The sequence below is a fragment of the Paracidovorax wautersii genome (assembly GCF_031453675.1).
Lineage (GTDB): Bacteria > Pseudomonadota > Gammaproteobacteria > Burkholderiales > Burkholderiaceae_C > Paracidovorax.
On the sequence record NZ_JAVIZX010000001.1, the window covers coordinates 114,305 to 169,585 of the forward strand.

General features: G+C 68.3%; 54 protein-coding genes and 1 tRNA gene (2 of these 55 only partly in view). 31 read left to right on the plus strand and 24 right to left on the minus strand.

Annotated elements, in window-relative coordinates; translation table 11 throughout:
- The 3 genes from paoC to QE399_RS00525 all read left to right on the plus strand — a co-directional run.
- A protein-coding gene (paoC, locus tag QE399_RS00515; protein WP_309825339.1) for an aldehyde oxidoreductase molybdenum-binding subunit PaoC crosses the window boundary here: on the plus strand, window positions 1–1,302 show its 3' portion. The gene continues 957 nt to the left of window position 1, outside the view; the window shows 1,302 of its 2,259 coding nt (coding positions 958–2,259); its start codon lies off the left edge, out of view; it ends in the stop codon at window positions 1,300–1,302.
- 51 nt (window positions 1,303–1,353) lie between these two features.
- Window positions 1,354–2,454, plus strand: coding sequence for an XdhC family protein (locus QE399_RS00520; protein WP_309825340.1), 1,101 nt, complete (start codon window positions 1,354–1,356; stop codon window positions 2,452–2,454).
- A gap of 410 nt (window positions 2,455–2,864) precedes the next feature.
- Window positions 2,865–3,263, plus strand: a complete 399-nt coding sequence (locus tag QE399_RS00525; RefSeq protein ID WP_309825341.1) for a hypothetical protein — start codon at window positions 2,865–2,867, stop codon at window positions 3,261–3,263.
- Window positions 3,264–3,462: 199 nt separating this feature from the next.
- On the opposite strand, the gene QE399_RS00530 is transcribed toward QE399_RS00525, so the two are convergent.
- Window positions 3,463–4,698 (minus strand): PQQ-dependent sugar dehydrogenase, encoded by a 1,236-nt coding sequence (locus QE399_RS00530; RefSeq protein ID WP_309825342.1) that lies wholly within the window; start codon window positions 4,696–4,698, stop codon window positions 3,463–3,465.
- A 157-nt stretch (window positions 4,699–4,855) separates the two neighbouring features.
- On the opposite strand from QE399_RS00530, the gene QE399_RS00535 reads away from it, so the two are divergent.
- Both QE399_RS00535 and QE399_RS00540 read left to right on the plus strand, forming a co-directional pair.
- Window positions 4,856–5,278: a DUF1810 domain-containing protein gene (locus QE399_RS00535; RefSeq protein ID WP_309825343.1), complete on the plus strand. Its 423-nt coding sequence runs from the start codon at window positions 4,856–4,858 to the stop codon at window positions 5,276–5,278.
- Between the two features lie 453 nt (window positions 5,279–5,731).
- The gene (locus QE399_RS00540; RefSeq protein WP_309825344.1) at window positions 5,732–6,187 is read left to right on the plus strand and encodes a DUF4174 domain-containing protein; all 456 of its coding nucleotides are present in this window, start codon (window positions 5,732–5,734) and stop codon (window positions 6,185–6,187) included.
- Between the two features lie 65 nt (window positions 6,188–6,252).
- Here QE399_RS00540 and QE399_RS00545 read toward each other — a convergent pair whose 3' ends face one another.
- From QE399_RS00545 to nosZ, 11 genes are all read right to left on the minus strand, one after another.
- Window positions 6,253–8,004 carry a RecQ family ATP-dependent DNA helicase gene (locus QE399_RS00545; protein ID WP_309825345.1) on the minus strand — a complete coding sequence of 584 codons (1,752 nt, stop codon included), beginning with the start codon at window positions 8,002–8,004 and terminating at the stop codon, window positions 6,253–6,255.
- A gap of 148 nt (window positions 8,005–8,152) precedes the next feature.
- The gene (locus QE399_RS00550) at window positions 8,153–9,034 is read right to left on the minus strand and encodes a UDP-2,3-diacylglucosamine diphosphatase (RefSeq protein WP_309825347.1); all 882 of its coding nucleotides are present in this window, start codon (window positions 9,032–9,034) and stop codon (window positions 8,153–8,155) included.
- An 81-nt stretch (window positions 9,035–9,115) separates the two neighbouring features.
- Window positions 9,116–9,880, minus strand: a complete 765-nt coding sequence (locus QE399_RS00555) for an alpha/beta fold hydrolase (protein ID WP_309825349.1) — start codon at window positions 9,878–9,880, stop codon at window positions 9,116–9,118.
- Between the two features lie 28 nt (window positions 9,881–9,908).
- On the minus strand, window positions 9,909–10,922 hold the full coding sequence (locus QE399_RS00560) for a M14 family zinc carboxypeptidase (protein WP_309825351.1): 1,014 nt from the start codon (window positions 10,920–10,922) through the stop codon (window positions 9,909–9,911).
- 347 nt (window positions 10,923–11,269) lie between these two features.
- Window positions 11,270–11,932: a nitrous oxide reductase accessory protein NosL gene (locus tag QE399_RS00565; protein ID WP_309825353.1), complete on the minus strand. Its 663-nt coding sequence runs from the start codon at window positions 11,930–11,932 to the stop codon at window positions 11,270–11,272.
- Complete coding sequence (locus QE399_RS00570; RefSeq protein ID WP_309825355.1) at window positions 11,916–12,503, minus strand: nitrous oxide reductase accessory protein NosL; 588 nt, start codon at window positions 12,501–12,503, stop codon at window positions 11,916–11,918. The genes QE399_RS00565 and QE399_RS00570 overlap by 17 nt, the downstream gene beginning before the upstream one ends.
- Window positions 12,500–13,315 carry an ABC transporter permease gene (locus QE399_RS00575; RefSeq protein WP_309825357.1) on the minus strand — a complete coding sequence of 272 codons (816 nt, stop codon included), beginning with the start codon at window positions 13,313–13,315 and terminating at the stop codon, window positions 12,500–12,502. The genes QE399_RS00570 and QE399_RS00575 overlap by 4 nt, the downstream gene beginning before the upstream one ends.
- A complete protein-coding gene (locus QE399_RS00580; RefSeq protein ID WP_309831871.1) occupies window positions 13,306–14,238 on the minus strand; it encodes an ABC transporter ATP-binding protein in 933 nt (310 codons plus the stop codon). The genes QE399_RS00575 and QE399_RS00580 overlap by 10 nt, the downstream gene beginning before the upstream one ends.
- Before the next feature lie 40 nt (window positions 14,239–14,278).
- Complete coding sequence (locus QE399_RS00585; protein ID WP_309825360.1) at window positions 14,279–15,574, minus strand: nitrous oxide reductase family maturation protein NosD; 1,296 nt, start codon at window positions 15,572–15,574, stop codon at window positions 14,279–14,281.
- Window positions 15,571–18,177 (minus strand): 4Fe-4S binding protein, encoded by a 2,607-nt coding sequence (locus QE399_RS00590; protein WP_309825362.1) that lies wholly within the window; start codon window positions 18,175–18,177, stop codon window positions 15,571–15,573. Before QE399_RS00590 ends, QE399_RS00585 begins: the two co-directional genes overlap by 4 nt.
- A 234-nt stretch (window positions 18,178–18,411) precedes the next feature.
- Complete coding sequence (nosZ, locus tag QE399_RS00595) at window positions 18,412–20,328, minus strand: TAT-dependent nitrous-oxide reductase (protein ID WP_309825364.1); 1,917 nt, start codon at window positions 20,326–20,328, stop codon at window positions 18,412–18,414.
- A 225-nt stretch (window positions 20,329–20,553) separates the two neighbouring features.
- On the opposite strand from nosZ, the gene QE399_RS00600 reads away from it, so the two are divergent.
- Window positions 20,554–20,949 (plus strand): c-type cytochrome, encoded by a 396-nt coding sequence (locus QE399_RS00600; RefSeq protein WP_309825366.1) that lies wholly within the window; start codon window positions 20,554–20,556, stop codon window positions 20,947–20,949.
- A gap of 9 nt (window positions 20,950–20,958) precedes the next feature.
- Window positions 20,959–22,062, plus strand: a complete 1,104-nt coding sequence (locus QE399_RS00605) for an FAD:protein FMN transferase (RefSeq protein WP_309825368.1) — start codon at window positions 20,959–20,961, stop codon at window positions 22,060–22,062.
- A gap of 122 nt (window positions 22,063–22,184) precedes the next feature.
- Here QE399_RS00605 and cobA read toward each other — a convergent pair whose 3' ends face one another.
- On the minus strand, window positions 22,185–23,051 hold the full coding sequence (gene cobA, locus QE399_RS00610) for a uroporphyrinogen-III C-methyltransferase (protein WP_309825369.1): 867 nt from the start codon (window positions 23,049–23,051) through the stop codon (window positions 22,185–22,187).
- Window positions 23,052–23,264: 213 nt separating this feature from the next.
- Between cobA and QE399_RS00615 the strand changes: the two genes are divergently transcribed.
- The 16 genes from QE399_RS00615 to QE399_RS00690 all read left to right on the plus strand — a co-directional run bounded on the left by QE399_RS00615 (window position 23,265) and on the right by QE399_RS00690 (window position 38,543).
- Window positions 23,265–24,986: a cytochrome D1 domain-containing protein gene (locus QE399_RS00615; RefSeq protein WP_309831872.1), complete on the plus strand. Its 1,722-nt coding sequence runs from the start codon at window positions 23,265–23,267 to the stop codon at window positions 24,984–24,986.
- A gap of 74 nt (window positions 24,987–25,060) precedes the next feature.
- Window positions 25,061–25,375: a c-type cytochrome gene (locus tag QE399_RS00620; RefSeq protein ID WP_309825371.1), complete on the plus strand. Its 315-nt coding sequence runs from the start codon at window positions 25,061–25,063 to the stop codon at window positions 25,373–25,375.
- A gap of 22 nt (window positions 25,376–25,397) precedes the next feature.
- Entirely contained in the window at window positions 25,398–25,772 is a 375-nt protein-coding gene (locus QE399_RS00625) for a c-type cytochrome (protein WP_309825373.1), read from the plus strand.
- Window positions 25,769–26,989 carry a cytochrome D1 domain-containing protein gene (locus tag QE399_RS00630; RefSeq protein WP_309825374.1) on the plus strand — a complete coding sequence of 407 codons (1,221 nt, stop codon included), beginning with the start codon at window positions 25,769–25,771 and terminating at the stop codon, window positions 26,987–26,989. The genes QE399_RS00625 and QE399_RS00630 overlap by 4 nt, the downstream gene beginning before the upstream one ends.
- Window positions 26,990–26,991: 2 nt before the next feature.
- Window positions 26,992–28,008 (plus strand): siroheme decarboxylase subunit beta, encoded by a 1,017-nt coding sequence (gene ahbB, locus QE399_RS00635; RefSeq protein WP_309825377.1) that lies wholly within the window; start codon window positions 26,992–26,994, stop codon window positions 28,006–28,008.
- Entirely contained in the window at window positions 27,995–28,483 is a 489-nt protein-coding gene (locus QE399_RS00640; RefSeq protein WP_309825378.1) for an Lrp/AsnC family transcriptional regulator, read from the plus strand. The genes ahbB (QE399_RS00635) and QE399_RS00640 overlap by 14 nt, the downstream gene beginning before the upstream one ends.
- Entirely contained in the window at window positions 28,464–28,946 is a 483-nt protein-coding gene (ahbB, locus tag QE399_RS00645) for a siroheme decarboxylase subunit beta (protein ID WP_309825379.1), read from the plus strand. The genes QE399_RS00640 and ahbB (QE399_RS00645) overlap by 20 nt, the downstream gene beginning before the upstream one ends.
- A 2-nt stretch (window positions 28,947–28,948) precedes the next feature.
- Window positions 28,949–30,157 carry a heme d1 biosynthesis radical SAM protein NirJ gene (gene nirJ / locus QE399_RS00650; protein WP_309825380.1) on the plus strand — a complete coding sequence of 403 codons (1,209 nt, stop codon included), beginning with the start codon at window positions 28,949–28,951 and terminating at the stop codon, window positions 30,155–30,157.
- Window positions 30,158–30,182: 25 nt separating this feature from the next.
- On the plus strand, window positions 30,183–31,823 hold the full coding sequence (locus tag QE399_RS00655) for a cytochrome D1 domain-containing protein (RefSeq protein ID WP_309825382.1): 1,641 nt from the start codon (window positions 30,183–30,185) through the stop codon (window positions 31,821–31,823).
- Window positions 31,820–32,422: a cytochrome c oxidase subunit 3 family protein gene (locus tag QE399_RS00660; RefSeq protein ID WP_309825383.1), complete on the plus strand. Its 603-nt coding sequence runs from the start codon at window positions 31,820–31,822 to the stop codon at window positions 32,420–32,422. Before QE399_RS00655 ends, QE399_RS00660 begins: the two co-directional genes overlap by 4 nt.
- Before the next feature lie 113 nt (window positions 32,423–32,535).
- On the plus strand, window positions 32,536–32,859 hold the full coding sequence (locus QE399_RS00665) for a cytochrome C oxidase subunit IV family protein (protein ID WP_309825384.1): 324 nt from the start codon (window positions 32,536–32,538) through the stop codon (window positions 32,857–32,859).
- 123 nt (window positions 32,860–32,982) lie between these two features.
- Window positions 32,983–33,417: a c-type cytochrome gene (locus QE399_RS00670; RefSeq protein ID WP_309825385.1), complete on the plus strand. Its 435-nt coding sequence runs from the start codon at window positions 32,983–32,985 to the stop codon at window positions 33,415–33,417.
- A gap of 16 nt (window positions 33,418–33,433) precedes the next feature.
- Window positions 33,434–34,864, plus strand: coding sequence for a cbb3-type cytochrome c oxidase subunit I (locus QE399_RS00675; RefSeq protein ID WP_309825387.1), 1,431 nt, complete (start codon window positions 33,434–33,436; stop codon window positions 34,862–34,864).
- Between the two features lie 24 nt (window positions 34,865–34,888).
- Window positions 34,889–35,722: a CbbQ/NirQ/NorQ/GpvN family protein gene (locus QE399_RS00680; protein ID WP_309825388.1), complete on the plus strand. Its 834-nt coding sequence runs from the start codon at window positions 34,889–34,891 to the stop codon at window positions 35,720–35,722.
- Between the two features lie 40 nt (window positions 35,723–35,762).
- Window positions 35,763–37,595 (plus strand): nitric oxide reductase activation protein NorD, encoded by a 1,833-nt coding sequence (locus QE399_RS00685; RefSeq protein ID WP_309825390.1) that lies wholly within the window; start codon window positions 35,763–35,765, stop codon window positions 37,593–37,595.
- 189 nt (window positions 37,596–37,784) lie between these two features.
- Window positions 37,785–38,543 (plus strand): Crp/Fnr family transcriptional regulator, encoded by a 759-nt coding sequence (locus tag QE399_RS00690; RefSeq protein WP_309831874.1) that lies wholly within the window; start codon window positions 37,785–37,787, stop codon window positions 38,541–38,543.
- A 57-nt stretch (window positions 38,544–38,600) separates the two neighbouring features.
- On the opposite strand, the gene QE399_RS00695 is transcribed toward QE399_RS00690, so the two are convergent.
- Entirely contained in the window at window positions 38,601–38,825 is a 225-nt protein-coding gene (locus QE399_RS00695; RefSeq protein ID WP_309825391.1) for a hypothetical protein, read from the minus strand.
- A gap of 129 nt (window positions 38,826–38,954) precedes the next feature.
- On the opposite strand from QE399_RS00695, the gene QE399_RS00700 reads away from it, so the two are divergent.
- Window positions 38,955–40,463 (plus strand): SPOR domain-containing protein, encoded by a 1,509-nt coding sequence (locus QE399_RS00700; RefSeq protein ID WP_309825393.1) that lies wholly within the window; start codon window positions 38,955–38,957, stop codon window positions 40,461–40,463.
- Between the two features lie 181 nt (window positions 40,464–40,644).
- Complete coding sequence (locus QE399_RS00705; protein WP_309825395.1) at window positions 40,645–40,968, plus strand: I78 family peptidase inhibitor; 324 nt, start codon at window positions 40,645–40,647, stop codon at window positions 40,966–40,968.
- A gap of 492 nt (window positions 40,969–41,460) precedes the next feature.
- On the opposite strand, the gene hemW is transcribed toward QE399_RS00705, so the two are convergent.
- The 5 genes from hemW to QE399_RS00730 form a co-directional block, all read right to left on the minus strand.
- Complete coding sequence (gene hemW / locus QE399_RS00710; protein ID WP_309825396.1) at window positions 41,461–42,696, minus strand: radical SAM family heme chaperone HemW; 1,236 nt, start codon at window positions 42,694–42,696, stop codon at window positions 41,461–41,463.
- Window positions 42,697–42,788: 92 nt separating this feature from the next.
- Entirely contained in the window at window positions 42,789–43,406 is a 618-nt protein-coding gene (gene rdgB, locus QE399_RS00715; RefSeq protein ID WP_309825398.1) for an RdgB/HAM1 family non-canonical purine NTP pyrophosphatase, read from the minus strand.
- Window positions 43,407–43,451: 45 nt separating this feature from the next.
- A complete protein-coding gene (gene rph, locus QE399_RS00720; RefSeq protein WP_309825400.1) occupies window positions 43,452–44,180 on the minus strand; it encodes a ribonuclease PH in 729 nt (242 codons plus the stop codon).
- A gap of 250 nt (window positions 44,181–44,430) precedes the next feature.
- Window positions 44,431–45,333, minus strand: a complete 903-nt coding sequence (locus QE399_RS00725) for a PP2C family protein-serine/threonine phosphatase (RefSeq protein ID WP_309825402.1) — start codon at window positions 45,331–45,333, stop codon at window positions 44,431–44,433.
- Window positions 45,330–46,346: a serine/threonine protein kinase gene (locus QE399_RS00730; protein WP_309825403.1), complete on the minus strand. Its 1,017-nt coding sequence runs from the start codon at window positions 46,344–46,346 to the stop codon at window positions 45,330–45,332. The genes QE399_RS00725 and QE399_RS00730 overlap by 4 nt, the downstream gene beginning before the upstream one ends.
- An 88-nt stretch (window positions 46,347–46,434) precedes the next feature.
- On the opposite strand from QE399_RS00730, the gene QE399_RS00735 reads away from it, so the two are divergent.
- The 5 genes from QE399_RS00735 to QE399_RS00755 all read left to right on the plus strand — a co-directional run bounded on the left by QE399_RS00735 (window position 46,435) and on the right by QE399_RS00755 (window position 52,027).
- Window positions 46,435–47,334, plus strand: a complete 900-nt coding sequence (locus QE399_RS00735) for a YicC/YloC family endoribonuclease (protein WP_309831876.1) — start codon at window positions 46,435–46,437, stop codon at window positions 47,332–47,334.
- A 441-nt stretch (window positions 47,335–47,775) separates the two neighbouring features.
- Entirely contained in the window at window positions 47,776–48,678 is a 903-nt protein-coding gene (locus tag QE399_RS00740) for an alpha/beta hydrolase (RefSeq protein WP_309825404.1), read from the plus strand.
- 135 nt (window positions 48,679–48,813) lie between these two features.
- Window positions 48,814–49,434 carry a guanylate kinase gene (gene gmk, locus QE399_RS00745; RefSeq protein WP_309825405.1) on the plus strand — a complete coding sequence of 207 codons (621 nt, stop codon included), beginning with the start codon at window positions 48,814–48,816 and terminating at the stop codon, window positions 49,432–49,434.
- A 20-nt stretch (window positions 49,435–49,454) separates the two neighbouring features.
- Window positions 49,455–49,658, plus strand: a complete 204-nt coding sequence (rpoZ, locus tag QE399_RS00750) for a DNA-directed RNA polymerase subunit omega (protein ID WP_187736160.1) — start codon at window positions 49,455–49,457, stop codon at window positions 49,656–49,658.
- Between the two features lie 98 nt (window positions 49,659–49,756).
- Window positions 49,757–52,027 (plus strand): RelA/SpoT family protein, encoded by a 2,271-nt coding sequence (locus tag QE399_RS00755; protein ID WP_309825408.1) that lies wholly within the window; start codon window positions 49,757–49,759, stop codon window positions 52,025–52,027.
- Window positions 52,028–52,091: 64 nt separating this feature from the next.
- On the opposite strand, the gene greB is transcribed toward QE399_RS00755, so the two are convergent.
- The 3 genes from greB to QE399_RS00770 all read right to left on the minus strand — a co-directional run bounded on the left by greB (window position 52,092) and on the right by QE399_RS00770 (window position 53,837).
- On the minus strand, window positions 52,092–52,661 hold the full coding sequence (gene greB / locus QE399_RS00760; protein ID WP_309825409.1) for a transcription elongation factor GreB: 570 nt from the start codon (window positions 52,659–52,661) through the stop codon (window positions 52,092–52,094).
- Window positions 52,662–53,231: 570 nt separating this feature from the next.
- Window positions 53,232–53,308, minus strand: a tRNA-Arg gene (locus QE399_RS00765).
- Window positions 53,309–53,654: 346 nt separating this feature from the next.
- Window positions 53,655–53,837 carry a CsbD family protein gene (locus QE399_RS00770; RefSeq protein WP_309825411.1) on the minus strand — a complete coding sequence of 61 codons (183 nt, stop codon included), beginning with the start codon at window positions 53,835–53,837 and terminating at the stop codon, window positions 53,655–53,657.
- Window positions 53,838–54,082: 245 nt separating this feature from the next.
- Between QE399_RS00770 and QE399_RS00775 the strand changes: the two genes are divergently transcribed.
- Window positions 54,083–54,244, plus strand: coding sequence for a hypothetical protein (locus QE399_RS00775; RefSeq protein WP_309825413.1), 162 nt, complete (start codon window positions 54,083–54,085; stop codon window positions 54,242–54,244).
- A 157-nt stretch (window positions 54,245–54,401) separates the two neighbouring features.
- Here QE399_RS00775 and QE399_RS00780 read toward each other — a convergent pair whose 3' ends face one another.
- Window positions 54,402–54,680 (minus strand): hypothetical protein, encoded by a 279-nt coding sequence (locus QE399_RS00780; protein ID WP_309825415.1) that lies wholly within the window; start codon window positions 54,678–54,680, stop codon window positions 54,402–54,404.
- A 450-nt stretch (window positions 54,681–55,130) separates the two neighbouring features.
- Window positions 55,131–55,281 carry the 3' portion of a DUF1428 domain-containing protein gene (locus QE399_RS00785; protein WP_309825417.1) on the minus strand. Its footprint extends 218 nt past the window's final position, so 151 of the gene's 369 nt are visible here — the last part of the coding sequence; the start codon falls outside the window, past its right edge; it ends in the stop codon at window positions 55,131–55,133.

Sequence of the window (55,281 nt, forward strand, 5' to 3'; positions counted from 1 at the left end):
GACGGTGCGGTGGACCAGACCCGGCGCCTGTATGCAGGAGCCCACCGCATGACCCGCACGCGGCTCGCCGTGCTGGACCTGCCCGAGGCCAACGCCATGCGGGCGCCAGGCGAGGCGACCGGCCACATGGCGCTGGAGGTGGCCATGGACGAACTGGCCGAGCGGCTACAGATGGACCCCGTGGAACTGCGCATCCGCAATGACACCCAGGTGGTGCCCGACAACGGCAAGAAGGACCAGAGCAGGAACGGGCCCCAGCCTGAGCGGCCGTATTCGCGCCGCGAACTGGTGCAATGCCTTCGCACGGGGGCCGAGCGTTTCGGCTGGAACCAACGCGACGCACGACCGGGCCAGCGCCGCGAGGGCCGCTGGCTGTTGGGCCTAGGTGTGGCGGCGGCCTACCGCGGCGCGCCGGTGACCAAGTCCGCCGCCCGCGTGCGACTGGACGCCCAGGGCCTGTTGACGGTGGAGACGGACATGACGGACATCGGCACCGGCAGCTACACCATCATCGCCCAGACCGCAGCCGAGATGATGGGCGTTCCTTTGAACCAAGTGCGCGTGCGTTTGGGAGATTCGGACTTTCCCGTGTCCGCCGGCTCGGGCGGGCAGTGGGGAGCGGCCAGCTCTACCGCGGGCGTGTATGCCGCCTGTGTGAAGCTGCGCGAGGCGGTGGCCCGCCAGCTGGAGATGGATCCGGCGGTGGCGCAGTTCGCCGACGGGCACGTGCAAGCAGGCGAGCGCCGCGTCCCCTTGGCACAAGCGGCCGGAGCGGCGGGCCTGACGGGCGAGGACACGATCGAGTTCGGCGTGCTGGACAAGAAGACGCAGCAATCCACTTTCGGCGCGCACTTCGTCGAAGTGGCGGTGGATGCATACACCGCCGAGATCCGCGTGCGCCGCATGCTGGCGGTGTGTGCGGCCGGCCGCATTCTCAACCCGAAGTCGGCACGCAGCCAGGTGATCGGGGCCATGACCATGGGCGTGGGCGGCGCGCTGATGGAGGAGCTGGCCGTGGACACGCGCCTCGGCTTCTTCGTGAACCACGATTTGGCGGGCTACGAGGTACCGGTGCACGCCGACATTCCCCATCAGGAGGTGGTCTTCCTCGATGAGGTGGATCCCCTCGCCTCGCCGCTGAAAGCCAAGGGTGTAGGAGAGCTGGGCATCTGCGGGGTGAGTGCGGCCATCGCCAATGCCATCCACAACGCCACCGGTGTGCGCGTGCGCGATTACCCCATCACCCTGGACAAGCTGTTGGCAGAAATGGCGCTGGGCACCACAGCACGCTCCGCAGCCTGAGCGCCTCGATGCCCGCGTTACCGGAATCTGCCGCAGGCAAGGAGATGCGCCATGGATGACCTCGACAGCCGCGTGCTGCGCATCGCCACCGGCTGGGTCGCCGCTGGTGAACCCGCGCTGCTGCTCACCGTGGTCCGCACCTGGGGTTCGGCGCCCCGGCCACCGGGCTCGCTGATGGCCATCAACATCCGGGGGGAAACGGTGGGGTCGGTCTCGGGCGGCTGCATCGAGGACGAGCTGATCGCGCAGATCCGTTCGGGCGGCCTCGTTGCCGTGTGTGCCGACGGACTGCCCACGGTGCTGCGCTACGGCATCTCGGCCGATCGGGCCCACCGACTGGGCCTGCCCTGCGGCGGCACCATGGAGCTGGCGGCGGAGCCGCTGTCGGCCCGTAGCCGGGTCGCCGAGCTGCTGTCAGCCTACCAGCGCCGCGTCCCGACCGAGCGGTCTCTGGATCTGCGCACGGGCGGCGTCACGCTCAGGCCCGCACCGTGCGAATCCGCGCCGTTGCTGGACAACCAGGTACTGCGCACCTGCCACGGGCCACATGCCCGCATCATCGTGATCGGCGCGGGCGACCTGTCGGCCTTCCTGTGCCAGATCGCGCTGGGCCTGGGATTCGAGGTCATCGTGTGCGACCCGCGCGCCGAGCACCGCGCGACCTGGAGCGTCCCCGGGGTCGCCTTGAGCCACGAGATGCCCGACGACCTGATCCTGCGCCTGCAGCCCGATGCGCGCACCGCCGTGGTCGCCCTCACACACGACCCTAAGCTCGATGACCTGGCCCTCATCGACGCCCTGCAATCCCAGGCCTTCTACGTCGGGGCCATCGGATCCCGCCGCAACGCGGCATTGCGCGCCGAGCGGCTGCAGGCGCACTTCGGCCTGACAGCCTCTGATCTGCATGCGCTGCATTGCCCTGCCGGCCTGTACATCGGCAGCAAGGCACCCGCCGAGATCGCGCTGTCCATCATGGCCGAGGTCGTGGCGGCGAAGAACGGCGTGCCGTTGTCTTCGGACGCTCAGGTGGGCCCCGCCAAGCAGCGGCGAGATCGCGGAGATGTGCCGGCGGGGGAAAAAGCACCCGACGACGCTGCGTCAGCGCCCGTGGGCACCACACCGCGGTTGGAACCACGGCCCATCGCGCACTGAAGCCCCCGCCACTCCACCCATACGGCGGCCCGCCACCGCCCCTGCGTAGCCATCCTGGCCACTGGTTTCGGGCGCCGCTTCGGCGGGCTCGCCAAACCTGCAGACTCCCCTTCTGCACGTTCCGGTGCGGGCTGTCGCGGAGCAGGCGCCTGCCGACGGTACCGGGCCTGCCCTTGCTGCGCACCGCGCACATTCCAACCTCTACAGCCCAGAACATCTGGCGGACTTGGGGGGATCTAGATGCTGTGAAACGGCGTACCCAAACAGGCCGCCAATGGCTTGCCCCGCTGGAGACGCGAGAGCCTCCCGCATCAGTTCGGAAAAACCGAACAGTGGCTCCGGCCCCGGTTGATTTTTCCTTCAGCGGGCCTCCACCACACTGGGCGCATTCTTATGGAATGGGCCTTTTTATGCTGTACGTCCTCACCTGGAGTTTCACCTTCATCCTGCTGGCTCTCTGGTCCCTGATCTGCTGGGGCACTTACGGGGTGGCTGCATGGCTCATCGCCAACGCCGGGAATTGGGCTGGCGGGTCGGCCGTGAGAGAGGCCGTGCTGCTGCCCGCATGGCTGGAGCCCTGGGTACCCGTGGAACTGCAAGGGCTGATCCAGGCCATCCTCACATCCGCCGTTCCAATGGTTCAAGCCATGCTGGAAACCGTGCCCGCCCTGGCGGGAGCCGCCGCAGTGCTGGCTTGGGGCGTCTGGGGCCTCGGTGCGGTGACCCTGGTGGGCCTGGCCATCGGCGTCCACGTACTCATCGCCGTATTCAAGCGCAAGCGCGCCCACCCAGCAGTGTCTCGTGGCTGACTTCAGCGCCTCCGGCCCCGCACGCAGAGGATGCCGTGCGGTGCTTCGGGACCCGGACCGACCGCAGGTGCTGCGTCAGTACCATGGGACCTCCCGTGGATGCCGCAGCAGGGGCGCGGCGCGTTGACCGCCCCCCGGTCGACCCCTGCTTGCCAGCAGGTGCCTTTCACAGCGTGCCGGCCATGGGACACTGCCCGGATCAGCGCACGCCCGTGGCCGGCGTGACCTTCCAAAGTTCGCCCCGTTCCTCGTCCGTCACGATGTAGAGCGCACCGTCCGGCCCTTGGCGCACGTCGCGGATACGCTTGCCGCGGTCGGCCAGAAGCCACTCTTCGCCTACTACGCGCTGGTTCTCGATCACCAGGCGGACCAGAGCGGTCTTCCTCATCCCGCCCACGAAGAGATTGCCCTTCCATGCCGGAAAGGCACTGCCCGTGTACCACTGGGCGCCGGAAGGAGCGATCACGGGGTCCCAGTAGTAGACGGGCTGAGTGAGCCCCTCGCGCGCCGTGGCGCCCTCGCCGATGGGCTGGCCGGAGTACTCCTCTCCATAGGCAACGAGAGGCCAGCCGTAGTTCTTGCCCTTCTCGATGAAGTTCAGTTCATCGCCACCCTGGGTGCCCATCTCGACGACCCAGAGTCCGCCCTTCGGGTCGAAGGCGGCGGCCTGGATGTTGCGTTGGCCGATGGACCAGATCTCGGGAAGCGCACCCGCGCGGCCCACAAAGGGGTTGTCGTCCGGGGCCTTGCCATCCGGGCGGATGCGCAGCACCTTGCCAAGATGGCTGTCGAGTTGCTGCGCCTGGGGCCGGGTGGCCCGGTCCGAGCGCTCCCCGGTGGTCACATACAGCATGCCGTCGGGACCAAAGGCCAGGCGAGAGCCATAGTGCTTGTCGCCATCGTAGGTGGGCATGGTGCGCAGGATCACCTGGACCTGCTCCACGCGGCTGCGGTCCTGCGATAGCACACCCTTGGCCACGCTGGTTCCATTGCCGCCCTGGCGCGGCTCGGAAAAGCTCCAGTAGATCGTGCGGTCGGAAGCGAAGCCGGGGCTCAGCTCCACATCCAGCAAGCCGCCCTGCCCGCGCGCATCGACCGGCGGCAGGCCGGCAATGGGCGCGCTCAGCTTTCCGTCGCTGGATACCAGGCGCAGACGCCCTGGCTTTTCGGTGACCAGAAGCGCCCCATCGGGCAAGGGTTCCACGGACCAGGGTTTGACCAGCCCGGTCGCCAGCACCGCCACGTTGACTGCCGCACTCTTGGGTGCGGCGCAGGCACGCGTCTGCCCCGCGAACGCGGGCTTCTGCGATGAGGCGTTGGCAGGCTGAGTCTCCAGCGGAGCGCAGTGGGAAGACGCCGCTGTCTGTGCGCTGGCAGAGGCACAGGCCAAGGCGAACACGGAGGCGACGAGAGAGGCAACGGGGCGAAGTGTCATGGCGGTGCTTTCAGCCGGGGTTGAGCAGCGGGCATCGTAGATAGGCAGCGTGCTGCCTGTCTGTAATCCAATGGCGGTTTCGTCGCCGTGGGGCCTGGGCTGGTCCGGCGCTCCGCCAGGCCTTGCCATCTGCGAGCACGGCCCCTACGATGAACCCATGCCGCTATCACCCGGCCTCGACCACTTCGTTCAAGCCCAGGCACCTGTGTGGGGTCGCGTGTGTTCGGAACTGGAAGCAGGCCGCAAGCAATCGCACTGGATGTGGTTTGTCTTTCCGCAGATCCAGGGCCTGGGGCACAGCGCGATGGCGCAGCGCTACGCCCTGCCCCACCTCGCCGGGGCGCAGTCGTATCTCCGCCACCCGGTGCTGGGCCGCCGTATCCACACGGCGTGCGAACTGCTTCTGGCTTTGCAAGGCGTCTCTGCGCACGACATCCTGGGCTCGCCGGATGATCTCAAGCTCCGCTCCAGCATGACCCTGTTTGCCGCAGCCTCGGAGCCGCCCAGCATTTTCGATGCGGTGCTTGAGAAGTACTTTGACGGCGACAGGGACCCTCTCACGCTGGAGCGGGTGAGCTGATCCGCGGTCCGCTCCTTGGCAGCGCCCGAGCGACGGCCCACGGCGGGAACCACCCTGTTAGCCGCCGAGGCATTTGTCATCCAAGGCGAAGCCGGTGCCCAGCAGAGCCCTCCGGCCACCGACATGCTGCGCCCCATCGCTCCTACAGGCCACTGCACGCGCTGCAGCGATGCTAGGCATCCCAAACCTTGGAGAAGTGAACCATGCGCAAGATGATTCTGATGGCCATTGCCGGCTACCTGTGGAAGAAATACCAAGCCCAAAAGACCTCGGGCGCACGTGCCGCGGCAGTGCCATCGACACCGCCCGCCCAGCCCTGAAGATCCCCACAAAGGGCCGCCTTGATGGGGCCCATTTGCGTCCGAGCCATGCATGCGGAAGGCCTGTTCCATCGCAGCGGGTGGGCACGGTCACCGTGTGCTCCCTGTGACCTCGCCAAAAGGACACCTTCCCATGAAACTCCTGCACCGCGTTCCCGCCTTGGGTCGGGCTATGGCAGCGGCACTCGCTGTGGCATTACCCGCTGCAGGCGCCCACGGTGCCGACAACCCGCTGGACGCCGAACGGTGGAAAACACGGCCCGTCGTTGTCGTTGTGCCCCAGGAAGCGGATCCCCTGTTGGAGAACGTCCGATCGACCCTGCGCCAAACGGCGGCCCGCGAGGCCTTCCGCGAGCGGGAAATGGTGCTCTACACCGTGGTGCGAGGTCGGGGCGAGCGCAATGACAAGCCCCTGGACACCGCCGAGACAGCCGCCTTGCTGGGAGCGCTGAAGCTCGACCCCCAAGGACCCGCCGCATTCGTGCTGGTCGGCAAGGACGGCGGGGTCAAGATGCGGCAGGATGCTTCCGTCGACCTGCAGGCGGTCTTCGACGAAATCGACCGCATGCCCATGCGGCAGACCCGCTGACGCCGCCTGCCCTTCTCCCCCATTGACGGCTCCCAATTGCCAGGGCGTCGTGGCGGCGGGACCAGCTAGTTCGCCGCCAATGCGGCGGGTACCTTGCGGGCGGCACGTACGAAGTCCGGCAGAAACGTCCGCCGGGTTCCGTCCGCAAATTCCACCGTGACCGAGTTGGCGCACGCCTCCACCACCCGTCCAGCACCATAGCGGCGCGCCCGCACCGCATCTCCGCCCGCAAATTGCGGCGGAGCCTTGGACGGTGCAGCCGCCGATAACACCTCGATCGGCTGACTCGAGGAGGATGGTTGGGGCAAGGGCGACATCAGCGAAGCGATGCGCCGGCAGTTGTCGCAGCTGCCGCAGGCATCGAAGGCGGGCGTCTCCCCCAGCCCACCCAGCACCGCCTGCCAGCGGCAACCGCCGCCCTGTGCATAGGCGACCATGGCTTCCAGCGTGTCGCCGTCCTGCTCCCTTCGGGCCCGGTAGGCCGCCAGCATGGCCAGGACGGATGCGTCTTCCGGCACGGCCAGCAGCTTGCAACGGCCCGCACGGTCGCGCCGCACCTGCCGATGGCTTCGCAGCACGCTCAGAGCCACCAGCACCTTGGCCCGGGGCCGCTCCACCACCTCGGCAACGGCGTCGGCCGTCCATCCGCCTTCCGGTGCCGGCCGCTGCAGCACGCCCACCACGGCACCCACATCCTCCGGCGATGGGTAGCGGCCGGAGAGGAAGAATTTTTGCAGGGCCCGGTCCTGCCGCACATACAGCAGCAGGCACTGCGACGCCTGACCATCGCGCCCCGCCCGGCCGGCCTCCTGGTAGTACGCATCCACGCTGGCCGGCATCTGGTAGTGCAGCACGAAGCGGATGTCCGCTTTGTCGATGCCGAGTCCGAAGGCGTTGGTGGCCACCATCACGCGCACGCGGCCGTCCATGAAGTCATCCTGGGCCTGCGCACGCTGGGCAGCGGGCAGGCGGCCGTGGTACAGGCCCACGCGCTCGCCGTCCGCGGCCAGCTTGGCGTACACCTCTTCCGCGGACTTCACCGTGGAGGTATAGACGATGCCCGCACCCTCGCGCCCGGCAACCCACGCCAGAGCGCGCGGCAGGCGGTCGGCAGCACGGCCCAGTACTTCGACATTCAACTCCAGATTGGGACGGTACGCACCGGATTGCACCACCCCATCCCGCCGAATGCCCAGTAACGACGTGATCTCCTGCATCACCGATGGCTTGGCGGTCGCCGTCAGCGCCAGCACCACCGGTTGTCCCAGCGCCTTTACGGCCGGCGGAATCTCCAGGAACGCCGGACGGAAGTCGTGCCCCCACTCCGAGATGCAATGCGCCTCGTCCACCACCAGCAGGCTGACCGAGTGGCGCGACAGCGCAGCCACCAGCTGCGGGTCTGCGATCTGCTCGGGGGTGGTGAGCACGATGCGCGCGGTGCCCTCCTCGATGGCCTCCCGCGCCGCAGCGAGCTCTTCGCTCCCGATGGCGCTGTTGACCTGCACGGCTGCGATGCCCAGTTCACGCAAGGCGTCGCACTGGTCCTTCATCAGGGCGACCAAGGGAGAGACCACCACCGTCGTGCCCGGCAGCAACAGGGCCGGCAACTGGTAGCACAGCGACTTGCCCGCCCCCGTGGGCATGACGGCCAGGGTGCTGCTGCCCAGCAGCACGCGCTGGATCACGTCCAGCTGACCCGGACGCAGCTGCTTGAGGCGGAACACCTTGCGCAGGGTTTTCCGAATGGTGTCGATGTCGGCCACCACAGGGGGGGGCGTGTCCTGGCTGCGGGAAGGGGAGCGAGAAGTCGAAGGCATGGGATGGCATATCCGCTCCGCACACGGGCAGAGCCTGGCTGCATGATCCCTGCCACCAACCCAGGTGCCGCGCCGGACAGGCCTGACAGGCTCTGTCAGACACGGCATGTCGGAGCGGGACCGACCGGGGGCGTCATCCCGACTGGGATCAGGCCACCGTGGCGCCTGCCCGCTTGCGCTCGACAGTGGCCGCGGTACGCCGCGCCGGCAGCTGCTCCGCCCAGCGGACGATTTCCAGCGTGCCGTCCGCGCGTTCGGCCAGAGCGGTGAGGCTCTCCACCCAATCGCCATCGTTGGCGTACAGCACGCCGTCGATCTGGCGCAGCTCCGCATGGTGGATATGGCCGCAGACAACGCCCTGCGCGCCCCGCCGCTGGGCCTCGCGTGCCACGGCACGCTCGAAGTCGCCCACATAGTTGACCGCACGCTTCACCTTGAGCTTGAGGTACTGCGAGAGCGACCAGTACGGCAGACCCAGCCGCGCGCGCAAACGGTTGAGGTACCGGTTGAGCTTCAGCGTGAACTCGTACAGAGAGTCCCCCACATACGCCAGCCACTTGGCGCACTGGATCACGCCGTCGAACAGGTCGCCATGGGTGATCCAGAGCTTGCGGCCATCCGCCGTGGCATGCATCCAGTCCTCTGCCACCGTGATGCCGCCGAAGTTGAGCGAGAGGTATTTGCGCGCGAACTCGTCATGGTTGCCCGGGATGAAGATCACGCGCGTGCCCTTGCGGGCCTTGCGCAGCAGCTTCTGCACCACGTCGTTGTGCGCCTGGGGCCAGTACCACCGGCGGCGCAGCTGCCAGCCATCGATGATGTCGCCCACCAAGAAGAGCGTGTCGCATTCGGTGTGCTTGAGGAAGTCGAGCAGTGCCTCGGCCTGGCAGCCGGGCGTGCCCAGGTGCAGGTCCGAGATCCACAGCGTTCGCCAGCGCTGCGTGCCCCGAGCGGGCGGATCGTCCGCGAGCAGGGATTCCGGCCCCCCGGCGTCACGCCAGGCACGAAGTAGAGCGTCGTCTCTTTGCATGGTTGTCCATGCTGCAGTGCGCACATCTCCGATCCGTGACGGTTCTGCGGCAGTCCGGTGACAACGTCGGCAGGGCGTGGCTCACGAGCCGCCGATGTGGCGCCTACACCACTGCGCCGCCTGGTCGGCGACCCACTGCGGCGCGTCCAACGGCAGGTCATGCCCCGCAGAGGGATGTTGTTCATGGGCGCAATCCCATGCGCGGGCGATCGCCTGTGAACAGCGTGCGTCCACCAGCCGGTCCTGCACGCTGCTGAGCAAGAGCACGGGAACCTCGGGCGCAGCCCATGCGGCGCGGAAGCGGGCGGCGGCCCACAGCTGCCGCACCGCATTGGCCGCGGACACCGTGCATTCGTGTCGCAGCGCCGCCCACGCAGGCACCACGCCATGCGTCAGCGTCCTGTGGTTGCTGGTCATCGCCCAGATGCGCTGCTCGATGTCCGCATCCGTCTGCCCCGGCAGCAGGCTGCGCAGCAGGGCTGGATAGTTGCGGGGCCGCAGGCGCTGCCAGAACGGGCTGAAGGGCCGCAGGCTGGTATTGATCAGCACGCATCCGGCCAACTCATGGGGCGCCTGCTGCGCCCAGCGCACCGCCACCATCGCGCCCAGCGACATCGCCAGCAGGTGGACGGGGCCGGACACACCCTGCCGGCGCAATTGCGCCCGGCACGCCGCCACCATGCCCGGCACCGTGGCCGGGCTTTGCAGGCCATGCAGGCGGCCGTTGCCCGGCAGATCGAGCAGGATCACGCGTTGCGCCTGCACTGCGGCCTGCAGCAAGCCGGGGAATGGCCCCCAGTGGCGGCTCTCGCGCGCCAGCCCGCGCAGCAGCACCCAGGTCGTCATGTGCAGATACCCTCGACCATACGGCGCATCAATACCAAGCCGCCACGGCCGCGTGGCGCCGCTGCTCCTGCAGGTGCGCGGGCGGTATCCAGTCGCGGTAGCTGCTGGCAGCGCGGGAGAGAAAGTCCAGCAGCGCCAGATGCTGGCGCAACACGCGCTGCTGGCGGTGGTCGATCAGCGGGTTGAAGATGCCCGAACGGGAGAACAGCTGCCGCGGGTTCTTCTTGATCCACAACCACGATCCCATCTCGAGCGTGAGCGGCAGAAAGATGCGGCCCGGCTCCTCGCAGGCGCGGATGTACAGGTGGTCCCACAGATCGCCATGGGCCAGGTAGTGCAGGCTCTGCGGCTCCATCACGTAACGGTGGTTGCTGTACGCCTGCACGAAGATTTCCTGCAGCGCATGCAGTTCGCCCAGGTGCTTGATCGGCCGCCGCGTGTGGGCGAAGGGAAACCACAGCCGGTCGCTGAGCCCGAAGCCGGAATGGCAGTCCAGTGCGATGCTGAACTGCCGAGACAGCAGTTCGCTCTCGACCAGCTCGCACAGCGCGGCGCTCTCCTCCTGCATGGGCGCGTGCTCCAGGCCACGGAACCACGGCAGCCGGTCGCTGTAGCGCTGGCCGCCAATCAAGAAGGGCACCTTGTCATCGGCGTCGATGGGCGCGTTGCGCATCAGGTCCACGCCTTGCGGATTGGCGCGTGTGGACAGCTGCATGCCCCCCGGATTGATGAGCGGCATGAAGACCAGCCGCACCTGCTCGAGCTGCTGGTGCAGCAGACGGTCCCAGCGCAGGCGGTTGACCACGTTCTGCAGGTAGGCGATCACCACCTGCGCGCCGATGCGCTCGAGCCCGTGGACGCCGCCAAAGAAGCCGACGGCAGGCACGTCGGGCTGCGCACTGCCCAGGCTGATCGCATACACCGGCAGATCCGGCCCCGTGGGCAGGGTGATACGCCGCAGTACACGCACCTGCAGATGCGGTGCACCCTGCTCAAGGATGCGTTCGAGCGCCAGCAGCTCGGGCAGGACGGAGGTGGTCACGACGGGTGGAAGGAAGAAGACAAAGCGACTGTGAAATCGCCGTATGCACCGGCGCAGGATAGCGGCGAGTCTGTGCGTGCGCACCTGTGCCGGCAAAGCCCCGCCCTTTCGCCGCACAAGACACACCACTGACACATGCCGCGTCTAGGCTGGCAGCCCGGCATCCCACTTCATCCCGCAGCATGTTGCACCTTCCGCTTCAACGCCGCAGATCCGGCCTGCTTCGCAAGATGTTCACCGCGACCGCCGTGCTCTGCGGCCTCGTCATCGGCTTGGTGGAACTTGCGGCCCTTCAGCGCTCGCGCCTGCAGCAACAACTGCGGCGGCTCTGACCGGCGCGTTCCGGGTCAGGCGGCGTGCCGATGGCCCGCGGCGGGCACCGTGGCGCGCACGTGGTCTGCCAGCAACGACGCCGCCATGGCCTCACCGCCGCGTTGGCGTGCGAAGCTGCGGGCCGCCTCGGGGCTGGCGAAGGAAGGATAGCTGCCATTGCGCATCGGCCCGAGCAGGGAGGAGCCTGCCACGTAGGTGGCCTGCGCCGCGGCAACCCACCCGCTTCCGCCCATGTCGCGCACATAAGCGGCACACACCCGCTGCGACCAACGCCCGTCTTGGTAGAGCGACTGGGCCGCCAGAAACTGGAACAGGCTGAGCGGAGAGTCGAAGAAGTGGGCAGCGCCATCGGCATAGATCAGCTGGGCAGCCCACTGGGGTGAGCGCGCCGGGAACATGCCGCACACGGGGCAGCGCGCATCCGCAGGCACCGCACGCGGCGCCTCCAGTGGCAACCCGGTGGCCGGTTCATACGGCGTGGGCGGCGCCACGATGCATACCTCGACCGCCGCCGCGGCCAGCGCAGCGTCGGCGTCGCGGCTGCCGCGGCCCTGGCGCCATGGCCGCTGCACGGCGGCGGCCCCGGCAGCCGCAGCCAGCGCCAGGCCAGCGGCCATGCACAGCAAGCGCCGTCGGCCCCAGCCGCCGCTGGCCGCTGGATCACATGCGCGTGTCATGCTGTGCACCGCCGCTCAGATCGGCCATGGCCGGCGTGACCTCGGCAAACCGCAGCACCTGCCCGCCGTGTGCCTGCGCAAACTGCCGCGCATCGCCTTCCTGCGCAAAGCTGGCAATCGTCGGGCCCATCGAGCCGTGCCGGCGCGAGCCCTGCACATAGAAGGCGGTCCTGGCATCGATCCAGTGGCCCCGCGGCTGCTCCCAGTCGGCCCGGCCCATGTCCTGCACGTACACCGCCTGCACGGCGCGCACCTGCTCGCCCGCCAGCAAGGTGCTGAACAGCTCCACGGTGTCGCAGAAGAAGTCCGGCGCGGCCTGGCCGGCATGGTGCACCTGGGCTTTCGGCCCGGGGTAGTCGGCCAGCAGCATGCCGTCCAGCGAGCAGCTGGTACCCGCCTCGATCTCGCGCGGCCCACTGCCGACCGCGGGCCCGGCCGCATCGGAGCAGCCGGCCAGCCAGCCAGGTCCGGCCACCGCAACGGCCAGCACCCCCGCCGCCGTCCCGAGGAAGCGGCGCCGGCCGTGGCAGGCGCAACGCAGGGAAGGTGGAGAGGACTTCGTCGATGTCATGGCTTGAACCTCCAGCCCGCCAGACCCAGCGGCACGACGATCCAGCCCCCCATCACCGCGCCCATCAGCCAGGGCTTGGCCATGGCGGGGGGAACGACGCTGGAAAGCCCGTACATCGTGCGCACGTCTTCGAGCGAAAACACGTTGAGGATGCGGAACACGTCCGCGGGATTGAGCAGCAGCAGATAGGCGACGGCATCGCCGCCGTAGCGCCCACCGGTGGACACGAGCAGGCCCAGCAGCAGCAGGTCGAACACGAGCACGAAGAAGAACCAGGTGGCGATCGCCAGGCCCGAGGCGCGCGTGCGCTCGCTGGCCAGCACGGACAGCAGCACCGCCAGGCTCAGGAAGGCCAGTCCCAGCAGCACCGAGCTCAGCATGAAACCGATGTAGTGGAAGAGCCCTGCCCCACCGGACTGCGGCCACAGCAGCAGGGCCACGACGCCGAAGCCCCCCAGCGTGGACGCCGTGAGCGCGCCCGCCAGCCCGAGGTACTTGCCCAGCAGCAGCTCCACCCGCGTGAGCGGCAGCGACAGCAGCAGGTCCAGCGACCCACGCTCCCGCTCGCCGACGATGGCGTCAAAGCCCAGCAGCAGCGCGATCAGCGGAATCAGGTAGATCACCAGGCTGACCAGGCTGGCGATGGTGAACTCGATGGACCGCACGCCCACCGCGCCCTGCTGCGCGCCGCCGAAGTAGGTGATGGCCAGCGAGAACGCCATGAACACCAGCGCCACCGCCAGCACCCAGCGGTTGCGCAGCCGGTCGCGGAATTCCTTGGCCGCGATGGCGAGGATCGGGCTCAGCTGCATGCCATGTCTCCCGTCGGTGCCGTGCGCCCTGGCAGGCCGAAGAACACGTCCTCCAGCGAGGGCTCGTGGATGTCGATGTCGGTGATCTGCGGCCCCAGGCGGGCCAGCAGGCCCAGGACTGCCATCTTGTCCTCGCGGGGACAGGTCAGGCGCAAGCCCGGCGGTTCGTGGACCACGGCGACGGAAGGCAACTGCTGCAAAGCCTGCTGGAGCGAGGCGCTGTCCTCCGCGCCACGCGCCGACAGCGCCACGGCGATGCGCAGCGGCATCTTCGCCTGCTCCCGGAGCATGGCGACGCTGCCCAGGGCCTGCAGGCGCCCCTCGGAGAGGATGGCGATGCGGTCCACGCGCTCCTGCAGCTCGGACAGGATGTGCGAGGTGATCACCACCGTGACGCCCTGGGCCTGCAGTTCGCGCAGCGTGGCATAGAAGCCGCGAATGGCCGCGGGGTCCAGGCCGTTGGTGGGCTCGTCGAGCAGCAGCACCCGGGGCATTCCGAGCAGCGCCTGGGCGAAGCCGAGGCGTTGGCGCATGCCCTTGGAGTATTCCCGCACAGCGCGCCTGCCAGCTCCGTCCAGGCCCACGCGCTCCAGCGCAGGCGCGCAATGGGACCGGTCCACGCCCTTGAGCCGGGCGAAGAATTCCAGCGTCTCCAGGCCGCTGAGGTTGTCGTACAGGACCACGTTCTCCGGCAGGTAGCCGACGTGGCGGCGCGCATCGCGAAAGCCGGGGCCCTGCACGTCGGCGCCCAGTACGTCGATGACGCCGGAGGTCGGCGCCACCAGGCCCAGCACCATCTTGAACAGCGTGCTTTTGCCCGCGCCGTTGTGGCCGATCAGGCCGAACAGCTCGCCGCTGCCGATGTCCAGGTCGATGCCGTCCACCGCGTGTACCGCGCCATAGTGCTTGTGCACGCCGCGGATGCGGACGGCACCGTCGTCACCACCGCCCGGCGGGGCGGCATCAGGGTTGCAGGGGTTTCGGCTGTCGTTCACGCCAGGCCTTCCACAAGGGGGTAAGGGGTTGCATGCCGGGACGGGGATCGACCACGGTCGGCACGCGCAGGATGGGAAATTGCTGGCCCACCAGCCGCAGCGCCTGGACGGCGGGGCTGGCCAGCAGCAGCTTGACGGCGGGATACCGCCAAGTGAGGCGGTCCACCATGTCGTTGGCCTCGTAGGGCACGTCGCCGAAACCGTCGCCATCGCGGTCCCAGCCCAGGTAATTGCTCCAGTAATTGCCCCGCGGGCCACCCCAGCGCTCGTCGCGCGCACCGACGTAGCGCACCTGCTCGCGGTTGCCGATGAAGTCGTTGCCGTCCACGGCATTGCGCGTGGAACCGGCCGAGAGGTGCACCCCGATCGCATTGCCCGTGATGAGGTTGCCGCGCAGCTGGGCGTATTCCACGTCGTAGATGAAGAACCCCCGCGCGTTGCGCGCGACGATGTTGCCCTCGACCACCGAATCCTGCAGCGTGCGCAGCATGATCCCGTGGTCGGTATTGCCCCAGGCGCGGTTGTTGCGCACCGTCTGGTCGCGCACTTCCATCAATGCCAGGCCGCCGCGGTTCAGGTACGTGTCGTTGTCCTCCCACAGGTTGTAGTAGGAGTTCATGTAGTGCGTGCCATAGCGGCTGTGGTGCAGCCGGTTGCCGCGGAAGACGGCATGGTGCGACACGTCCACATACAGCGCATCGCGCACGAAGCTGATGTGGTTGCGCTCGATGCGCGCGCCGCGGGTGTTGTACAGCTGCACGCCGTTGCCGCGCTGCGAGGAGTTGGCGTCACGCAGCCCGGTGATGGTGTTGTCCAGCACCTGCACGTCGTCGGACTTCTCGATCCACAGCCCGAACAGGTTGTAGGTGAGGTCGCAGCGGCGCACGATGGCGCGGTGCGCACCGGGCTGGATGTAGATGCCCGCGTTCTGGTCCTTGAGGCTGGTGCCCGAGTCGCGCACGATCAGCCCCTCGATCACCACATCGGGCGCGGTCACCCGAATGGTGTCGCCCGCCTGCCCCCCGCTCAGCGTGGGTCTGCCCACGCCGCGCAGCGTCAGCGGCCGGTCGATGCGCAGGTTGGCACGGTAGTGGCCGCGCTGCACTTCCAGAACGTCTCCCGCCGCAGCGGCATCCACCGCGGCCTGCAGATCCTGCCCCGGCACCACCTGCACGGTGGCGGCGTGCGCGGCAGCCACCTGCCAAGCCAGACCAAGCGCCAGGCAGGCCCGGAATACTGGCGGCAAGGCTCGGGGACGGCTCATGCGATCAGCCATCCCAGGGCCTTGAACGACAGGAACAGCGTGGCGCCGATGAGCAGGTTCTTGAAGCCCACATAGCTCAGCATGTCCATCCATCCGGCAACGCGGTACTGGTCGCGCCACCACGGGCCGTCTTTCACGTAGCGCTTGCCCGACATGCGGATGAGCACCTCGTACACGCTCCAGCCGAACCACCAGCCGATGAGCAGCCCGCTGGACAGGTGCCCCAGCGCCGCCATCACCCACACGGCGCTCACGGCCAGCGCCAGGGAGAGGCCGGCCCCCTGCAGCGCGCGCTGCGACGCCCAGCCCTCGCGGCTCCAGGGCCACAGGTGGTCCACCACCTCCAGCCACAGCCAGCGCAGCCCGCGGGCGCCCGCCTTGTGCTCCGGCGCGACCGGCGGCGTGGGCATGCGCGGGTCCGGCCCCTGCGCCGCCTTCGGGGCGATCTGGTCGGCCACGGTTGCCGGGTGGATGGGGATGAAATAGCCGTTGCGGCCGATGGGCGTGATCTCCAGCCCGTCGCGCTCGCGGCGCTTGCGTTCGCGGGCCAGCGGCGGGCAGCCCTTCACATCGGTGTAGAGCACCATGCAGTCCAGGCAGTGCAGGCACTCGCGGTGGTCGATGCGCCCGTCGGCGTCGATGGCCTGGGCGCCGCAGCCGGTGGCGCACGCCTTGCAGCTGTTGCAGTCCTGCTTGCGGCGCAGGCCGGACCAGCGGAAGGTGCTGGGCATGGCGAGCGAGGCGCCCAGCGGGCACAGGTACTTGCAGAACGGCCGCTCGATGAAGATGGACAGGCCCAGCAGCACGCACACGAAGAGCCCGTAGGGCCAGGCCCGGTTCGTGATGCCCACGAGGAAGGTGGTCTTGAACGGCTCCACCTCGGCCAGCTTCTCGGCCAGGCCCATGGAGAACATCGATACCGCCAGCAGCACGAAGAACACCGCGTACTTCACCCATTTGAGGCGGTCGTGCCAGCGCTGGGGCAACTGCGTCTGGAAGCGCTTCAGTCCCACGGCGCGCGCCACCTTGTACAGCGCCTCCGACAGCGATCCGAACGGGCACATCCAGCCGCAGAACAGCCCGCGGCCGAACAGGAACACGGTGACGATGATGAAGATCCAGAACAGGAAGATGAACGGATCGGACAGGAACAGCGACCACGTCCACTGGAACAGCAGGGCATGGAACCACGTGAGCACCTGCGTGATCGACGGCTGGGCCATGGCACCGAAGCCGACGAAGCCGATGGACAGCGCCCAGGCGGTGTACTTGAAGGCGTTCACCGGCCACTTGTTCTTGTGCGTGGCACGGCGCGTCAGCCGTTCGCGCAGGGCATAGACCACTGTGACAGCCACCAGCAAGGCGGCGAACAGGGCGATCTCCACCGCCCGCGTCTTCCATACGCGCACCCAGGGCGCGTCAGCCTCCTTCACCACGGGGCGCCCGCCCTCCAGCGCGGCGGCGGGCAGCCAATAGGCGGCGTCGAAGCTGGTGAAACTGCGGGTGCCGGTGGCGCGGTCCACCCGGTTGCCCAGAAAGCTGAGCTTCCAGGGGTAGGCCGCCGAGAAGGCCTGCGAGCGGATCACGAAGATGGCGGACTCATTGAACGCCGGCGCGCCCGCCGCGCCCAGGCCGTAGAGGTTGAGGTAGTCCAGATCGCGGAAGGTGAAGGCGTCGCCCCCCTGGCGCACCTGCACCCGGTCGTACAGACCGCCGCGCACGAAGCCGGAGCCCTTGAACGACTCGGCCCCGCGGGTGCGGATGACGAAGATCGCATGCTCGTGCGGCTTCAGCTGCGACCGCAGATTGGCCCAGCCGTTGTCGCCCAGCAGGCTGCGGCCCACGTCGGGGTGGTTGAGGTCGCCGAACCACAGCTCGATGAACGGCTCGGCCGCCTTGTCCAGGCCCACCTGTTCCGTGCGCACGGCCAGCCGCTGCACATAGCCTTGCTGCACGAGCGCGTCCCAGCCCATGCGCTGCGCGAGCGGCTTGTACTGCGCAGGTTCCCGCACCGTGGGCGCCAGAATGCCCACCTGCTTGGCCACCGCCGTGGCCGACGTACCGATGACCTGGTTCTGCGCAATGACGGTCACCGTGGCGCCCGAGATGGCATCCACACCCAGCACTTCTTCCTCGGGCCGGGACTGTCCGACCTCGATCTTGTCCGCCACCGACTTGCCGATGTACTGCGCGTTGAAGTTCAGCAGCGCGGATTCGGGAATGCCCAGCAGCAGGATGGGCTCGGAATGCTTGATGACCTTGATGCCCACGTACCGGCCGCGCACGTCCATGCCGATCAACGTGACGACCGGCTTGCCCGAGTAGGCGGGCGTGTCGGTGATGTCGGTGGACAGCATGACGTAGCCCAGCAGCTTGCCCTCGGGACCGGCACGGTCGTAGGCCTCCACGTAGGGCGGCTGGCCCTTGCGCTCGGAGAAATGGCCAGCACCGGGGAAGGCGTCGCCGCAGGGCACGAGCGCGCAGAGGTCGGGCGCCGTCGCCAGGTTGGCGGGCAGCGCGGCCTCGTAGGCGCCTGCATGGGCCAGGGGCGACAGCAGCAGGGCCAGGAGGAAGGCGGCAAGCCGCAGGCCGTGGGACATCATGACGCTATTTTTTTGATAGCTGCTTGCGCTTATCCATCAAGCGCCAGCGGCATTTTTGACTCAAATCCAGGAAAGCCCCGCAGCACGACCCGTCGCGCGGCCCGCCGGGGGGCAGCCCCGCGGGGACCGCCGGGCGAGGCCGCGCCAGCAGCGGGCTCTGCGTCCCCCTGCCCGCTGTGCGCCATCACGGCGAAAGCGGGCAGGGACGCGGGCCAGCCGCCCGGGGGCGTTCGATCACCCCTCGACGATCATGCGGGAGCGCATTTCCAGGTGCAGTGCATGGCAGAAGTGCGTGCAGTAGCACCAGTACACGCCGGGCTTGTCGGCGATGAAGGTCACCGAGGCGGTCTCCAGCGGGTTCACGATGAAGTTGACGTTGTGCTTCGGGATGGCGAAGCCGTGCGTCAGGTCTTCGATCTTGTCGAGGTTGGTCAGGATGATGGTGACCTCGTCGCCCTTCTTCACGCGGAAGTCGCGCAGGCTGAAGGCCGGCGCCTGCGAGGTGATCTTCACCGTAACCTTCTTGCCGTTGCGCGTGACGCCGCTTTCCTTCGGGTCCTTGACCGCGTTGGGGAAGTCGTCCAGCGCATACACCTGCTTGGGCCGCAGCATGTCGCGCTTCATGATGATGAAGTCGTGCGGCTCGCCGCGCGCGGGGTGCTCGGACAGCAGCGCCATCTTCTCGCCCGAGATGTCGATCAGCTGTTCGTTCTCGGCGTGCAGCGGGCCCACCGGCAGGTAGCGGTCCTTGGAGAACTTGCAGCCCACCGACAGGTACTTGCCATCCGCGGCGATGGTCTCGGAGTGCGACGCGTTGACGTGGCCTGGCTGGTACTGCACGTCGATGCGGTCCACCACGTACTTGGCGCTCTTGTCGCCGGCGTGGAACTTGATGGCCGCGTCCACGTTCCACTTGACCACCTGGCTGTCGAGGAACAGCGTGGTGTAGGCGTTGCCGCGGCCGTCGAAGGCGGTGTGCAGCGGGCCCAGGCCCACTTCCACCTCGGCCACGATGGCGTCGTCGAGCTTCTCCTGCTTGCCGTCGAACCAGTCGAGCACCTTGGCCAGTTCGATCACCGTGCAGGTGGGCGAGAGCTTGCCCGCGCAGATGAAGTACTTCTGGTCGGGGCTGGCGTTCACGCCGTGCGGGTTCTTGGGCACGCTCACATAGGCGGTCAGCGCGGTCTTGGGGTCCTTGTTGGCATCTCGCGTGCCGTCCACCACCGGCACCTTGGAGCTGCCGTAGGTCTTGAACTTGCCGGCCTTCACGGCCTCTTCGATGCGCGCCACGTTGAAGAACAGGCAGGCGTCGCGCTCGGCGGACATCATGTCCTCGTACGTCACGCCGCCTTCGGTGTTGTACTGGTTGGTGGCCGCCAGCTTGCCGTCGTACGAGGTGGCCGTCAGGTCGCAGTTGCCGTCGATCAGCACCTGCCAGCGCACTTCCATGCTCTCGGCGTCCACGCAGGTGAACATGCTGCGGTAGGCCTCGGGCTTGTCGATGTCCTTGCCGTCATTGGGCAGCGGAATATGGAACTCGGCGCCGCAGAACACGCGCGTGGTGTAGTTGATGGCCGGGTCGACCGGGTCGCGCTTGTCCGGGAAGATGCCGTGGAAGCCCTGCACGTTGGGCAGCTCGGTGATCTTGTCGCAGATGAAGTAGTCCAGGCGGATGCGGGCGATGCGCGAATTGATCTTGTCGTTGATCCAGATGTAGCGGCCGTCGTAGTTGCCGTCCTTGTACGAGGCATGGGTGTGGTGCGTGTCCGCCACCGTATAGCGCAGCTGGCCGTTGGGCTGCGTGCCCATGATCTTCTTGGACTCGTTGGTGATGCCCCAGCCCACCAGCGCATCCGGCACGAAACACGGAATGCGCAGCAGCTCGCGGCCGGAAGGCAGACCCAGCACGCGCAGATCGCCGGTGTGGCCGCCGCTCCAGAAGCCGTAGTACGTGTCCAGCTCACCCGGCTTGGGGTGCACGCTGTCACCCGCATGCGCACCGCTGGCCGCAGGCGCCGGTGCGGCGGCGGGCGCCGCGCCGGGCTTTTCGGTGCATCCCATCACGCCCGCGATCCCCGCCAGGGCGGCGGTGTTGATGAACGATCGACGGCCCAGACCGGCGGTCGGTTCGGTGTTGCTTGCTTGTTTCATATGCTTTGTTGCGTAGTGAGGTTGGCGGCCTGATGGACCGGCGCACCGCGTGGAACTGCAGCCCAGACGGTGACCGAATGTTCACCGCGCAGGCCCGCGGCCACATTGATTCATATCAAATGTCTATTTAACAAAGCGGCACACACTTCGCTCCGAAGCTGCACGGTTTCCCCGCAGCCGCCGCAGCCCGCTGGCGGCCCGTCGCAGCGCAAGGAAAGACGCCCCATGATGATGAAAACCGCCCTGTCCGTGGCCCTGTGCACCACCGTCCTGCTCGCCGCCTGCGGCAAGAACGACGCCCCGTCCGCCCCCGCCCCCGCGGCCACGCCCGTCGCCGCGGCCCCGGCAGCGCCCGCAGCCCCGGAGAACACCCTGGGCAAGTCCATCTACGGCAAGACCTGCGCGATGTGCCACGCCGCCGGCGTGGCGGGCGCTCCGAAGCCGGGTGACAAGGCCGACTGGGGCCCACGCGTCGCCCAGGGCAAGGAGACGCTGTACAAGCACGCACTCGAAGGCTTCACCGGCGCCAAGGGCATGATGCCGGCCCGTGGCGGCGGCACCTCGCTGAGCGACGACGAGGTCAAGGCGGCCGTGGACTTCATGGCAGACCAGTCGGTCTGACGCTGGACGATGGCGCCCTTGCACAGCCACCCGCCCCTGCCCGCGCGCCGCCCCGTCGCGGGCGTCACGCGCCGGCGCGTTCTGATGGCCGCCCCGCTGCTGGCCGTTGCGGCGCACGGCAGGGGCGCGCAGGCCAGCCCTGCCCTGGTGCGCAACAGCCTGGCGCTGATGGGCACCCGCGTGGACATCGTGGTCGAGCCTTCCAACGGACTGAGCACGCTGCACGCACAGCAGGCCATCGACGCAGCGCAGGCCACCATGCGCGGACAGGCTGCGCTGATGAGCCGCTACGACCCGGCCAGCGCCGTCTCCCGCATCAATGCCCTGGCCGGTCGCCGCGCGGTGCCTGTGCCGCCTGCGCTCATGGACGTGCTGCGTACCGCGCAGGCGCTGGCCGTCTTCACCGACGGGGCCTTCGACATCACCGTCGGCGCACTCAGCGCCTGGCATTTCGACGGCACGGCGCAGCGCCCGCCCCGCCCCGCCGTGGTCCGCGCCCAGCGGGCCCGAGTGCGTGCCGGGGCGCTGCAGCTCGATGCGCAGGCCGGCACCGCCTTTCTGCCGGAGCCCGGCATGGCGATCGACCTGGGAGGCGTGGCCAAACTGCCCATCCTCGCCGCGGGACTGGAGACGCTGCGCCGCCACGGCGTCCAGCACGCGCTGGTCAACGGCGGCGGCGACGTGCTGGTGGTCGGCTTGTCGCAAGGGCGGCCCTGGCGCATCGGCCTGCGTGACCCCTTGCAGCCCGAGCGGCTGCTCGGCACGGTCTCCCTGGCGCAGGGCGGCGTGGTCGCCTCCTCGGGCGATTACGAGCGGTACTTCTGGTACGAAGGCCGGCGCCTGCACCACATCCTGGACCCGCACACGGGCTATCCCACCACCGGCCTGCACGGCGTGGCCCTGGTGGCCGCGGGGGTCGGCGAAGTCAACGGCCTGGGCGCTGCGGCCATGGTCAAGGGCGCGGCCGATGCACAGGCGATGCTGGCGCAGCGCCCCGGCATCCAGGCGCTCATGGTCGGTGCGGGCGGGCTCTGGTCCACACCCGGACTGCAGGACGTGCGCGGGCACGGCGCGCACTTCACGCTGCAGGACGGCAGGCTGCGGGCTGCTTGATCGGAACGCGCCATCAGGCGCACCGCTTGCGGCGGCAGCGCCGGCCCTCCCCCCCCCTTTTCCGGAGTGCCTCCCCGCTGCAGGCTCGGGCCGCTGTGCAGACCGCGCCCCCACCGCTTCGCTCAATGCCGGGGCTGGCGGTCGGGATGCAGTGGCCAGGGCATGCCCATCAACGGCGCCAGCACCGGTGCGGCAGGCTGCAGCTGGGCATGCAGCGACACCACCTCGCCCACCACGATGAGCGCCGGCGTCTGCACGCCCTGGTCGCGCGCGCACTGCGGCAGCGATTGCAGCGTGCCGACGATGCAGCGCTGCGTGGGCAGCGTGGCGCGCTCCACGATCGCCGCGGGCGTGCTGGCCGGCAGGCCGTGTGCCACCAGTTGCTCGCAGATCTGCGCCAGCGCGGCCACGCCCATGTAGATCACCACCGTCTGGCGCGGCCGGGCCAGCAGCTCCCAGTCCAGGCCCGCCTCCTGGCCGTCGCGCAGATGGCCCGTGGCAAAGACGAGCGTGGCCGCGTGGTCACGGTGCGTGAGCGGAATGCCCGCGCTGGCGGCCGCCCCCTGCGCCGCGGTGATGCCCGGGATCACCTCGAAGTCGATGCCCGACGCCGCAAGCGCCTGGGCCTCCTCGCCGCCACGGCCGAAGATGTAGCCGTCACCGCCCTTCAGGCGCACCAGGCTGCGGCCGTTGCGGGCCAGGCGCAGCATCAGGTCGATGATGGCCTCCTGCGACAGCGTGTGGCGCGCGGACTGTTTGCCCACGTAGACCAGGTCGGCGTCCTCGGCCACGTGGCGCAGCACATCCGGACTGACCAGGTGGTCGTACAGCACCAGGCGCGCGAAACGCAGCGCCTTGGCGGCCTTGAGCGTGAGCAGCTCCGGATCGCCCGGGCCGGCCCCCACGAGGGTGACGCGGCCCGGCTTGCGCGGCGCGCCCGAGGGGCCGCCCGGTCCGTGGAACCACCGCGCGTCTTCCATGAAGCTCATACCGACTCCTCTTGCTGGCTGTGTGGGGATGGTGCCTATGTTCAAACGCCGGCGGCCCACCGTCCTTGAACCAGTTCAAGGACAGCCGCGGCGCCGCGCGGGACGATGCATCCGCTCGTGCAATGGCGATGGACAGCAGCCGCCGAGCCGCCTGGGTATCTCTTCGTGCACAGGCTCACCCATGCGCTGATCCATGACGCAGAGGACCCGATGATGAAATCACACAAGATGGCCCGGCTGGTTGCACTGGCAGCCGCCACGCTGGTGGCCGCCAGCGCGATGGCACAGGACAAGAAGGACGTCACGCAGCCGGAAATCAACTACCAGGCCGCGGGCTCTCCCCTGGCCTCGGAGCCGATGTACCAGAGCACGAATCCGAAGGCGCCGGCCATGACGCAGGCCGAGTTCGACATCGGCCGCAAGATCTACTTCGAGCGCTGCGCCGGATGCCACGGGGTGCTGCGCAAGGGCGCCACCGGCAAGCCGCTCACGCCCGACGTCACGCTGCCCAAGGGCACGGACTACCTGAAGGTCTTCATCGGCTACGGCTCGCCCGCAGGCATGCCCAACTGGCTCACCTCCGGGGAGATGAACGAGAAGGAAGTGGACCTGATGGCCCGCTACATCCAGCAGGACCCGCCCCAGCCGCCCGAGTACGGCATGGCGCAGATGAAGAGCACCTGGAAGGTCGTCATCCCCTCCAAGGACCGCCCCAAGAAGAAGCTCAACAACTACAACATCGCCAACATCTTCTCCACCACCTTGCGCGATACCGGCGAGGTGGCGCTGATCGACGGCGACACCAAGCAGATCATCAACATCGTCAAGACCGGCTACGCGGTGCACATCTCGCGCCTGTCGGCCTCGGGGCGCTACCTGTTCGTGATCGGGCGCGACGCCAAGATCAACCTGATCGACCTGTGGATGGAAAAGCCCGACAACGTCGCCGAGGTGCGCGTGGGCCTGGAGGCCCGTTCGGTGGACTCTTCCAAGTTCAAGGGCTACGAAGACAAGTACGCCATCGCCGGCAGCTACTGGCCGCCCCAGTTCGTGATCATGGACGGCGACACGCTGGAGCCGCTGAAGGTCGTCGGCACGCGCGGCATGACGGTGGACACCCAGGAATACCACCCCGAGCCCCGCGTCGCCGCCATCGTGGCTTCGCACTTCAAGCCCGAGTTCCTGGTCAACGTGAAGGAGACCGGCAAGACGCTGATGGTGGACTACTCCAACCTCGATGCGCTCAAGACCACCGAGATCGGCTCGGCCCGCTTCCTGCATGACGGCGGCTGGGACGCTTCCAAGCGCTACTTCATGATCGCGGCCAACAACAGCAACAAGGTGGCAGCGATCGACGCCAAGGACGGCAAGCTGGCCGCCATCGTGGACGTGGGCAAGATCCCCCATCCCGGCCGCGGCGCCAATTTCGTGCATCCGCAGTACGGGCCGGTGTGGGCCACGGGCCACCTGGGCGACGACACCATCTCGCTCATCGGCACCGACCCCGTCAAGCACAAGCAGTACGCTTTCAAGGAAGTGGCCAAGCTCAAGGGCCAGGGCGGCGGCGCGCTCTTCATCAAGAGCCATCCCAAGTCGAACCACCTGTATTCGGACACCCCGCTGAACCCGGAAGCCAAGCTGTCCCAGTCGATCGCGGTGTACGACATCAAGAACCTCGACAAGGGCTACACCGTGCTGCCGATCGCCGAATGGGCGGGCCTGACGGACGACGGCGCCAAGCGCGTGGTGCAGCCGGAGTTCAACAAGAACGGCGACGAGGTGTGGTTCTCCGTCTGGTCCGCCAAGGACAAGCAAAGCGCCATCGTCGTCGTGGACGACAAGACGCTCAAGCTCAAGACCGTGATCAAGGACCCGCGCCTGATCACGCCCACCGGGCACTTCAACGTGCACAACACCCAGCACGACGTCTATTGACGCGGCCGGGCCGGGCAGCGGGCGCCCCAGGGGTCTGCTGCCCGGAATCGATCCATCCCCACAGGAGAAGCTCCATGATCTGCAAGACCCTCATGCTCGCCGCGGCCCTGGCCGTGGCCAGCGCACCGGCGCTCGCCGCCGGCCCCGAAGACGCCATGAACAAGGCCGGCTGCATGGCCTGCCATTCCAAGGACAAGAAACTCGTCGGCCCGTCGTTCAAGGACATCGCCGCCAAGTACAAGGGCCAGGACGTGACCGCCAAGCTCATGGAGAAGGTCCGCAAGGGCGGCTCCGGCAGCTTCGGCCCCATCCCCATGGCCCCGAACGGCCCCGACAAGATCAGCGACGCCGACTTGAAGGCCGCGGTCGAATCCATCCTCAAGTCCTGAGCGCGGACCGGAGCCCTGCCCCATGCTGCGCCGCCTGCCGCTACCGATCTGCCTGGGGACCGTCCTGGCCTGGTCGGCTTGCGCTGCGCTGGCGGGGCCGGCCACCGGTCCGGTGCCCAGCCCGGCGCGCCAGGCGGAACTGGTGCGCATGGTGCGCCAGGACTGCGGCTCCTGCCACGGCATGCGGCTCACCGGCGGCCTGGGCCCGGCCCTGACAGGCGACGCCCTCGCAGACAAGCCGCAGGCATCGCTGGCGGCCACCATCATCCACGGCCGGCCCGGCACGGCCATGCCGGGCTGGCGCGCCCTGCTGCTGGATGAAGCCGAAGCCGACTGGATCGCCGCGCAGCTGCTGTCCGGCTTTCCCGAAGAAATCCTCCGGAGACCCAACCCATGAACCCGACCCTCCCCCGGCGTGCCTGGCTGGCCCTGGCGGCCGCGGCCCCCGCGCTGGCCAGCGGCTGCGCTGCCGCACCAGGTTCCGCAGCGGCAGGCGATGCGCCCGCCATCCGGGGCACGGGCGACCTGGGCCTCGTCATCGAACGCGCCCGCGGCACGGTGGCCATCGTCGATACCAGCCGGCGCGAGGTCCTGGCCGAGGTGGCGGGCCTGGGCGACCTGTCGCACGCCAGCGCCGTGTTCTCGCGCGACGCACGGTATGCCTACGTCTTCGGCCGCGACGGCGGCCTCACCCAGGTCGACCTGCTGCGCCAGTGCATCACCCAGCGCACCGTGCAGGCCGGCAACTCCATCGGCGGCGCCATCAGTGCCGACGGCACGCTGGTGGCCGTGCAGAACTATGCGCCCGGCGGCGTGAAGGTGTTCGACGCCCGAACGCTGCAATTGCTGGCCGATCTGCCGGCGGAACACGCCCCGGGCCAGCGCTCACGCGTGGTGGGCCTGGTCGATCTGCCGGGCCGCCGCTTCGCCTACAGCCTGTTCGACGGCAACGCCATCTGGCTGGCCGACTGCAGCGAGCCCACCTGCCCGCGCGTCACGCGCCTGGAGCACATCGGCCGCAGCCCGTACGACGCGCTGGTCACACCCGATGGCCGCCACTACATCGCCGGCCTGTTCGGCGAGGACGGCCTGGCCCTGGTCGACCTGTGGGCGCCGCAGCCCACGGCGCGGCGCATCCTGGCCGGCTACGGGCGTGGCGAGCAGCCGCTGCCCGTCTACAAGATGCCACACCTGCGCGGCTGGGCCGTCGCCGGCCGCCATGCCTACCTGCCCGCCATCGGCCGGCACGAGGTGCTGGTGGTGGACACCGCCACCTGGCAGGAGGTCGGCCGCATCCCCGTGGCAGGGCAGCCGGTGTTCGTCATGGCCCGGCCCGACGGCCGCCAGGTCTGGGTGAACTTCGCCGTACCCGACTACGACCGCGTGCAGGTCATCGACACGCCCAGCCAGTCCGTCGTCGCCACGCTGCGGCCCGGCAAGGCCGTGATGCACATGGAATTCACCCCGCGCGGTGAGTCGCTCTGGCTCAGCTGCCGGGACGACCACCGCGTCTGCGTGTTCGACACGCAAAGCCTGCAGCAGCAGGCCACCCTCGCCCTCGACGCCCCCAGCGGCATCTTCTTCACCGCCCGCGCACACCGGATGGGACTGTGACCATGAACCTCAACGATCCCCTGCAATTCACCCTGCTCAACCAGTGGCAGCGCGGCTTTCCGATCTGCCGTGAGCCCTTCGACATGCTGGCGCGCTCGCTGCGGGTCGGCACTTCCGAAGTCATCGGCGCCTACACCCGACTGCGCGATGGCGGCGCACTCAGCCGCATCGGCGGTGTCTTCGGCGCCGGCGCCGGGGGTGCCTCCCTGCTGGCCGCCATGGCCGTGCCCGCCGGGCGGCTGGGCGAGGTCGCGGCCCAGGTGTCGTCCCACCCCGGTGTCAACCACAACTACGAACGCGAGAACCGGCTCAACCTGTGGTTCGTGATGACCGGGCGCAGCGGCCACGAGGTCGAGCACGGCCTGTGCGACCTGGAAGAAGCCACAGGCTTGCCGGTCCTGCGCCTGCCCATGGAGCGGCCCTATGGCGTGGACCTGGCCTTCGACCTGCGCGGCCACGGCGCCGTGCACGGCAGCCGGCCCTGGGCCACCGCCGTCGCACCCGTGGATGCGGGCGACGTGCCGCTGGCGGCCCTGCTGGAGCAAGGCGTGCCGCTGGTGCGCCGGCCCTTCGACCTGTGGGCCCGCGCGCTCTCGCGCCACGCGGACGACGTGATCGACACGGTGCTGCGCTGGCTGGAGGCCGGCACCCTGCGCCGGTTCGGCGTGGTGGTGCGTCACCATGAGCTGGGCTACACCGCCAACGCGATGACGGTCTTCGACGTGCCGGAGGACCGCGTGGACGCCTGCGGCCACGCGCTCGCCCGCGAGCCGGGCATCACCCTCGCCTACCGCCGGGCCCGCGCACCGGGCTGGCCCTACAACCTCTACTGCATGGTGCATGGCAAGGACCACACGGCCGTGCGGCAGGTGCTGGCGGACGCCATCGACGGCTCGGGCCTGATGCGCCGCCCGCACGAGGTGCTGTTCTCGCTGCGCCGTTTCAAGCAGACGGGCGCCCAGCGCTTCAGTCTGGGCCTCACGGCCGACAGCTACGAGGAAGCCCATGCTGCCGCCTGACGATGCCCTGCTGGTGGATCACCTGCACGCCGGCTTTCCGCTGGTGGAGCAGCCCTTCGCCGCGGTGGCCAAGGCGCTGGGGTGGAGCGAGGCGCGCGTCATCACGCGGCTGCAGGCACTGCTGTCGCAGGGCGTGCTGACGCGCTTCGGTCCGCTGTTCCAGATCGAGCGCGCGGGCGGACAGTTCGTGCTGGCCGCCCTCGCCGCGCCGGAGGACCGCTTCGACGCCGTCGCGGCCCAGGTCAACGCCTTTGCCGAGGTGGCGCACAACTACCGGCGCGAGCATGCGCTGAACATGTGGTTCGTCGTCGCCGCCGAATCACCCGCGCTCGCGCAGCAGGCGCTGGACCGCATCGAGGCGGCCACGGGCCTGCCGGTGCTGGCCTTTCCCAAGGAGCAGGAGTACTTCGTCGAACTGCGCCTGCCACCGCTCCCTCATCAGCAGGAGGCCCTCCATGCCGCTCAGCCCCTTTGACCGCGCCCTGATCGCCGCCACCCAGAGCGGGCTGCCGCTGGTCTCCCGCCCGTACGAGGCCATTGGCGCCATGCTGGGTGTGGGTGGCGCGCAGGTGCAGGAACGGCTGGGGCAGATGCTGCAGGACGGCCTGGTGCGCCGCATCGGCGCCGTGCCCAACCACTACCGCCTGGGCTACACGGCCAACGGCATGAGCGTCTGGGATGTGCCGGACGAGCACATCGACGACGCCGCGCAGCGCATCGCCGCCCTGCCCGGCGTGAGCCATTGCTACCGCCGCCCGCGGCGCCTGCCCCGGTGGCCCTACAACCTGTTCGCCATGCTGCATGGGCCCACGCGCGACAGCGTGCAGGCGCAGGCCGACGAGATCGCCGCGCTGCTGGGCACCCACTGCCGGCAGCGCGACATTCTCTATTCCACCGCCATCCTGAAAAAGACCGGGCTGCGGCTCCGGGGAGATTGACCATGTTCCGCATCAGCCAGTACCTGCGCGAAGTGGCGCAGGCCCAAGCCACAGGAACCTACCCGGCCGTGCGCGAGCGCCGCGCGCGGGGCCCCGTCGTCATCTGGAACCTGATCCGACGGTGCAACCTCACCTGCAAGCACTGCTACGCGCTCTCGGCCGACCACGACTACGCCGGCGAACTCAGCACGCAGGAGGTGTTCACCACCATGGACGACCTGCGCGCGTTCGGCGTTCCGGTGCTCATCCTCTCGGGCGGCGAGCCGCTCATGCGTCCCGACCTGTTCGACATCGCCGCGCGGGCGCAGGCACAGGGCTTCTACGTGGGCCTGTCCACCAACGGCACGCTGATCGACGCGCCCATGGCCGACCGCATCGCGGCGGCCGGCTTCGACTACGTGGGCATCAGCCTGGACGGGCTCAAGGCCACGCACGACCGCTTCCGCCGGCTCAATGGCGCGTTCGACCTCAGCCTGGCCGCCATCCGCCTGCTGGCCGACCGCGGCGTGAAGGTGGGGCTGCGCTTCACGATGACCTCGCTGAACGCGCACGACCTGCCGGCGCTGCTGGAACTGATGCGCCAGGAGGGCGCGCACAAGTTCTACTTCTCGCACCTGAACTACGCCGGCCGCGGCAACATCCACCGCGACAAGGATGCGCAGTTCGGCGCCACGCGCCAGGCGCTCGATCTGCTGTTCGACCGCGCCTGGCAGGCCGCGCAGGAAGGGCGGGAGGAAGACTACGTCACCGGCAACAACGATGCCGACGGCGCCTATCTGCTGCAGTGGGTGCAGGCACGCATGCCGCAATGGGCCGATGCCCTGCAGGCGCGGCTGCAGGCCTGGGGCGGCAACGCCAGCGGGGTGAACGTGGCCAACATCGACAACCTGGGCCATGTGCACCCCGACACCATGTGGTGGCACCACGACCTGGGCAGCGTGCGGGAGCGGCCCTTCTCCGCCATCTGGCAGGACACGTCCGACCCGCTCATGGCCGGGCTCAAGGCCCACCCGCGGCCGGTGCAGGGCCGGTGTGCCCAGTGCCGCCACTTCGCGCTGTGCGGCGGCAACACGCGCGTGCGCGCCCAGCAGCTCACCGGCAATGCCTGGGCGGAAGACCCCGGCTGCTATTTGCGCGACGACGAGGTGTACCTGAGCGATCCTGCCGCTGCAGCATCCACCCGCCACGCCGCCGAGGTGGCCCATGCCTGAGCGCCCCGCCCTCTCCTCACACCGTATGCAAGCCGCCCGCACGCTGGGCCGGCGCACCTTCAGCGCGCTCTGGCGCATCGCCCTGGCCGGCGGCCTGGTATGGATGGGCCACGATCTGGCGCGCGCGCAGCCGACACCCGCCGGCGCACCCGCCCCGCAGTCCATCGAGGCGGCGGCGCTGTACCGGCAGCACTGCGCCGTCTGCCATGCCGACCAGCGCACCGGTGCCATGGGCCCCGCGCTGCTGCCGGAGAGCCTGGAGCGCCTGCGCCCGCCAGAGGCCTTGCGCGTGATCGCCCAAGGCCGGCCCGCCACGCAGATGCCGGCGTTCGAAGGCACGCTCTCCGCGTCGGAGATCGCGGCGCTGGCGCAGTGGGTGCGCACGCCCGTGCAGCCCGCGCCGCGCTGGGGCGACGACGACATCCGCGCGTCCCGCATCGCTTCGCCCGTCCCCGCGGACGAACCCCAGCGCCCCGTCTGGAACGCCGACCCCATGAACCTGTTCGTCGTCGTCGAGGGCGGCGACCACCATGTCTCGCTGCTCGATGGCGACCGCTTCGAGGTCATCACCCGCTTTGCCAGCCGCTATGCGCTGCATGGCGGCCCCAAGTTCACGCCGGACGGCCGCTATGTGTTCTTCGGCTCGCGCGACGGCTGGATCACCAAGTACGACCTGTGGCGGCTGCGCGTGGTGGCCGAGGTGCGGGCGGGCCTGAACATGCGCAATGTGGCTGTGAGCGGCGACGGGCGCTGGGTGATGGCGGCCAACTACTTTCCCCACACGCTGGCGCTGTTCGACGCCGACCTGAACCTGGTCAAGACCTATGCCGCTGCCACGCGGGACGGCAAGGCCACCTCGCGCGTGTCTGCCGTGTACGACGCGGCGCCGCGCAAGAGCTTCGTCGTGGCGCTCAAGGACATCGCGGAGCTGTGGGAGATCTCGTACGACCCGGCGGCCGAGCCGATCTACGACGGGCTGGTGCACGACTACAAGATGGGCGAGGCCCTCGCCAGCCCCGGCTACCAGGGCGTGCGCCGCACCCTGCTGGACGAGCCCCTGGACGACTTCTTCTTCGACCAGTCCTATCGCCATGCGCTGGGCGCCACCCGGCCGCGCCCGGGCGGCGACGGCCAGGCCACCGCGCAGGTGGTGAACCTGGACATCCGCCGCAAGGTCGCCGACCTGCCGATGGCCGGCATGCCGCACCTGGGCTCGGGCATCACCTTCGCCTGGAACGGCACCACGGTGCTGGCCAGCCCGAACCTGAAGGACGGCGCCATCGACGTGATCGACATGCAGACCTGGCAGCCGGTGCGCACCATCGGCACGCCGGGGGCGGGCTTCTTCATGCGCAGCCACGAGGCCACGCCCTACGCCTGGACCGACTCGATGATGAGCCCCACGGGCAAGGACACGCTCACCATCATCGACAAGCGCACGCTGCAGCCCGTGGCCACCGTGCGCGAGCCCGGCAAGACGCTGGCGCACATCGAATTCACGCGCGACGGCCGCTATGCGCTCGCCAGCGTGTGGGAGATGGACGGCGCGGTGGTGGTGTACGACGCCGCCACCTTCCGCGAGGTGAAGCGTCTGCCCATGCGCAAGCCCGTGGGCAAGTACAACGTGTGGAACAAGATCACCCGCAGCGAGGGCACATCGCATTGAAGGCCGCAGACCCTGAGCTCCTCTCCGGCGGGGCGGCCGCCGATGCGCCGCGCCTGCCCGGCGACCTGGTGGTGTGGCTGCTGGTGCTGGCCGAGCTGCTGACCTTCGCGATCCTGTTCGTGTCGTTCGCCGTCGCCCGCCTGCGCGAGCCGGCGCTGTTCGCCGCCGGCCAGGCCACGCTGGACCTGGGCTCCGGCGCCATCAACACGGTGCTGCTGGTCAGCGCCAGCGCCTGCGTGGTGCATGCGCTGCACGGCGTGCGCGCCGGCCGCTCCAGCCCCGGCGCCCGCTGGCTGCTGGCGGCGCTGGCCTGCGGCCTGGGCTTCCTCGTGCTCAAGAGCGTGGAGTACGTGCACAAGTGGCAGGAGGGCATCGACGTGGCCGAGAACACGTTCTACCTGCTGTACGTGATGCTGACCGGCTTTCATTTTCTGCACGTGGTGGCGGGCTGCATCTTCTTCGCCCTGCTGTGGCCCAAGACCCGGCGCGGCGCCTATGGCCCGCACGACTGCCACGCGCTGGAGACGGCCGCCGTCTTCTGGCACATGGTGGACCTGCTGTGGATGGTGCTGTTTCCGCTGGTCTATGTGGTGCGGTGATGGAGACGTCCCGACGGCCACCGCGCGAAGGCCGGTAGGCATGCAGACCGCCATTACTATCAATTCAATAGCTGCTTGCGCTTTATCCATCAGCGCCAGAGGCCGAAAACACCATGAATGACGCATCGCCACCGGCTGTCCGCAACGCACGCCACCGGATATCCCGCACCAACGCGATCTGGCTGGCGCTGCTGCTGGCCACGGCGCTGACCTGGTGGGTGGGCGAAAGCGGCACGGCCCAGCGCGCCAGCCTGGCGTCGGCCACGGGCGTGCTGGCGCTGGCCACGCTCAAGGGCGTGCTCATCATCCAGGACTACATGGAGCTGCGGCATGCCCCCGCGCTGTGGCGTCGGCTGCTGCTGGGCTGGCTCTGGGCGGTGGTGCTGCTGGTGTGGGCGGCGACGGCCTGGCATCTGCGCAGCCTGGGAGCCCTTTGACGGGCCCCGGGCGGGAGCGCGCGCACCGTGACGGGCCGACCTGCGATTTCCTTGAACCGGTTCAAGGAAAGAACCCGAGCGTTTTAGGAGGATAAGGCCCTCACGATTCAGGAGGGCTTATCAATGAGCCAGGCACACAGCGGGTTTACCAAACAGATGGCCCGCAACATGTTCTACGGCGGCACGGTGTTCTTCGCCCTGCTGTTCGCGGCCATCGTCTTCGACAGCGAACGCCGCATTCCCGAGCGCTCCAACGCGAGCGCCATCACCCCGTCCGTCATCGCGGGCAAGAAGATCTGGGAGACGCGCAACTGCATCGGTTGCCACACGCTGCTGGGCGAGGGCGCGTACTTCGCGCCCGAGCTGGGCAACGTCTACAAGCGCCGCGGCCCCGATTTCATCAAGGCCTGGATGGCCGCCATGCCCACGCATGCGCCCGGCCGGCGCCAGATGCCGCAGTTCAACCTGACGCAAGAGCAGGTCCATGACCTGACCGAGTTCCTCAAGTGGACGGGCGAGATCAACACCGAAAACTGGCCGCCCAACATCGAAGGCTGATCAGGAGTACCCATTCATGACAAACGACGTCCTCAAATACAAGAGCCAGTCGGTCTCGCGGCTGTACTTCATCGCGGCCATGGCGCTGTTCGCCGGCCAGATCATCTTCGGCATCACCCTGGGCCTGCAGTACGTGGTGGGAGACCTGTTCTTCCCCTACATCCCGTTCAACATCGCGCGGATGGTGCACACCAACCTGCTGATCGTGTGGCTGCTGTTCGGCTTCATGGGCGCGGCCTACTACATCGTGCCGGAAGAGTCCGAGACCGAGCTGCACAGTCCGCTGCTCGCCGTGGTGCTGTTCTGGATCTTCCTCGTGGCCGGCGCGCTCACCATCGTGGGCTACCTCGCCCTGCCCTATGCCAAGCTGGCTGAACTGACGGGCAACGACCTGCTGCAGACCATGGGGCGCGAGTTCCTGGAGCAGCCGCTGCCCACCAAGATCGGCATCGTCGTGGTGGCGCTCGGCTTCCTCTACAACATCACGCTCACCGTGCTCAAGGGCCGCAAGACCAGCATCTCCGTGGTGCTGCTCATGGGCCTGTGGGGCCTGGCGCTGATGTTCCTGTTCAGCTTCGTCAACCCGCACAACCTGGTGCGCGACAAGATGTACTGGTGGTTCGTCGTCCACCTGTGGGTCGAAGGCGTGTGGGAACTGATCCTGGGCTCACTGCTGGCCTACGTGCTGGTCAAGACCACCGGCGTGGACCGCGAGGTGATCGACAAGTGGCTCTACGTGATCATCGCCTTCGCGCTGATGACCGGCATCCTGGGCACCGGCCACCACTTCTACTTCATCGGCCTGCCGGGCTACTGGCACTGGATCGGCAGCGTGTTCTCGGCGCTGGAACCGATTCCGTTCTTCATGATGACGGTGTTCGCCTTCAACATGGTGCAGCGCCGCCGGCGCGAGCACCCCAACCAGGCCGCCGTGCTGTGGGCGGTGGGCACGGCCGTGGTGGGCTTCCTGGGCGCAGGCCTGTGGGGCTTCATCCACACGCTCAGCGTCATCAACTACTACACGCACGGCTCGCAGATCACGGCGGCGCACGGTCACCTCGCCTTCTACGGCGCCTACGTGCTGGTGGTCATCACGCTCATCAGCTACGCCATGCCCACCATGCGCGGCCGCCTGGCCAACAGCCGCAAGGCCCAGGCCGTGGAGATGTGGAGCTTCTGGATCATGACCATCGGGATGTCCATCATGGTGTTGGCCCTCACCGGCGCGGGCGTGGTGCAGGTCTGGCTGCAGCGCCTGCCCGAGACCAACGCCCTGGGCTTCATGGCCACGCAGGATGAGCTGCGGCTGTTCTACTGGGTGCGCGTGGGCGGCGGCGTGGTGTTCCTGATCGGCCAGTTCACCTACTTCGCCAGCTTCTTCGTCGGCGGCACGCCGGTGACGGGCGACCGCAGCACCGCACTGCGCGGCCAGCCCGCAAGCGCCTGACGCGCCAGCCCAAGGAGCCCTGCCATGGACCACAGCGACTTGCTGCAATTCGAGCCCGCCCCGGCGGCGGATGGCGCCCTGCCCTACTACGCCGCCCAGGCGCAGGAGGTGGCGCTGTTCACCCATGCATTCCAGCAGCGCCTGCCGGTGCTCATCAAGGGCCCCACGGGCTGCGGCAAGACGCGCTTCGTGGAGCACATGGCGGCCCGGCTGGGCCGGCCGCTGGTCACCGTCAGCTGCCATGACGACCTGTGCGCGGCCGACCTCGTCGGCCGCCACCTGATCGCCCCCACCGGCACCGTCTGGACGGACGGCCCCCTCACCCGCGCCGCGCGCACCGGCGCGATCTGCTACCTGGACGAGGTGGTGGAAGCCCGCAAGGACACCACCGTCATCCTGCACCCGCTGGCCGACGACCGCCGCGTGCTGCCCATCGAGCGCACCGGCGAGCAGCTGGCCGCCGCTCCCGGCTTCATGCTGGTGGTGAGCTACAACCCCGGTTACCAGAACCTGCTCAAGAGCCTCAAGCCCAGCACGCGCCAGCGCTTCGTGGCCCTGAACTTCGGCTATCCCGGCGCCGCGGTGGAACAGGCCATCGTCGAGCGCGAGGCGGGCGTGCCCGCCGCCGTGGCGCAGCAGCTGGTGGCACTGGCCGGTGCGCTGCGCCGCCTGACCGAGCAGGATCTGGAGGAAACCGCCAGCACCCGCCTGCTGGTGATGGCCGGGCGCCTGCATGCCAGCGGCATCGGCCTGCACGCCGCCTGCCGCGCCGCCATCGTGGACGCGCTCACCGACGACGCCGACACCGCCGCGGCCCTGGATGAAGTGGTGGGCGCCGTGGTGGCACCCGCCGCCTGACGCCGCGACGCGCCCGAACAACCCGCTCAGAAAGCACGCCATGGAGGAATGGGTCGGCCAGCAATGGCACCGCCTGATCACCCGCGCTGCGGACCGCCGGCACGCCGACGCCACCGTCACGCTGGAGGCCATGCGCGGCGCCATCGCCCTGCTGTTCCGTGCGGGCGGCGGCTCCGGCGGGACGCGCATCGCACCGGCCGGCGCCTCGCGCATCGGGGGCGCCCGCGGCGTGCTCCAGCGCCTGGCCGGCAGCGGCACGCACGCCACGCTGGCGCAGTGGCAGCCCGAGGTGCTGGCCCTGCCACCGCAGATCGCGGCCTTCCCCGACGCTGCGCTCAACCGCCATCTCTACCTGTGGCTGGCCGCCCTGGCCGCGCACCTGCGCCCCACGGGCGACTGGATCGGCGACAACCTGCGGGCCACACAGGCCACCCTGGCCACCTTCCCCGGCTGGCGGGCGCGGCACGCCGCGCTGGTCGCGGCGCAGTTGGCGCAACGCCCTGGCGCAGGCCTGCTGCGCGGCGCGGCGCTGGTGGCCGAGTCCGCCGTCCGCGCCGCCCTCCACGGAGAGATGGGTGGAGCGGCCTCACCCGCGGTTCGCCAGCGGGACGTGGCACCGGTCTGGCTGTGGCTCGACGCGGGCGCCGCGGCGGCAACGGGCGCCGCCGCACGCACCGCCGCCACCGACGACGCCGGGCCCAGCGCCCCGCCCGCAGTGCAGGACGCCCAGCGCCGCCATGCCGAGCGCGTGCAGGACGAGCGCCACCAGGCGCCGCTGATCCTGTGCTTCCGGGCCGAGTCCATCCTCTCTTGGGGTGAATTCACCCGCGTCAACCGGGCCGACGAGGACGAAGACGACGGCAACGCCATCGCTGCCGCCAACGACATGGACACGCTGGCCATCGCGCAGGACGGCCGGCGCGCAGCGTCGCGTGTGCGGTTCGACCTGGACCTGCCCAGTGCCGCGCAGGACGACGCGCCGCTCGGCCCCGGCGAACGCCATCCGGAATGGGACTTCCGCACGCAGCGCCTGCTGCCGGAGCACTGCAGCGTGCAGCGCATGGTGGCGGCCACCGCCCCGGCATCGCCCATGCCCCCGGCCCTGCGGGTGACGGCCCGGCGCGTGCGCCGCCGGCTGGAGGCGCTGCGCGCCGCCCCTGCACGCTCCCGCCCGGGCACCGAGGGCGAAGAGATCGACCTGGACGCCTGGGTGCGGCACCACGTGCACGCCGCCCGCAACGCCCACGACGGCGAGCCGGCCGTGTTCACGCGCCGCACCCGCGCCGAACGCAGCCTGGCCACGCTGCTGCTGGCCGACCTGTCACTGTCCACCGACGCCTACGCCACGCCCGAGGCGCGGGTGATCGACGTCATCCGCGATGCGCTGCTGGTCTTCGGCCACGCCCTGGCCGACAGCGGCGACGCCTTCGCGATGGCGGGCTTTTCCTCCGTGCGGCGCCAGCATGTGCGCATCCAGCACCTCAAGGACTTTGCCGAGCCGTGGACCGGCGCCGTCCAGGCCCGCGTGCAGGCCGTCAAGCCCGGCTACTACACCCGCATGGGCGCCGCCATCCGCCATGCCACGGCCCAGCTCGCGCGCCGACCCGAGCGGCAGCGCCTGCTGCTGATCCTGACCGACGGCAAGCCCAACGACCTGGACGTGTACGAGGGCCGCTACGGCCTGGAAGACACCCGCCATGCCGTGCAGGCCGCGCGCAGCGCCGGACTGACGCCCTTCTGCATCACCATCGACCAGGCGGCGCACGACTACCTGCCGCTGCTCTTCGGCCAGCAGGGCTATGCCCTGGTGCACCGGCCGCAGGAACTGGTGCACCGCCTGACCGGCGTCTACGCGCAGCTGACCCGGGCCTGAAGCGCCCGGCCGCCGCGCCTGGCGCACCGCCCCCGGCCGAAGTTCCCCCGCCGCCGGCCCGCGGATTGCGCCAAAGCAACACCACCGGCCAATCGGGCGGCTGCAGCGGCCAGGATTTGCCTTCGGTCATAAACATGCATGCAGAACTCCCTTTAAATGCAGCAGATCCCAGAGAGCCGAAAGCCCATGATGGAAACCTCGCACTTCGATATTCCCCGCTACCTGTCGGCGCTGCCCCTGTTCCAGGAGATGGCGCCGGCCGAGCTGCAGCGCCTGGCCGAGGGCTGCCGCCTGCGCCGCTTCGGCCGCGGCGACAGCGTGTTCCGCGTGGGCATGCCCTGCGAGGAGTTCCATGTGACGGTGGTGGGCCAGATCAAGCTGTTCGCCCTGTCCCCGGCCGGGCAGGAAAAAGTCATCGAACTGGCCGGCCCGGGCGTCAGCTTTGCCGAGGCGCTGATGTTCACCGACAAGCCCTACATCATCAACGCGCAGGCCCTGACGGACACGCTGCTGCTGAGCGTGGGCAAGCACGCCGTGGTGCGCGAGGTGGAAAGCGAGCCGCGGTTTGCGCTGCGCATGCTGGCCGGCATCTCGCGCCGGCTCCACGGCCTGGTGCACGACGTGCAGGCCTACGCCCTGAGCTCCGGCATGGACCGGGTCATCAGCTACCTGCTCAACGACCTGCCCGAGGAAGCCGCGCCCGCCACGGCCGGCACCGCCCCCGGCGGCAGCCCGGGCCGGGCCGCGTCGGCGCCCCTTCCGCCAGCCCCCCCGCGCTGCGTGTCGCTGCCGGTGAGCAAGGCCACGCTGGCCTCGCGCCTGTCGCTCACGCCCGAATACTTCTCGCGCGTGCTGCACGACCTGGAGGCCAAGGGTCTCATCCAGATCGACAACCGCGACATCCACATCCTGGACGCCACCGGACTGGCGCAGCACACGGTACATTGAGGCGCCGGGCACGGTACCGGGGCGGACGGGGCGGGGTCTGCGCGCAGCCACTCCAGCCTAGGCGCGCGTGGCGGCGCAGACGGCCGGGCCTTGCAGTTCCTGGCGCCCCTTGCGGGTGATCGCCAGGACGCGTGCAACGGGTGCCGCCGCCCGCACGCCGGGCAGCAGCGCAGCCACCAGCCCCGCGGCGCGCAGCAGGCGCAGCTTGTCGATCTCCTGCGGTTCGGTGATGGAGACGGGCAGGCGGCTGCTTGACAGCCCCAGCAACAATTTCATCGGCATCTCGGCGCTCCTTCCGTTCAGCAGACCGTGCCGTGGTCGGCAAGTTCCGCGCACTGGCGATCACCGAGGTCCGGGCTTTCCCCACGACGGGTGCGGCAGCGCCGGCGACCCATGCCAGAATCTGGGGCCATGCAAGCCCTGACAGCCTATACGGCAGACGCCTCTCCCGCCCCTGCCATGGCCGCTCCGCGCCGCGCCGAGGGCGGCGCCATGCCCGCGCTGTACCGCGCCGCCATCGGACCCTTGCACACCGAGCGCTATCTGTCCTTCTTCGAGCGCGAAGACGACACCGGCCGCCGCCTGACCGGCTGGAACTCGGCCGCCGCCCTGTGCACGCTCAACTGGATGGTGTTCCGCCAGCTCTGGGGCGCAGCCCTGGTGTACGTGGCGGCGCTGGAAGGCGTGGCCCTGCTCGTGTTCGTGCTGGGCTACCAGTGGCTGGACCTGCCGCTGCCCGTGCTCGCCGGGTTGGGGCTGGCATGGCTGTTCGCCGCCAGCGTGCTGCCCGGCCTGTACGGCGACGCCATCATGCACGCCGAGGTCCGCAAGAAGATCACCAAAGCCCTGTCCGAGGCGCCCACGCTCGCCCAGGCCCGCCAGCGCCTGGAGCAGCAGGCGCCCACGCGTCGCCGCCTGATGGCCTTCGTCGCAGCCAACGCAGCGCTGGCCGGCCTGGTCGCCGCGCTCTGGTTCGCGCTGCCGGGCGATGGCCGCGCCGCGCTGGAGCGGCTGCGCGCAGGCCCCGCCCCGGGCGCCCCCGTGGCGGCTAACGCGATGCCGTCCGCCAGCACGCCAGCCGTGGCCGCGGCATCGACCGGTGCGGCAGCGCCCGCAGCCGCGCCGGATTCGCCGACGCCAGCCCCCACCGCTGCGGACAGTGCAGCGACCGCTGCCGCTGCGCCGGCTACGGCGGCAGCTTCCCTGCCCGCAATGCCAGCCAGCGATGGGGCCGCTGCAGCAAGCGAACCTGCCGCACCTGCACCTGCACCTGCATCCTTACCTGCGCCGGCTTCGGCACGCTCACCGGCGGCAGTACCGGCAAGCGCGCCGGCCTCTGGCCCCTCCCCCGTAGCCGCACCGGCGCCCGCACCTGGTCCGGCGGCTCGTGCTTCTGCTCCCGCTCCTGCACAAACGCCAGCGCGAGCGTCGGCTGCGTTGCCAGCTCAAGCCCCTGCGTCCGCTGCGCCAAGGGCGACCTCGATCGCCCCGGTCGCCCAAGCCCCCGCATCGGCCGCCGCTCCGGCCGCCAGCGCGGCCGCTCCAGCCCCCCGGCGGGCGGCCACGGCTTCCGGCAACCGGCGCGCTCCGTCCGCAGCAGCGCAGGCCGCCCCGGCGCCGGCCCCCGCGCCCGTCTTGACGGCCGCTGCCGCACTGCCGCCGTTGCCGGAAGGCGGGGCGGCCGAGCGACAGCTATTCATCAACGTCGGGCTGTTCGCCGATCCGGCCAATGCGCGCCGCGCCCACGCCCGCCTGCTGGCCAACGGCCTGCCGTCGAGCACGGCCCAGGTCACCCAGCGCAGCACCGGCCGCCAGCTGACCCGCGTGCGCGTGGGACCGTTCACCGCCACATCAGACGCCAATGCCGCCGTCGCCACCATCCGCGCGATGGAACTGGAAGCGGCCGCGGCCCTGCAGTGAGCGGCTGCCCGGCCCGCGCCGCGCCGGCGTTACCTCTGGTGACGGCAGCTGAGGACGCGCTCGGCTAAGGTCCGTGCACACTGTCGTGGCTGGGTACCGGCAGGCCCGCCGCGCACCGCGCGGGCCCTGCGGCCCTTCTTCACACTCGACCGCTACACAACACACTCAAGGAACCGCCACCATGCGCCCCCTTCGTATCGCCTCCGCCCTCGCCCTCCTGGCCCTCGCCGCCGGCTGCACCGGCACCGGTCCGCTGGGCACCCAGCCGCCGGTCATCGGGGCCAATACCGGCCCGGTGGGAGGCACTTGCGACGCACAGGGGGCGAAGGGGCTGGTGGGCCAGAACAGCACGGCCAAGGTGGTCGAGGACGCCCGCGTGCGCTCCGGCGCGCAGATGGCCCGGGTACTGCGCCCCGGCCAGATGATCACCAAGGAGTTTGACGCCCAGCGGCTGAACCTGGAGGTGGACGGCACGGGCCGCATCACCGCCGTGCGCTGCGGCTGATGTCTTGACGGGCGGCTTGCCGGGGCCGGCCTGCCGTGGCCGGTGCCCGGCGGCATGCCGCCACCCCACACCAGCGCATTCAGAAGCCAAAGGCCGAGGCCGAACGGCTTAGAACGTGTTGACGATCTCCCAGGGGTTGCGCAGCGGTGCGGGCGGGATGGATGCAAGGCGCGGTGCGCAGTGGATAGCCCGGTTATCCACCAGCGCCGCAACGCCGCAGACCGCCCGCCCACTCCGCTGCCCTTCGGGTTGATGCGAAATCGGGCGATTGAAGGCCCCGGCCGCTTGCATGGGCACGAGCCCATGCGGCGCACCCGCAGCCTCCACTCATCCCGATGGCGCTCCAACGCGACCCCTGCGAGAGCGTCAACACGTTCTTACGGCGGATCGATTCGCCGGCCCGCGGGCAGGCGCCCGAATGCCACGCCGTCGCACCTGGGCTGACGACAGATCGGCGGCGCGCGCCCCGGCACCTTGCGCCGCGTACGCCTTTCAGTCGGCCAGGAACAGCGCCTGCAGGTCGCTGAGAAAGTCGAATCCGCGCTCCGTCGGGCGCACGTGGCCCATGGAGCGCTCGATCAGCCCCTTGCGCTCGGCCTCGTCCAGGCCGCGGGCGATGGCGGTCACCGGCAGGCCGGTGCGCGCGGTGAAGTCCTGCAGCGCGAAGCCGTCGCGCAGGCGCAGCGCATTGAGCATGTATTCGAACGGCAGGTCGGCGCGCCGCACGTCCTCGTCCTGCGCCACGGCGCGGCCCGCCAGCGCGTTGTCCATGTACAGGCCGGGCTCGCGAAAGCGCACCTGCCGCACCACGCGGTGCGCAAAGCTGAGCTTGCTGTGCGCCCCCGCGCCGATGCCCAGGTAATCGCCGAACTGCCAGTAGTTGGTGTTGTGCCAGCAGGCATGGCCCTCGCGCGCATAGGCGGAGATTTCGTAGCGCTGCATGCCCGCCGCGGCCGTGCGCTCGGTGATGCGGTCGAGCATGGCGTAGGCCATGTCGTCCTCGGGCACCAAGGGCGGGTACTTGGCGAAGTAGGTGCCGGGCTCGATGGTCAGGTGGTAGATGGACAGGTGCGGCGGCTGCAGGTCCAGCGCGGTCTGCAGGTCGCGGTCCAGGTCGTCCAGGGTCTGGCCCGGCAGGGCGTACATCAGGTCGAGGTTGAAGGTGTCGAAGGCCTCGCGCGCCTCGTGCATGGCAGCCAGTGCCTGCGCGCGGTCGTGCACGCGGCCCAGCGCCTTCAGGAAGCGGTCGTCGAAGCTCTGCACGCCGACCGACAGCCGCGTGACGCCGGCCGCCCGGTAGGCGCGGAAGCGGTCCTTCTCGAACGTGCCGGGGTTGGCCTCCAGAGTGATCTCGCAATCCGCCTCCAGCCGCAGGCGCGCGCGCAGGCCGCCCAGCAGGCGGTCGATGGACGCAGGCGCGAACAGGCTGGGCGTGCCGCCGCCGATGAAGATGCTGTGCACCGTGCGGCCCCAGATCAGCGGCAGCGCGGCCTCCACATCGGCCATCAGCGCGTCGAGGTAGCGACCCTCGGGCAGGGCCTCAGCGCCGGCGCGGGCCTCGTGCGAGTTGAAGTCGCAGTACGGGCACTTCTTCAGGCACCACGGCAGGTGCACGTACAGCGACAGCGGCGGCAGGCTCTGCAGCTGGAGCAGGCCGGGGCGCATGTAGTGCTGCACGTCGCGCACGGGCGCGGCCTCAGCGGTGGCAGGGTGGATGGGGATCGTCATCGGATATCAAAAACCATAGCTACTTGCGCTTGCTGCATCTCGATTTCAAAGATAAATCTATCGCAATTGCTCATGAAACAAGCGCAACCAGCTCACTTTTCAGGAGCGCCCGCAAACCACCGCTCATGCATGAGCGCCAGCATCTGCTGCGCGCTGCGGCCGCGGTGGCTGTGGGCGTTCTTCACCTCCACCGGCAGCTCGGCGAAGGTCTTGCCGAACTCGGGGATGAACATGATCGGATCGAAGCCGAAGCCGTTGGTGCCGCGCCGCTCGCGGGCGATCTCACCCACCACGCGGCCCACGGCGATCAGCGGTTCCGGGTCATGCGGGCTGCGCACGGCGACCAGAGTGCTCACCATGGCGGCGCGGCGCTGGTCGATGCCAGCCATCTGCTCCAGCAGGGCCTGCACGTTGGTGTCGTCGCCCTTTTCGTAGCCGAACTGCGTGGCGTAGTACGCCGTCTGCACGCCCGGCAGGCCGCCGAAGGCGTCCACGCACAGGCCGGCATCGTCGGCCAGCGCCGGCAGGCCGGTGTGCTGCGCGGCGAAGCGGGCCTTGGCGAGCGCGTTCTCCACGAAGGTGTGGAAGGGCTCCTCGGCCTCGCCCACGCCCAGATCGGCCTGGCGCACCAGTTCGACGCCCAGCGGCGCCAGCATGGATTGCAGTTCGGCCAGCTTGCCGCGGTTGTTGGATGCGAGTACCAGTTTCATCGTCAAATCTGCCTTTGGCGCTTACCCATCAAGCGCCGGTAGCTATCAATCTTGCAGCGCTTGCTGCTGCAGCGCGACCAGCTCGGCCACGCCCTTCTCGGCCAGCGCCAGCAGCTGGTCCATCTCCTGGCGGGTGAAGGCCACGCCCTCGGCCGTGCCCTGCACCTCGACATAGTGGCCGGCGCCGGTCATGACCACGTTCATGTCGGTGTCGCAGTCCACGTCCTCCACGTACTCCAGGTCCAGCAGCGGCGTGCCCTGCACGATGCCCACCGAGATCGCCGCCAGCGGCGCCGTAATGGGCGAAGCCGCGATCTTGCCTTGGACGATCAGCTGGGAGACCGCGTCCTGCGCCGCCACCCAGGCGCCAGTGATGGCCGCCGTGCGCGTGCCGCCGTCGGCCTGAATCACGTCGCAGTCGAGCTGGATGGTGCGCTCGCCCAGGGCCTTGAGGTCGAAGACCGCGCGCAGGCTGCGGCCGATCAGGCGCTGGATCTCCTGCGTGCGGCCGTTCTGCTTGCCCCGGGCGGCCTCGCGGTCGCTGCGGGTGTGCGTGGAGCGCGGCAGCATGCCGTACTCGGCGGTCACCCAGCCCTCGCCGCTGCCGCGCTTGTGCGGCGGCACGCGCTCCTCCACCGACGCGGTGCACAGCACCTTGGTGTTGCCGAACTCGATCAGCACCGAGCCCTCGGCGTGGATGGTGTAGCGGCGGGTGATGCGCACGGGGCGCAGCTGGTCGGCGGCGCGGCCGCCGGTGCGAAGAAAGGGGGTCATGGTGTTTCCAGTGTCAATCAAGAAGGCCCCGCGCATGCGCGGAGCGTTGGTGTAGGGGCTCGGCCGCCTCAGGTCAGGGCCGCGATCGCCGCGCGTGCGCCTGCATCGGCCTGGTGCCCACCGCTTCCCAAGACCTGGCGCCGGGCCAGCGACAAGAAAGGGGCGGCCGCCTTGGCGCGGCCCGCGTCCCGAAAGGCCGCACCGTGCGCGAAAAGGTAGGCGGCCGCGTGCAGCGGCCCCGGCAGTGGCCTCATGCCTTCCGCGCGGCCGAGCGGCGGATGGCCTCGTTGATCTCGGCGATCGAGCGCTCGATGGCCTCGTCGTCGAGGTCGTCCACGAACCCGTCCAGCGGCCCTGCCTGAATGGTGGAGGCGAACACATCCTCGCTGATGCTGTCCGTGGACACGCCCTGCGTGGACTGGAACGTGTCCGGCGTCTCCCACTCCATGGCCACCACCGTCACGTTGTCGCTGGTGTCGCCGGCCTTGCGCAGCGCGTCCTCGACCAGGTCGGGCACGGCGTTGGCCACCGTCTGCCGGCCCAGCCCGCGTGCGATGAAGGTGTCGTCCAGCACGCCCCACAGGCCGTCGGAGCACAGCAGCAGCCGGTCGCCCTGCGACAGCGGCACGGGGCCGGTCACGTCGTAGATCGGCTTGGTGGGCGAGCCCAGGCAGGTGAAGAGCACGTTGCGGTTGAACTTGTCCATGCCGGGAAGGGCCGCGGCCCGCAGCTCCTGGTACGAGTGGTCGCGCGTGCGGGTCACCAGTTCGCCGGCACGCACCATGTACAGACGCGAATCGCCGCAGTGGATCCAGTGGGCGCGGCCGTCCTGCACCACGGCCATGACGAGCGTGGTGCGGGGCGAATCCGCCATGCCCTTGTCGCTGGCATAGCGCAGGATCTGGTGGTGTGCGGCCAGCAGGGCCGAGGCGAGAAAGTCCGGCACGCTGGACAAGGCCGGCTTGGCCTCGCGCTGGAACAGCGCGGACACGGTCTGGATGGCGATCTGCGCCGCCACCTCGCCTTCAGGGTGTCCGCCCATGCCATCGGCCAGCACGAACAGGCCGGACTCGCGGGTATAGCAATACCCCATGCGGTCCTCGTTCTTCTCCCGCCCGCCCCGGCGGCTGACCTGAAAGACGGAGAACTTCATTTGGCGCGGCCCGCCAGGCCGGTGGCGTCACCGACCTTCTGCACGTTCTTCTTGGTGTCGGTCACCAGGGTGTCCAGCTGCAGCCGCATGCGCTCGCCCACGCTCAGCTTGGTGTAGCGGCGCTCGCCCTCGCGGCTCAGCTCCTTCTGCAGCGCGAACACGGACTGCGGACGCGAGAGCGGATCCAGCGCCATGCACCACTCGACGACCTCGATGAGGTTGTCCGAATACACGCCCCGCAGCTTGGTCAGCGCCAGCGACAGGCGGTCCTTCTCGGCGCGCTGCGGCGCCTCGTTGGGCGGAAAACCCTGCATGCAGGCGTAGATGCAGGCGCCGATGGCGTAGATGTCGGTCCAAGGCCCCATCTGCGAATCGCGGCGGTACATCTCGGGCGCGGCGAAGCCGGGGGTGTACATGGGACGGATGAAGTTGCCCTCTTTGGACAGCACCTCGCGCGCGGCGCCGAAGTCGATCAGCACGGCCTTGTTGTCGTCCGTGATGAAGATGTTGGCGGGCTTGATGTCCAGGTGCAGCATCTTGTGCTGGTGAACGATGCGCAGGCCCCGCAGCACCTCGTCGAACAGCGAGCGGATGGTGGATTCGCGGAAGACCTTCTGGGTCTTGAGGTCGCGTGCGGTGATGATGAAGTCCTGCAGGGTGGCGCCCTCCAGGTAGTTCATCACCATGTAGACGGTTTCGTTCTCGCGGAAGAAATTGAGCACGCTCACCACCGAGGCGTGCGAGATCTGCGCCAGCGAACGCCCTTCCTCGAAGAAGCTCTTGAGCCCGAGGCGGTACAGCGAGAGCTTTTCGGGCGGCACCCGCGGCAACAGTTCGCCGGGGGCGCGTGCCACCAGCGAGGACGGCAGGTATTCCTTGACGGCGACTTGCTGGCCGTCGGCGTCGGTGGCGAGATACACCACGCCAAACCCGCCGGACGACAGCCGGCGGACCACGCGGTACCCGCCGATCACGGTATCTGGCGGCAGAGGCGCCGGCTTGATCTTGGACATATTGGGCGGAGATGGCTCGTGCGCGAACGGGAACCCGGATAATCGCCGGATCGCAAGCAACACCGAAAGTCCCATGGCAGTTTACAGCATGACCGGATACGCCAGCGCGCAGCACACCGCGCCCTCGGCAGGCTCCGACGCAGAGGGCCGCCACCGGCGCCTGGGCCTGGAAATCCGCTCCGTCAACAGCCGTTTCCTGGATCTGTCGTTCCGCCTGTCGGACGAGTTGCGCGCCCAGGAACCGGCCCTGCGCAGCCTCCTCACGGGCCGTCTCAAGCGCGGCAAGGTCGAGGTGCGCGCCTTCATCGAAAGCGACGACGCCGGCGCCCTGCCGGATCCAGCGCCGCGCCTGCTCCAGCGTCTCAACAGCCTGCAGGACGCCGTCCGCGCCTGGCTGCCCCAGGCCGCTCCGCTGACGGTGGCCGACGCCCTGCGCCTGTGTGCGGGCGCCGGTGCCGGCGGTGCCGCCGAGGACTGGGACGCGGTCCTTCCCGCGCTGGCCCAGGACGCCCTGGATGATCTGCTGCTCGCCCGCGAGCGCGAAGGCAAGCGCCTGGCCACCATGCTGCAGGACCGGCTGTCCCAACTGCGTGCCCTGGCCCGCCAGGCCGTGCCCCTGGTTCCGCAACTGGTGGAGCAGCAGCGCCAGCGCTTCATGGAGCGCTGGAAGGAAGCCATGGCGCTCGGCGAAGGCGCCGTAGCACCCGAGGCCGCGCAGGACCGCGCGCTGTCCGAGGCCACGGCCTTCGCCATCCGTATCGACGTGGCCGAAGAGGTCACGCGACTGGAATCCCATCTGGACGAGATCGAGCGCCTGCTCAAGAAAGGCGGCGAGATCGGCAAGCGGCTCGACTTCCTGATCCAGGAACTGCACCGCGAAGCTAACACCCTGGGCTCCAAATCCGCCGCCCTGGACCTGACGCGCATCAGCGTGGACATGAAGGTGCTGATCGAGCAGATGCGCGAGCAGGTGCAGAACATCGAGTGAGCAAGCGCTCCGCGGGGTGCTCCAGTCAACGGGCATTTACCGCGGCGCACGGCCGCTCCCTGGGGCAGCGCCGTCCCAGGCAGCAGCACTTCACCATTTGAGCAAGCGAAGGCATCCGCAGATGCCGTGGTGATCACTTTCATACCGGGGCGGACGCCCTGGGCCCGGCATGTGGCGGGCGCTAGGGAAACCCCTTGGGCGCCCTCTTGAGAAGTGCCGGCGGGTGGAAGCGGCAGCGCCCCCGTCGCACGCGCGGGTACGGCAGTTGCTGTGCGGAGGCGTCGCCGCGCGAATGCGGCTGACGACGCTCCAGGAAGCCGACGGCAGGGGCGGCGCGGTACGGGGCTGGTTCACGTGGCCCTGAAGTCAACGGACGTTTGGCTGCCGGCGCCGCCAGCACGAGGCAACTGGGTCTTTCCTTCTCTGCGAAGAAACCCCGCCATGTCCGCACAACAGCTGCAATCCATCCTGCAGATCGCCGCCCAGAACCCTCCTCCGCCCCTTGCAGACCTGCCGCGGCTACGCGCCTGGTTCGATGCCACCAACAGCCAGATGCCGCCGGCCGACGATTTGCGCATCACCGCACTGCGCATTCCCGGCGCGGAGGGCTCGACACTGGACGCCGAGGTGCTGGATACCCCCGGCAGCGATCCCACCAAGCTCATCATCTACTTCCACGCCGGCGGCTTCCTCTTCGGATCGCTGCAGTCCCACCGCACACTGTGCTCCTATCTGGGCCAGTTCAGCGGGGCGCGCGTGCTGAACGTGGCATACCGGCTGGCACCCGAGCACCCCGCGCCGACCGCGCACGAGGATGCCTTCGCCGCGTACCAGTGGGCGCTCGCGAACGGATATGCCGCCTCGGCGATCGCCCTGGCCGGAGACTCTGCCGGCGGCAACCTCGCGCTGGCGACGGCCGTCCGCGTCCGGGACCGCGGCCTGGCGCGCCCCTGCGCCGTCGTGGCCCTGTCGCCAGGGCTGGACTTCACCGCGGAGGGAGAGTCGCACCGTACGGTGGACGACCCCTTCATTACCCAGGAACTGATGGACCTGGTCGTTGCGGGCTACGCACAAGGCGGCGATCCCCGGTCCGAAGCCATGACCCCGTTCTACAGCGCCCTGGAAGGCCTGCCGCCCGTGCAGCTGCAGGTCGGCAGCCAGGAACGGCTGCGGGACGACGCGGAGACCATGGCGGCCCGACTCACATCCGCAGGCGTTGACGTCGAGTGCCATGTGTGGCCCGGCATGGTGCACTGCTGGCAGCTGTTCGCCCCTCTCCTCGACGAGGCCATGGCGTCGCTCGAACAAGCCGGCCGGTTCATCGCCGCCCGGCAACGAAGCTAGAAGGCAAGAACCACGTGGAGGGCGCAAGAAGCCGGCGCCCTCGGGACCCATCGGATGGGCCGAAGAACGGCTGCGCGTCCCACCGGGGACATGCGGTGATAATCCTGGGTTGATAGCAGCTAGCGCTTACCCCGTATGGACTACCCCGGAAATCTCTTTGTAGTGGCAGCGCCCAGCGGCGCCGGCAAATCGAGCCTGGTCAAGGCTTTGCTGGAGCTTGACTCCCACGTGCAGCCTTCGGTCTCCCATACCACCCGCCCTCCCCGCGGGCAGGAAAAACACGGCCGCGAGTACTTCTTCACGTCGGACCAGGAGTTCGACGCCATGGTGGCCTCCAACGGCTTCGTGGAGTGGGCGCATGTGCACGGCCGGCGCTACGGGACGTCGCGCAAGGCCATCGAGGAACGCGTGGCAGAAGGGGCGGACGTGATCCTGGAGATCGACTTCCAGGGCGCCATCCAGATCAAGGAGGCGTTTGCCAACGCCGTGCTGATCTTCATCCTGCCGCCCAGCTGGGAAGAACTGCGCTCGCGGCTGGAACGGCGTGGCGAAGATGCACCCGACATCATCGAAATACGCCTGGCGAACGCCGCCCAGGAGATGGCCCAGGCCCAGAAATTCGACTTCGTTATAATCAACGAGTTGTTTGAACGCGCTCTTTTCGATTTGAAGACCGTTGTTCACGCTCAGCGCCTGAAGTATGCCGCCCAGCGCCGCGCCCGGGCCGAGACCTTCGAGTCGCTCAATATCACCTGACTCCCCTTCGGAGAAATTCCATGGCCCGCATCACCGTCGAAGACTGCCTCGAGCAAATCCCCAACCGCTTCCAGCTGGTGCTGGCTGCGACCTACCGCGCCCGCATGCTGAGCCAAGGCCACGCCCCCAAGATCGAAAGCCGCAACAAGCCCGCCGTGACCGCCCTGCGCGAGATCGCCGACGGCAAGATCGGCCTGGAGATGCTGAAGAAGGTTCCGGGCTGATTTGACGGCAAACAGCCTCTTCTGGCAGAAAAGCACCGCATCGCGGTGCTTTTTTTATTCCCAATACCCATACGCCATCAACGCGCTACATTAAAGGCATGAATGCGGTGTTGAACAAGGTCCAGGCTTCGGAAGCACGTCCCGGTGAAGGCGCCGGCTCGCTCAGTCCATCCGCTGCAGCTGCCAACGCGGCAGCCGCCAGCTTCGCCGCGCTGATGGACAACCTGGATTACCTCGACGCCGCCAGCATCGAACAGGTGCGCCAGGCCTATCGCTTTGCCGACGAAGCCCACCTGGGTCAGCTGCGCAACAGCGGAGAGCCGTACATCACCCATCCCATCGCCGTGGCTGCGCAGTGCGCCACGTGGAAGCTCGACGCGCAGGCCCTGATGGCCGCGCTGCTGCACGATGCGATGGAAGACTGTGGCGTCACCAAGTCGGATCTGATTGACCGTTTTGGCGCTCCGGTGGCTGAGTTGGTGGATGGCCTGACCAAGCTCGACAAGCTGCAGTTCGACACGCGGGAAGAGAACCAGGCCGAATCGTTTCGCAAGATGCTGCTGGCCATGGCCCGCGACGTGCGGGTCATCCTGGTGAAACTGGCGGACCGTACGCACAACATGCGCACGCTCTCCGACATGCCGCGCAGCAAATGGGGCCGCATCTCCTCGGAAACGCTCGAGATCTACGCTCCGATCGCCCACCGCCTCGGCCTGAACCAGACATATCGAGAACTGCAGGACCTGTCGTTCCGCCATCTGCATCCCTGGCGTTACGCTACGCTGTCCAAGGCGGTGAACAAGGCGCGCAACCGCCGCCGGGACATCGTGCAGAAGGTCCAGCACGACGTGGATGCGGCCTTTACCCGCATCGGTATGAAAGTGCGCCTGGCGGGCCGAGAAAAGACGCTGTACGCCATCTACCAGAAGATGGAGCTCAAGCACCTGAGTTTCGCCCAGGTCACCGACATCTATGGCTTCCGTGTGATCGTCCCCAACGTCACCGACTGCTACACCGCCCTGGGCGTGCTGCACCAGATGTACAAGCCGGTGCCTGGCAAGTTCAAGGACCACATCGCCATTGCCAAGCTCAACGGCTATCAGTCCCTGCACACCACGTTGGTCGGGCCGTCCAACGTGAACATCGAGTTCCAGATGCGCACCGAGGAGATGCACGTCGTCGCCGAGGCCGGGGTGGCAGCGCACTGGCTCTACAAGGCGCAGGATTCCGATGGCAAGGCGGCGGAGCGCCTGGGAACCAAGTGGCTGCAGTCACTGCTGGACATCCAGAACGAGACCCGCGATGCCGCCGAGTTCTGGGACCACGTCAAGGTGGATCTGTTCCCGGACGCGGTCTACGTCTTCACCCCCAAGAGCCAGATCATGGCCCTGCCCCGGGGCGCGACGGTGGTGGATTTTGCCTATGCCATCCACAGCAACGTGGGCGACCACACCATCGCGGCCAAGATCAACAACGAGCAAGTGCCCTTGCGCACGGAACTCAAGAACGGCGATGTCGTGGAGGTCATCACCGCCCCGGTATCCACGCCCAACCCCGCCTGGCTGGGCTTCGTGCGTACCGGCCGGGCTCGCTCCAAGATCCGGCACTACCTGAAGACACTTGCCCAGACCGAATCGGCCGGGCTCGGCGAAAAGCTGTTGACCCAGGCACTGCGGGCCGAGGGCATAGAACAACTGCCCGACGAACAAACCGACCACGCACTGTGGGAGAAACTGCTGCGCTTTACCGGCAACCGTAGCCGCGCGGAGCTCATGACCGACATCGGCCTGGGCAAACGCATCGCAGGCATTGTCGCGAAGCGCATCGTGGTGCTGATGTCCGAGCACGGACATCGTCCCAATGCACTGCTGCTGACCCGTGAGCGCTACAGCTCGCACGAGAACCTTTCCCAGGGCGGTGTCACGCTGGACGGTAGCGAAAACGCATCGGTACAGTTTGCGCCCTGCTGCCGGCCTGTGCCGGGCGATCCGATCGTGGGCTATCTCGGCCGAGGCGAGGGTCTGGTGGTCCACCACAGCGAATGCGCGGTCGCGAAGAAGCTCCAGCACAAGGACAGCGAGCGCTTCATCGCCGTGGATTGGTCCGACGAGCCGACGCGGCTGTTCGAGACCGGCATCGTGGTCACCGTGTCCAATGGGAAAGGGGTGCTTGCCCGCATTGCAGCGGAACTGGCCAACTCCGAAGCCGACATCGTCCACGTCGACATGGACGACGAGGCCGCGATGGACACCACCGATCTGCGCTTCGTCGTGGCGGTGCGCGACCAGGCCCACCTGGAGGCAGCCCTGCGCAACCTACGGCGGACACAGGCGGTTCTGCGCGCATTCAGAACGCTGCCCAAGAGCTGACGCGAAGGTCGGTGCGCGCCCCAGGCCCCACTGGCCGACCCAAGACCGTTTGCGACAAATAGCGTCAGGCTGCGCTACCAGGCTCCGGGTAGGTGACCGCCACGACCTCCAACATGCGCATTCCGCCAGGCGTGTGCAACGGCACCTCATCCCCTTCCTTGGCTTTCAGCAGCGCGCGGGCCACCGGAGAGATCCAACTCACCTGTCCTTCCCGATTGTCCGCCTCATCGATTCCCTTGATGGTGATGGTGCGCTCAACACCCTCGTCATCCACGTACGTCACGGTTGCGCCGAAGAAAATCTGCTCGCTTCCCGCATGCAGCGACGGATCGACCACCTCGGCAATCTCCAGCCGTTTGGTCAGGAAGCGGATGCGGCGGTCGATCTCGCGCAAACGCTTCTTGCCGTACAGGTAGTCCCCGTTCTCCGACCGGTCTCCATTGCTGGCCGCCCAATGAACGACTTCCACCACCTTGGGACGCTCGACGTCGATCAACTCCAGCAGCTCTGAACGCAGCCGCTGATAGCCCTGGGGCGTGATGTAGTTTTTATTACCCGCTGGAATGACCGGAAGAGCTGCCGACTCGTCATCGTCCGGGTCGGTATCGGTCTCCTTGGTGAACGCCTTGCTCATGGTTGTCTCATCACCTCATAACTGATTGCACCGGGTGAATTCTCGCGCGGGTGGGTCCGGTGTCAGCGCAAAGTAAGTGCAGTGCGCAGAATCACACCCATTCAAGCACCAGCTATCCAACACAACCAATAGGGGGCTCGGGCTGTGACCAGGCCAAAGCGGCCTGCCCGACCTTTTTACGCCCGCAACTGCGGGCGTTCTTTTTTGTGCCGCCTCCCGGCCTCCGTCCGCCACATAGCTCGCGATTGCACCGGGGTGACATAGAGGGCGTTCTTCAATGGTGTGGCGGCGGGTCCTGCACAGGAGGATCGACTTGGTCCGGCCGAGGATCTTCGACCGGAGGCACAGGAGTCCACCCAGGTTGAGGCGGTGTATCCAGTGGTGGAACAGGTACCGGCTCGACAGGATGCGGGACCGGAATGGAGGAGAGCTCGAGGGTCATGAGAAGTGCCTTTCGAATGCGGTACCCCCACCCTACCGCCCCCTACCTCGATGGCATGACAGCCAATATCCCGTTCACTTGCACAAACGAAAAAGCCCTAGAACATTTCTGTTCTAGGGCTTACCGTTTGGTGCGGCTGGCAGGAATCGAACCCACGACCCCTTGGTTCGTAGCCAAGTACTCTATCCAGCTGAGCTACAGCCGCTAAGCTTTGAATTATAGCATGTATTTCTACCACTACTTCAAAAATCGACTACTTTGACTTTCTTGCAGATCGTCAGTGAGGAGCCGATGAGTGAATTGTACAGCGGTTTCTGCTGCTGTCAGACGGCCCGCAGACTTTTTGTGGGGAGTGATCTTTACGGAGCTCACAGCGCCCCAACTCAGCAAGTCACAAATGTCGAGGACGTTGAACACAAACGCCTGCCGGTCACGTTCATCAAACCGTGCCTCGATCAGCTGATAGATAGCCCCACGCACCTTTCGTGAGAAACAAAAGGGCAGTGCCTTCGCACTGCCCTGTCGGTAACGATGTTATCTATCGCTCTAAGTCAGCGACGGGTGGCGTCCTTGACGTCTTCCTTGGCGTCGCCGTAGTTCTTTTGCACATTGCCTTCTACCTGCTTGGCAATGCCCTTTGCTTGCTGCTCCGGGCTATTGAACACTTCGCCGGTCTTTTGCTGGACCTTGCCTGCAGCTTCCTTCACGGCGCCCTTCACTTGATCGGTGTTCATATTCAATCCTTTCGGTGGTTGATGCACATGCAAGACATTTGCTGTGCAGAGCCTGAATCCTCTCGCCACTGGCTTTAAATAGCGGCGAGGAAATACCGCCCGAAAGCGTAAGGGGGAGCCTACACCCGAGTACGTCAAGCCAATCTTCCTACGTGATGAGGGTCAAGGGTCCCACGGACACCACCCACTGACAACGTGAAAGTCAGTTTTCAAAAAATCGCAAGACACCCACGGAGCAATTTTCCATGACCAACTCCACTCAGCCGGCGGCCTCACCGCACGAATACGGCGCCCAGCACATAGCTCATGCCAAGGAGCCACTGCCGCCCAAAAGCGATGAACAGGATCAATCCAGCCCTGCCACACAGGATCCAACTGGCGAGACCGATATTCCGATCGAAACGTGAGCGCTCGGAGTTCCTAAGGCGCACTTGCCGATGAACTCGAAGGTTCAATGACAGAACTAACCTGGCGCAGCGTTAGCCCATGAGGCCGCAGGCGTGCCTCTTGAGCCGTCGAACGATCAAGATAAACCAGGGAACCGTTGACTGCCCGTTTCCGCCGCTAGCAGACGTTGAACTGATCAACGGTCGCGCCAGTGCCGCACACCAGACGCTCCACCTCCAACCGTCTCAAGCCACCTTCTGCGCGATCCTGCGTGTACCAAGCAACGATGAGTCCCACCAACTTGTGTGTATCGGACATGACGGCTGCCGCCTCCAACCGGTTCGCATCGCAAAGCGCCTCAATGACCGTGGCGTCAAACTGTACGCCGTCAGAAGTCAGCGCGATCCGAAGGTGATCGAAGCGAAGATGCGGAGGAACCTTGATCAGAAGAGACATTCCAGGAATCTATCGCCAAATATTTCGCCTGACGGTATCAAACCGTTGCATAGAGGGAAGAAAGGTCCGTGCAAGTTGCCTTAGCTAGACCCCTCGCGCGCTAGACCGTCCAGGGCTAAGCGTAGGGGCGATAGTCTCGGCCTGAGCAACCCATATTGATCTGACCATGACGAACCGAAGTGCCGGAGTTTCTTTGGGCACGTCACTTGCTTGATGGAATTTACCGCCAGGGCAACGATCTCGCGGACTTGGGCTGTGACCGGGCCTCTAGGCTCGCCCAACTGAGCCTGCCATTCGGCAGGCTTTCTTTTTGGCTCTTCGCATGACCCACCCGATAGCGGCTGAAAACCGCGCAACCGCAAGCCATGGGCCAACGGAGCGGTCTTTACTCGTACGTGCCAGCAGGTGGATCTGAGAAGGGGGGCCTAAGCGCGGGGGACAACGCGCCCGTCATGCCTTGACTTCGACAACTTGTTCGAAGCCTCCAAAGATCATGCGTTTGCCGTCGAAGGGCATGGGCGGGTTGCCCGGCGCAGACGGGTCCATGCGCGGGTCTTCCATCATCTTTTTCATGGCGGCGTCGCGCGTGGCCTTGTCGGGC

Excerpts from the sequence above, each read along its gene's own strand:
- QE399_RS00520 (WP_309825340.1), top strand. The coding sequence starts at position 1,354 with ATGGATGACCTCGACAGCCGCGTGCTGCGCATCGCCACCGGCTGGGTC.
- QE399_RS00525 (WP_309825341.1), top strand. The coding sequence starts at position 2,865 with ATGCTGTACGTCCTCACCTGGAGTTTCACCTTCATCCTGCTGGCTCTC.
- QE399_RS00530 (WP_309825342.1), bottom strand. The coding sequence starts at position 4,698 with ATGACACTTCGCCCCGTTGCCTCTCTCGTCGCCTCCGTGTTCGCCTTG.
- QE399_RS00535 (WP_309825343.1), top strand. The coding sequence starts at position 4,856 with ATGCCGCTATCACCCGGCCTCGACCACTTCGTTCAAGCCCAGGCACCT.
- QE399_RS00540 (WP_309825344.1), top strand. The coding sequence starts at position 5,732 with ATGAAACTCCTGCACCGCGTTCCCGCCTTGGGTCGGGCTATGGCAGCG.
- QE399_RS00545 (WP_309825345.1), bottom strand. The coding sequence starts at position 8,004 with ATGCCTTCGACTTCTCGCTCCCCTTCCCGCAGCCAGGACACGCCCCCC.
- QE399_RS00550 (WP_309825347.1), bottom strand. The coding sequence starts at position 9,034 with ATGCAAAGAGACGACGCTCTACTTCGTGCCTGGCGTGACGCCGGGGGG.
- QE399_RS00555 (WP_309825349.1), bottom strand. The coding sequence starts at position 9,880 with ATGACGACCTGGGTGCTGCTGCGCGGGCTGGCGCGCGAGAGCCGCCAC.
- QE399_RS00565 (WP_309825353.1), bottom strand. The coding sequence starts at position 11,932 with ATGACACGCGCATGTGATCCAGCGGCCAGCGGCGGCTGGGGCCGACGG.
- QE399_RS00570 (WP_309825355.1), bottom strand. The coding sequence starts at position 12,503 with ATGACATCGACGAAGTCCTCTCCACCTTCCCTGCGTTGCGCCTGCCAC.
- QE399_RS00575 (WP_309825357.1), bottom strand. The coding sequence starts at position 13,315 with ATGCAGCTGAGCCCGATCCTCGCCATCGCGGCCAAGGAATTCCGCGAC.
- QE399_RS00585 (WP_309825360.1), bottom strand. The coding sequence starts at position 15,574 with ATGAGCCGTCCCCGAGCCTTGCCGCCAGTATTCCGGGCCTGCCTGGCG.
- QE399_RS00590 (WP_309825362.1), bottom strand. The coding sequence starts at position 18,177 with ATGATGTCCCACGGCCTGCGGCTTGCCGCCTTCCTCCTGGCCCTGCTG.
- nosZ (WP_309825364.1), bottom strand. The coding sequence starts at position 20,328 with ATGAAACAAGCAAGCAACACCGAACCGACCGCCGGTCTGGGCCGTCGA.
- QE399_RS00600 (WP_309825366.1), top strand. The coding sequence starts at position 20,554 with ATGATGATGAAAACCGCCCTGTCCGTGGCCCTGTGCACCACCGTCCTG.
- QE399_RS00605 (WP_309825368.1), top strand. The coding sequence starts at position 20,959 with ATGGCGCCCTTGCACAGCCACCCGCCCCTGCCCGCGCGCCGCCCCGTC.
- cobA (WP_309825369.1), bottom strand. The coding sequence starts at position 23,051 with ATGAGCTTCATGGAAGACGCGCGGTGGTTCCACGGACCGGGCGGCCCC.
- QE399_RS00615 (WP_309831872.1), top strand. The coding sequence starts at position 23,265 with ATGAAATCACACAAGATGGCCCGGCTGGTTGCACTGGCAGCCGCCACG.
- QE399_RS00620 (WP_309825371.1), top strand. The coding sequence starts at position 25,061 with ATGATCTGCAAGACCCTCATGCTCGCCGCGGCCCTGGCCGTGGCCAGC.
- QE399_RS00625 (WP_309825373.1), top strand. The coding sequence starts at position 25,398 with ATGCTGCGCCGCCTGCCGCTACCGATCTGCCTGGGGACCGTCCTGGCC.
- QE399_RS00630 (WP_309825374.1), top strand. The coding sequence starts at position 25,769 with ATGAACCCGACCCTCCCCCGGCGTGCCTGGCTGGCCCTGGCGGCCGCG.
- ahbB (WP_309825377.1), top strand. The coding sequence starts at position 26,992 with ATGAACCTCAACGATCCCCTGCAATTCACCCTGCTCAACCAGTGGCAG.
- QE399_RS00640 (WP_309825378.1), top strand. The coding sequence starts at position 27,995 with ATGCTGCCGCCTGACGATGCCCTGCTGGTGGATCACCTGCACGCCGGC.
- ahbB (WP_309825379.1), top strand. The coding sequence starts at position 28,464 with ATGCCGCTCAGCCCCTTTGACCGCGCCCTGATCGCCGCCACCCAGAGC.
- nirJ (WP_309825380.1), top strand. The coding sequence starts at position 28,949 with ATGTTCCGCATCAGCCAGTACCTGCGCGAAGTGGCGCAGGCCCAAGCC.
- QE399_RS00655 (WP_309825382.1), top strand. The coding sequence starts at position 30,183 with ATGCAAGCCGCCCGCACGCTGGGCCGGCGCACCTTCAGCGCGCTCTGG.
- QE399_RS00665 (WP_309825384.1), top strand. The coding sequence starts at position 32,536 with ATGAATGACGCATCGCCACCGGCTGTCCGCAACGCACGCCACCGGATA.
- QE399_RS00670 (WP_309825385.1), top strand. The coding sequence starts at position 32,983 with ATGAGCCAGGCACACAGCGGGTTTACCAAACAGATGGCCCGCAACATG.
- QE399_RS00675 (WP_309825387.1), top strand. The coding sequence starts at position 33,434 with ATGACAAACGACGTCCTCAAATACAAGAGCCAGTCGGTCTCGCGGCTG.
- QE399_RS00680 (WP_309825388.1), top strand. The coding sequence starts at position 34,889 with ATGGACCACAGCGACTTGCTGCAATTCGAGCCCGCCCCGGCGGCGGAT.
- QE399_RS00685 (WP_309825390.1), top strand. The coding sequence starts at position 35,763 with ATGGAGGAATGGGTCGGCCAGCAATGGCACCGCCTGATCACCCGCGCT.
- QE399_RS00690 (WP_309831874.1), top strand. The coding sequence starts at position 37,785 with ATGGAAACCTCGCACTTCGATATTCCCCGCTACCTGTCGGCGCTGCCC.
- QE399_RS00695 (WP_309825391.1), bottom strand. The coding sequence starts at position 38,825 with ATGCCGATGAAATTGTTGCTGGGGCTGTCAAGCAGCCGCCTGCCCGTC.
- QE399_RS00700 (WP_309825393.1), top strand. The coding sequence starts at position 38,955 with ATGCAAGCCCTGACAGCCTATACGGCAGACGCCTCTCCCGCCCCTGCC.
- QE399_RS00705 (WP_309825395.1), top strand. The coding sequence starts at position 40,645 with ATGCGCCCCCTTCGTATCGCCTCCGCCCTCGCCCTCCTGGCCCTCGCC.
- hemW (WP_309825396.1), bottom strand. The coding sequence starts at position 42,696 with ATGACGATCCCCATCCACCCTGCCACCGCTGAGGCCGCGCCCGTGCGC.
- rdgB (WP_309825398.1), bottom strand. The coding sequence starts at position 43,406 with ATGAAACTGGTACTCGCATCCAACAACCGCGGCAAGCTGGCCGAACTG.
- rph (WP_309825400.1), bottom strand. The coding sequence starts at position 44,180 with ATGACCCCCTTTCTTCGCACCGGCGGCCGCGCCGCCGACCAGCTGCGC.
- QE399_RS00725 (WP_309825402.1), bottom strand. The coding sequence starts at position 45,333 with ATGAAGTTCTCCGTCTTTCAGGTCAGCCGCCGGGGCGGGCGGGAGAAG.
- QE399_RS00730 (WP_309825403.1), bottom strand. The coding sequence starts at position 46,346 with ATGTCCAAGATCAAGCCGGCGCCTCTGCCGCCAGATACCGTGATCGGC.
- QE399_RS00735 (WP_309831876.1), top strand. The coding sequence starts at position 46,435 with ATGACCGGATACGCCAGCGCGCAGCACACCGCGCCCTCGGCAGGCTCC.
- QE399_RS00740 (WP_309825404.1), top strand. The coding sequence starts at position 47,776 with ATGTCCGCACAACAGCTGCAATCCATCCTGCAGATCGCCGCCCAGAAC.
- gmk (WP_309825405.1), top strand. The coding sequence starts at position 48,814 with ATGGACTACCCCGGAAATCTCTTTGTAGTGGCAGCGCCCAGCGGCGCC.
- rpoZ (WP_187736160.1), top strand. The coding sequence starts at position 49,455 with ATGGCCCGCATCACCGTCGAAGACTGCCTCGAGCAAATCCCCAACCGC.
- QE399_RS00755 (WP_309825408.1), top strand. The coding sequence starts at position 49,757 with ATGAATGCGGTGTTGAACAAGGTCCAGGCTTCGGAAGCACGTCCCGGT.
- greB (WP_309825409.1), bottom strand. The coding sequence starts at position 52,661 with ATGAGCAAGGCGTTCACCAAGGAGACCGATACCGACCCGGACGATGAC.
- QE399_RS00770 (WP_309825411.1), bottom strand. The coding sequence starts at position 53,837 with ATGAACACCGATCAAGTGAAGGGCGCCGTGAAGGAAGCTGCAGGCAAG.
- QE399_RS00775 (WP_309825413.1), top strand. The coding sequence starts at position 54,083 with ATGACCAACTCCACTCAGCCGGCGGCCTCACCGCACGAATACGGCGCC.
- QE399_RS00780 (WP_309825415.1), bottom strand. The coding sequence starts at position 54,680 with ATGTCTCTTCTGATCAAGGTTCCTCCGCATCTTCGCTTCGATCACCTT.